General features: G+C 36.9%; 55 protein-coding genes, 1 pseudogene, 2 riboswitches and 1 other annotated feature (2 of these 59 only partly in view). Of the genes and pseudogenes, 38 read left to right on the forward strand and 18 right to left on the reverse strand.

Features of this window, described 5'->3' with window-relative positions; translation table 11 throughout:
- Positions 1–900: the 3' end of a penicillin acylase family protein gene (locus MKX83_RS06345; protein ID WP_095370210.1), read on the forward strand. It extends 1,470 nt beyond the left edge of the window; 900 of the gene's 2,370 nt are visible here — the last part of the coding sequence; the start codon falls outside the window, past its left edge; the stop codon is at positions 898–900.
- A gap of 166 nt (positions 901–1,066) precedes the next feature.
- Here MKX83_RS06345 and MKX83_RS06350 read toward each other — a convergent pair whose 3' ends face one another.
- Positions 1,067–1,996, reverse strand: a complete 930-nt coding sequence (locus MKX83_RS06350; protein ID WP_095370209.1) for an AEC family transporter — start codon at positions 1,994–1,996, stop codon at positions 1,067–1,069.
- A 127-nt stretch (positions 1,997–2,123) separates the two neighbouring features.
- Between MKX83_RS06350 and MKX83_RS06355 the strand changes: the two genes are divergently transcribed.
- The 3 genes from MKX83_RS06355 to MKX83_RS06365 all read left to right on the forward strand — a co-directional run bounded on the left by MKX83_RS06355 (position 2,124) and on the right by MKX83_RS06365 (position 4,951).
- Positions 2,124–2,963: an SDR family oxidoreductase gene (locus MKX83_RS06355; protein WP_307319312.1), complete on the forward strand. Its 840-nt coding sequence runs from the start codon at positions 2,124–2,126 to the stop codon at positions 2,961–2,963.
- Positions 2,964–3,362: 399 nt separating this feature from the next.
- Positions 3,363–4,349, forward strand: coding sequence for an acrylyl-CoA reductase family protein (locus MKX83_RS06360; protein WP_341054650.1), 987 nt, complete (start codon positions 3,363–3,365; stop codon positions 4,347–4,349).
- Between the two features lie 62 nt (positions 4,350–4,411).
- The gene (locus MKX83_RS06365; RefSeq protein ID WP_095370207.1) at positions 4,412–4,951 is read left to right on the forward strand and encodes a GNAT family N-acetyltransferase; all 540 of its coding nucleotides are present in this window, start codon (positions 4,412–4,414) and stop codon (positions 4,949–4,951) included.
- A gap of 36 nt (positions 4,952–4,987) precedes the next feature.
- Here the strand turns inward: MKX83_RS06365 and MKX83_RS06370 are convergent, their stop codons facing one another.
- The 4 genes from MKX83_RS06370 to MKX83_RS06385 are packed head-to-tail and all read right to left on the reverse strand — an operon-like array spanning position 4,988 to position 8,017.
- Positions 4,988–5,521: a 1,2-dihydroxy-3-keto-5-methylthiopentene dioxygenase gene (locus tag MKX83_RS06370; protein WP_095370206.1), complete on the reverse strand. Its 534-nt coding sequence runs from the start codon at positions 5,519–5,521 to the stop codon at positions 4,988–4,990.
- Positions 5,508–6,137, reverse strand: a complete 630-nt coding sequence (locus MKX83_RS06375) for a methylthioribulose 1-phosphate dehydratase (protein WP_095370205.1) — start codon at positions 6,135–6,137, stop codon at positions 5,508–5,510. The genes MKX83_RS06370 and MKX83_RS06375 overlap by 14 nt, the downstream gene beginning before the upstream one ends.
- Positions 6,134–6,799, reverse strand: a complete 666-nt coding sequence (locus tag MKX83_RS06380; RefSeq protein ID WP_307319301.1) for a 2-hydroxy-3-keto-5-methylthiopentenyl-1-phosphate phosphatase — start codon at positions 6,797–6,799, stop codon at positions 6,134–6,136. Before MKX83_RS06380 ends, MKX83_RS06375 begins: the two co-directional genes overlap by 4 nt.
- 3 nt (positions 6,800–6,802) lie before the next feature.
- Complete coding sequence (locus MKX83_RS06385) at positions 6,803–8,017, reverse strand: 2,3-diketo-5-methylthiopentyl-1-phosphate enolase (RefSeq protein WP_095370203.1); 1,215 nt, start codon at positions 8,015–8,017, stop codon at positions 6,803–6,805.
- A gap of 98 nt (positions 8,018–8,115) precedes the next feature.
- Positions 8,116–8,219: riboswitch (SAM riboswitch) on the reverse strand.
- 201 nt (positions 8,220–8,420) lie between these two features.
- A riboswitch (SAM riboswitch) is annotated at positions 8,421–8,574 on the forward strand.
- Between the two features lie 146 nt (positions 8,575–8,720).
- On the opposite strand from MKX83_RS06385, the gene mtnK reads away from it, so the two are divergent.
- From mtnK to MKX83_RS06415, 6 genes are all read left to right on the forward strand, one after another.
- Entirely contained in the window at positions 8,721–9,905 is a 1,185-nt protein-coding gene (gene mtnK, locus MKX83_RS06390) for an S-methyl-5-thioribose kinase (protein ID WP_307319298.1), read from the forward strand.
- Positions 9,902–10,954, forward strand: a complete 1,053-nt coding sequence (gene mtnA / locus MKX83_RS06395; RefSeq protein WP_095370201.1) for an S-methyl-5-thioribose-1-phosphate isomerase — start codon at positions 9,902–9,904, stop codon at positions 10,952–10,954. Before mtnK ends, mtnA begins: the two co-directional genes overlap by 4 nt.
- Complete coding sequence (locus tag MKX83_RS06400; RefSeq protein WP_095370200.1) at positions 10,951–12,027, forward strand: sugar ABC transporter substrate-binding protein; 1,077 nt, start codon at positions 10,951–10,953, stop codon at positions 12,025–12,027. Before mtnA ends, MKX83_RS06400 begins: the two co-directional genes overlap by 4 nt.
- Before the next feature lie 74 nt (positions 12,028–12,101).
- A complete protein-coding gene (locus MKX83_RS06405; RefSeq protein WP_095370199.1) occupies positions 12,102–13,640 on the forward strand; it encodes a sugar ABC transporter ATP-binding protein in 1,539 nt (512 codons plus the stop codon).
- Positions 13,609–14,607 carry an ABC transporter permease gene (locus MKX83_RS06410; protein ID WP_180316995.1) on the forward strand — a complete coding sequence of 333 codons (999 nt, stop codon included), beginning with the start codon at positions 13,609–13,611 and terminating at the stop codon, positions 14,605–14,607. Before MKX83_RS06405 ends, MKX83_RS06410 begins: the two co-directional genes overlap by 32 nt.
- Before the next feature lie 450 nt (positions 14,608–15,057).
- A complete protein-coding gene (locus MKX83_RS06415; RefSeq protein WP_341054653.1) occupies positions 15,058–15,855 on the forward strand; it encodes a hypothetical protein in 798 nt (265 codons plus the stop codon).
- A 544-nt stretch (positions 15,856–16,399) separates the two neighbouring features.
- On the opposite strand, the gene MKX83_RS06420 is transcribed toward MKX83_RS06415, so the two are convergent.
- From MKX83_RS06420 to MKX83_RS06430, 3 genes are all read right to left on the reverse strand, one after another.
- Positions 16,400–18,313 (reverse strand): acyltransferase family protein, encoded by a 1,914-nt coding sequence (locus tag MKX83_RS06420; protein WP_095370194.1) that lies wholly within the window; start codon positions 18,311–18,313, stop codon positions 16,400–16,402.
- Positions 18,314–18,758: 445 nt separating this feature from the next.
- Positions 18,759–19,601 carry a DUF3298 and DUF4163 domain-containing protein gene (locus MKX83_RS06425; protein WP_341054655.1) on the reverse strand — a complete coding sequence of 281 codons (843 nt, stop codon included), beginning with the start codon at positions 19,599–19,601 and terminating at the stop codon, positions 18,759–18,761.
- A complete protein-coding gene (locus tag MKX83_RS06430; protein ID WP_095370192.1) occupies positions 19,594–20,088 on the reverse strand; it encodes a sigma-70 family RNA polymerase sigma factor in 495 nt (164 codons plus the stop codon). The genes MKX83_RS06425 and MKX83_RS06430 overlap by 8 nt, the downstream gene beginning before the upstream one ends.
- A gap of 167 nt (positions 20,089–20,255) precedes the next feature.
- On the opposite strand from MKX83_RS06430, the gene MKX83_RS06435 reads away from it, so the two are divergent.
- Complete coding sequence (locus MKX83_RS06435) at positions 20,256–20,894, forward strand: Type 1 glutamine amidotransferase-like domain-containing protein (RefSeq protein ID WP_095370191.1); 639 nt, start codon at positions 20,256–20,258, stop codon at positions 20,892–20,894.
- On the forward strand, positions 20,891–21,376 hold the full coding sequence (locus MKX83_RS06440) for a GNAT family N-acetyltransferase (protein WP_341054657.1): 486 nt from the start codon (positions 20,891–20,893) through the stop codon (positions 21,374–21,376). The genes MKX83_RS06435 and MKX83_RS06440 overlap by 4 nt, the downstream gene beginning before the upstream one ends.
- 218 nt (positions 21,377–21,594) lie before the next feature.
- Here the strand turns inward: MKX83_RS06440 and MKX83_RS06445 are convergent, their stop codons facing one another.
- The 3 genes from MKX83_RS06445 to MKX83_RS06455 all read right to left on the reverse strand — a co-directional run bounded on the left by MKX83_RS06445 (position 21,595) and on the right by MKX83_RS06455 (position 24,296).
- Positions 21,595–22,173 carry a YdhK family protein gene (locus tag MKX83_RS06445; RefSeq protein WP_095370189.1) on the reverse strand — a complete coding sequence of 193 codons (579 nt, stop codon included), beginning with the start codon at positions 22,171–22,173 and terminating at the stop codon, positions 21,595–21,597.
- 100 nt (positions 22,174–22,273) lie between these two features.
- Positions 22,274–22,945 carry a response regulator transcription factor gene (locus MKX83_RS06450; protein ID WP_095370188.1) on the reverse strand — a complete coding sequence of 224 codons (672 nt, stop codon included), beginning with the start codon at positions 22,943–22,945 and terminating at the stop codon, positions 22,274–22,276.
- Complete coding sequence (locus MKX83_RS06455; RefSeq protein ID WP_322910011.1) at positions 22,920–24,296, reverse strand: HAMP domain-containing sensor histidine kinase; 1,377 nt, start codon at positions 24,294–24,296, stop codon at positions 22,920–22,922. The genes MKX83_RS06450 and MKX83_RS06455 overlap by 26 nt, the downstream gene beginning before the upstream one ends.
- Positions 24,297–24,434: 138 nt before the next feature.
- Here MKX83_RS06455 and MKX83_RS06460 point away from each other — a divergent pair, with 138 nt between their 5' ends.
- The 4 genes from MKX83_RS06460 to MKX83_RS06475 all read left to right on the forward strand — a co-directional run bounded on the left by MKX83_RS06460 (position 24,435) and on the right by MKX83_RS06475 (position 29,799).
- On the forward strand, positions 24,435–24,644 hold the full coding sequence (locus MKX83_RS06460; RefSeq protein WP_157733767.1) for a hypothetical protein: 210 nt from the start codon (positions 24,435–24,437) through the stop codon (positions 24,642–24,644).
- A 577-nt stretch (positions 24,645–25,221) separates the two neighbouring features.
- Positions 25,222–26,112, forward strand: coding sequence for a cation diffusion facilitator family transporter (locus tag MKX83_RS06465; RefSeq protein WP_095370184.1), 891 nt, complete (start codon positions 25,222–25,224; stop codon positions 26,110–26,112).
- Between the two features lie 158 nt (positions 26,113–26,270).
- The gene (locus tag MKX83_RS06470) at positions 26,271–27,995 is read left to right on the forward strand and encodes an ABC transporter ATP-binding protein (RefSeq protein ID WP_307317663.1); all 1,725 of its coding nucleotides are present in this window, start codon (positions 26,271–26,273) and stop codon (positions 27,993–27,995) included.
- The gene (locus MKX83_RS06475; protein ID WP_341054661.1) at positions 27,988–29,799 is read left to right on the forward strand and encodes an ABC transporter ATP-binding protein; all 1,812 of its coding nucleotides are present in this window, start codon (positions 27,988–27,990) and stop codon (positions 29,797–29,799) included. The genes MKX83_RS06470 and MKX83_RS06475 overlap by 8 nt, the downstream gene beginning before the upstream one ends.
- A gap of 187 nt (positions 29,800–29,986) precedes the next feature.
- On the opposite strand, the gene MKX83_RS06480 is transcribed toward MKX83_RS06475, so the two are convergent.
- Positions 29,987–31,390: a sigma-54 interaction domain-containing protein gene (locus MKX83_RS06480; protein WP_341054664.1), complete on the reverse strand. Its 1,404-nt coding sequence runs from the start codon at positions 31,388–31,390 to the stop codon at positions 29,987–29,989.
- Between the two features lie 217 nt (positions 31,391–31,607).
- Here MKX83_RS06480 and pruA point away from each other — a divergent pair, with 217 nt between their 5' ends.
- The 7 genes from pruA to aspS all read left to right on the forward strand — a co-directional run bounded on the left by pruA (position 31,608) and on the right by aspS (position 40,986).
- Entirely contained in the window at positions 31,608–33,155 is a 1,548-nt protein-coding gene (gene pruA / locus MKX83_RS06485; RefSeq protein ID WP_307317657.1) for an L-glutamate gamma-semialdehyde dehydrogenase, read from the forward strand.
- A 75-nt stretch (positions 33,156–33,230) separates the two neighbouring features.
- A complete protein-coding gene (locus MKX83_RS06490; RefSeq protein ID WP_328199588.1) occupies positions 33,231–34,430 on the forward strand; it encodes an ornithine--oxo-acid transaminase in 1,200 nt (399 codons plus the stop codon).
- 406 nt (positions 34,431–34,836) lie between these two features.
- On the forward strand, positions 34,837–35,925 hold the full coding sequence (locus MKX83_RS06495; protein WP_341054667.1) for an amidohydrolase: 1,089 nt from the start codon (positions 34,837–34,839) through the stop codon (positions 35,923–35,925).
- 32 nt (positions 35,926–35,957) lie between these two features.
- On the forward strand, positions 35,958–37,385 hold the full coding sequence (gene nhaC, locus MKX83_RS06500) for a Na+/H+ antiporter NhaC (RefSeq protein WP_341054669.1): 1,428 nt from the start codon (positions 35,958–35,960) through the stop codon (positions 37,383–37,385).
- Between the two features lie 67 nt (positions 37,386–37,452).
- A complete protein-coding gene (locus MKX83_RS06505; protein WP_341054670.1) occupies positions 37,453–38,568 on the forward strand; it encodes a mandelate racemase/muconate lactonizing enzyme family protein in 1,116 nt (371 codons plus the stop codon).
- A 5-nt stretch (positions 38,569–38,573) separates the two neighbouring features.
- On the forward strand, positions 38,574–39,281 hold the full coding sequence (locus MKX83_RS06510; RefSeq protein ID WP_445293155.1) for a GNAT family N-acetyltransferase: 708 nt from the start codon (positions 38,574–38,576) through the stop codon (positions 39,279–39,281).
- A 51-nt stretch (positions 39,282–39,332) separates the two neighbouring features.
- Positions 39,333–39,565 (forward strand) — a binding site (T-box leader).
- A gap of 116 nt (positions 39,566–39,681) precedes the next feature.
- A complete protein-coding gene (gene aspS, locus MKX83_RS06515; protein WP_445293178.1) occupies positions 39,682–40,986 on the forward strand; it encodes an aspartate--tRNA(Asn) ligase in 1,305 nt (434 codons plus the stop codon).
- Positions 40,987–41,071: 85 nt separating this feature from the next.
- Here aspS and MKX83_RS06520 read toward each other — a convergent pair whose 3' ends face one another.
- The 3 genes from MKX83_RS06520 to MKX83_RS06530 form a co-directional block, all read right to left on the reverse strand.
- A complete protein-coding gene (locus MKX83_RS06520) occupies positions 41,072–41,923 on the reverse strand; it encodes a methyl-accepting chemotaxis protein (protein ID WP_095370175.1) in 852 nt (283 codons plus the stop codon).
- A 19-nt stretch (positions 41,924–41,942) separates the two neighbouring features.
- Entirely contained in the window at positions 41,943–43,403 is a 1,461-nt protein-coding gene (locus MKX83_RS06525) for an aldehyde dehydrogenase family protein (protein WP_095370174.1), read from the reverse strand.
- Between the two features lie 125 nt (positions 43,404–43,528).
- Positions 43,529–44,407 carry a LysR family transcriptional regulator gene (locus tag MKX83_RS06530; protein WP_341054672.1) on the reverse strand — a complete coding sequence of 293 codons (879 nt, stop codon included), beginning with the start codon at positions 44,405–44,407 and terminating at the stop codon, positions 43,529–43,531.
- 105 nt (positions 44,408–44,512) lie between these two features.
- Between MKX83_RS06530 and MKX83_RS06535 the strand changes: the two genes are divergently transcribed.
- A complete protein-coding gene (locus tag MKX83_RS06535; RefSeq protein ID WP_095370172.1) occupies positions 44,513–45,604 on the forward strand; it encodes a citrate synthase/methylcitrate synthase in 1,092 nt (363 codons plus the stop codon).
- A 145-nt stretch (positions 45,605–45,749) separates the two neighbouring features.
- The gene (locus MKX83_RS06540) at positions 45,750–46,016 is read left to right on the forward strand and encodes a hypothetical protein (protein ID WP_095370171.1); all 267 of its coding nucleotides are present in this window, start codon (positions 45,750–45,752) and stop codon (positions 46,014–46,016) included.
- 7 nt (positions 46,017–46,023) lie between these two features.
- Here MKX83_RS06540 and MKX83_RS06545 read toward each other — a convergent pair whose 3' ends face one another.
- Both MKX83_RS06545 and MKX83_RS06550 read right to left on the reverse strand, forming a co-directional pair.
- The gene (locus MKX83_RS06545; RefSeq protein ID WP_341054674.1) at positions 46,024–46,251 is read right to left on the reverse strand and encodes a DUF6241 domain-containing protein; all 228 of its coding nucleotides are present in this window, start codon (positions 46,249–46,251) and stop codon (positions 46,024–46,026) included.
- A 12-nt stretch (positions 46,252–46,263) separates the two neighbouring features.
- The gene (locus MKX83_RS06550) at positions 46,264–46,533 is read right to left on the reverse strand and encodes a hypothetical protein (protein WP_341054676.1); all 270 of its coding nucleotides are present in this window, start codon (positions 46,531–46,533) and stop codon (positions 46,264–46,266) included.
- 175 nt (positions 46,534–46,708) lie between these two features.
- Between MKX83_RS06550 and MKX83_RS06555 the strand changes: the two genes are divergently transcribed.
- The 12 genes and pseudogenes from MKX83_RS06555 to MKX83_RS06610 all read left to right on the forward strand — a co-directional run bounded on the left by MKX83_RS06555 (position 46,709) and on the right by MKX83_RS06610 (position 56,984).
- Positions 46,709–47,131, forward strand: coding sequence for a MarR family winged helix-turn-helix transcriptional regulator (locus MKX83_RS06555; RefSeq protein WP_095370169.1), 423 nt, complete (start codon positions 46,709–46,711; stop codon positions 47,129–47,131).
- Positions 47,115–47,462 carry a DUF3147 family protein gene (locus MKX83_RS06560; RefSeq protein ID WP_095370168.1) on the forward strand — a complete coding sequence of 116 codons (348 nt, stop codon included), beginning with the start codon at positions 47,115–47,117 and terminating at the stop codon, positions 47,460–47,462. Before MKX83_RS06555 ends, MKX83_RS06560 begins: the two co-directional genes overlap by 17 nt.
- 105 nt (positions 47,463–47,567) lie before the next feature.
- Positions 47,568–48,287 (forward strand): YebC/PmpR family DNA-binding transcriptional regulator, encoded by a 720-nt coding sequence (locus MKX83_RS06565; protein WP_340978173.1) that lies wholly within the window; start codon positions 47,568–47,570, stop codon positions 48,285–48,287.
- Positions 48,288–48,509: 222 nt separating this feature from the next.
- Complete coding sequence (locus MKX83_RS06570) at positions 48,510–48,773, forward strand: CD3324 family protein (protein WP_095370166.1); 264 nt, start codon at positions 48,510–48,512, stop codon at positions 48,771–48,773.
- Positions 48,774–48,874: 101 nt separating this feature from the next.
- Positions 48,875–49,516: a FusB/FusC family EF-G-binding protein gene (locus tag MKX83_RS06575; protein ID WP_095370165.1), complete on the forward strand. Its 642-nt coding sequence runs from the start codon at positions 48,875–48,877 to the stop codon at positions 49,514–49,516.
- A 379-nt stretch (positions 49,517–49,895) separates the two neighbouring features.
- The gene (locus tag MKX83_RS06580; protein ID WP_095373509.1) at positions 49,896–50,876 is read left to right on the forward strand and encodes a FecCD family ABC transporter permease; all 981 of its coding nucleotides are present in this window, start codon (positions 49,896–49,898) and stop codon (positions 50,874–50,876) included.
- Entirely contained in the window at positions 50,869–51,876 is a 1,008-nt protein-coding gene (locus MKX83_RS06585; protein ID WP_095370164.1) for a FecCD family ABC transporter permease, read from the forward strand. Before MKX83_RS06580 ends, MKX83_RS06585 begins: the two co-directional genes overlap by 8 nt.
- 17 nt (positions 51,877–51,893) lie before the next feature.
- The gene (locus tag MKX83_RS06590) at positions 51,894–52,670 is read left to right on the forward strand and encodes an alpha/beta hydrolase (protein WP_341054678.1); all 777 of its coding nucleotides are present in this window, start codon (positions 51,894–51,896) and stop codon (positions 52,668–52,670) included.
- A gap of 131 nt (positions 52,671–52,801) precedes the next feature.
- Positions 52,802–53,902: an endospore germination permease gene (locus MKX83_RS06595; protein ID WP_340978174.1), complete on the forward strand. Its 1,101-nt coding sequence runs from the start codon at positions 52,802–52,804 to the stop codon at positions 53,900–53,902.
- Positions 53,880–55,369: pseudogene (locus MKX83_RS06600) on the forward strand (spore germination protein). The gene MKX83_RS06595 and the pseudogene MKX83_RS06600 overlap by 23 nt, the downstream one beginning before the upstream one ends.
- Positions 55,366–56,502, forward strand: a complete 1,137-nt coding sequence (locus MKX83_RS06605) for a Ger(x)C family spore germination protein (RefSeq protein WP_095370160.1) — start codon at positions 55,366–55,368, stop codon at positions 56,500–56,502. Before MKX83_RS06600 ends, MKX83_RS06605 begins: the two are co-directional and overlap by 4 nt.
- A gap of 26 nt (positions 56,503–56,528) precedes the next feature.
- Positions 56,529–56,984 carry an NUDIX hydrolase gene (locus MKX83_RS06610; RefSeq protein ID WP_095373508.1) on the forward strand — a complete coding sequence of 152 codons (456 nt, stop codon included), beginning with the start codon at positions 56,529–56,531 and terminating at the stop codon, positions 56,982–56,984.
- A 49-nt stretch (positions 56,985–57,033) separates the two neighbouring features.
- Here MKX83_RS06610 and MKX83_RS06615 read toward each other — a convergent pair whose 3' ends face one another.
- Positions 57,034–57,324, reverse strand: a complete 291-nt coding sequence (locus MKX83_RS06615; protein ID WP_095370159.1) for an AbrB/MazE/SpoVT family DNA-binding domain-containing protein — start codon at positions 57,322–57,324, stop codon at positions 57,034–57,036.
- A 289-nt stretch (positions 57,325–57,613) separates the two neighbouring features.
- Here MKX83_RS06615 and MKX83_RS06620 point away from each other — a divergent pair, with 289 nt between their 5' ends.
- Positions 57,614–57,671: the 5' portion of a ring-cleaving dioxygenase gene (locus MKX83_RS06620; protein WP_307317625.1), read on the forward strand. It continues 920 nt past the right edge of the window; 58 of the gene's 978 nt are visible here — the first part of the coding sequence; the start codon lies at positions 57,614–57,616; its stop codon lies beyond the right edge, outside the window.

Consider the following 57,671-nt stretch of genomic DNA (forward strand, 5'->3'; position numbering starts at 1 on the left):
GAAGAAGGTTTTATTTCTACAGCCAATAATAAGGTGGTAGGAGATGATTACCGTTATCATATCAGTCACAATTGGGCGCAACCATATAGACAAATGCGTATTCAAGAAGTATTAAGTGGAAGCAATAAATTAACTGCAGAAAATATGATGGAACTACAAATGGATGAAAAGAACCTTCAGGCAGAAGAATTTGTGCCTGTGATGCTTAAGCAATTAGCAAACGAAAAAGGTGAGAACATCCAATCAGCCCTTGACATCTTATCGAAATGGGACTATCAAGATCATCAAGATCTTGCTGCTCCTTATATTTTTAATCGCTGGATGGTTGAAATAGGAGAAGCATTATTTGAAGAGCAGATTCCAAAAGAAACGTTAGAATTATTTGGTGGTAAAAGATCGGCTGTTGATCAGCTTCTGCGTAATGCATTTGCAGGTAACCCGGGGCCATGGGTGAAGGATGTAGGGGGCATTAATGAATTATTAGTTGTATCGTTAACGGAAACACTTTCACAAATACAGGAAGATGAAGGCGGCGATATGGCAAATTGGAACTGGGGAGATTATCACCAAGTTTCCTTCACACACCCGTTATCTAGCGTAGCTCCTTTAAATTATTTATTTAATTATCAAGGTAGTATGGCAACAGGAGGAAGTGCTGTCACTGTTAAGGCAGCTGCATTTAAAAATGATGGGACGGTGAATCACGGAGCATCATGGCGATTTGTTATGGATATGAACAATCCAATGCAGGCTTATCATATCGTCGGTCCAGGTCAATCTGGGCATGTATCGAGTGACTGGTATCAAAATCAAATGGCGGATTGGGTAGAGGGAGATTATCATAAGACTACTTTAGGGGAGCCTGAAGGGAAGAGACTACTCTTAACACCAGAAGAATGATTATCTAGGATTTTTGAGTTGATAAGAAGAAGATAAATCCAACGCATTTTTTTAATCGATTAAGATTTTACCCTTTTTAATATGTACGGACTAGAGACAGGTGAATGAGAAGAGAAATAGCCAGCTAAAATAACTTTTTGGCTGGCTAAAAAATGTAATTAAATGATTACAAAAGAAAGCTTGCTATCCAAGAAATCAAAGGAATGGTTAAGATAGAAATTAACGTGCTATATACCGTTACCATAATGGCTTCGTTTTCTTCTTGTGTGTAGCGGGAAAATAATACTGAAGCCAGCATGAAGGTAGGCATACTTGTTAAAATAACTAATAAGAAAGTTAAATCTGTTTGTATTGACGTAAAACGTAAACAAATGATGCCGAAAAGTGGTAATATCAACAATTTCATTAATAAAGGAAACCATAAACCTTGAAAGTAAAACCGTCGTCCAACTTGAAAGAAAGTTGGAAGCAGAAAGCCTATATATAACATGGCTAATGGCGCAGCTAAGTTAGATAGCATTGAAGCCAGTTGCTTGAATATGATCGGTGCTTCCCAACCACTGATTACATATAACAACCCCAAACTAATGGCTAATAAAGGTATGTTTAATAAAGCTTTTAATTGTTTAAATTGGAATTTTTGATTGCTTTGTAATAAGTAGATACCTAATGAAAAAAGAACGACATCTAACCCTGCATCAAATACAGCGGCTAATAATCCACCGAGAGGCCCAAATAATGTAGCACTAAGAGGGATGCCGATGAAACCTGTATTACCTAGGGCGGCGAGTAAAGCCAATTGTTTAGGCTGATTAAGGTGTAAAAGACGGCCTAGAACTAATGTAAGGATAATACCTCCAGCATTAAATACAATGGATATCCCGAATACGAGAAAGACTTGTTGGAAAATGACGTCCGTAATTTTAGTATTGAAAACACCATTCAATATAATAAAGGGAACAGCTAGATTTAAAATAATCATCATTAATATATTTTTCATTTCTGCTGTGATTGATATCTTTAAAGCGATTAGTGCTCCGAAAACAATGATTATACCCATTGTTGAAATCGCAAGAATAACAGAGGTGACTTCCATATGACACTCCTTTCAGTATAAATTATACTGAAAATTCTTATATTTTTATAGTTCATAAAAGCAGAAAACTATAAAAATATCATTGGACCATTTATACTTAACGACAATAAGAAAGGTGTGGGTAGCTATGGTTGCTAAAGTAGCGATAGTAACAGGAGCGAATTCAGGAATGGGCTTAGAAACGACAATCGGTCTTGTAAATAAAAATGTAAAAGTAATCATGCTCTGTAGAAGTAAAATAAGAGGTGAAGCCGCGCTACAAAAAGTGAAAGCCATTACAGGAAAAGAAAATGTAGATTTAATGCTCTGTGATTTAAGTTCTATCAAAAGCATCGATGATTTTGTGGCAACCTTTTTTAGTAAGTATCATCATTTAGATCTTTTAATCAATAATGCAGGTGTAGTGACAATAAAAAGGCAAGAAACAGTTGATGGATTTGAGATGATGTTAGGGGTAAACCATCTCGGTCATTTCCATTTAACCAAGCAATTATTAGCAGCTTTAAAGGCTTCGGCTACTGCAAGAATTGTCATTGTATCTTCCGGTGCTCATAAATGGGGGAAAATGGATTTTGCAGATCCGTTTTTTAAAAAGGGTTTTAATGTAGCAAAAGGTTATGGAAGATCGAAGCTAGCCAATTTATTATTTATGAAAGGTTTACATGAAAGATTAGCACACACAAATGTGACAGTGAATGCACTTCATCCAGGAGCTGTTGCAACAAACATAGGTGTGGATAGAGAAACAGGATTTGGTGGCAAAGTGGTAAAATTACTGGTGCCATTTTTTAAAACAGCAGAGCAAGGGGCGGAAACGGCCATCTATTTAGCCACGAGTCCGGATGTAGAAGGGATATCAGGTGAGTACTATATTGACAAGAAAAAAGCCCATGTCTCTAAAAGGGCGAGTGATCCCCAACTAATCGAGCACTTCTGGAGATGGAGCATAGAACAGACGACGCTTTAATGATGACATCTAATAAAAAAGTTAACAGTGGGGTGAAATTTGTCTTCAATAGGTGAAATTGAAGAAGTACACGGTATATTAGTTTTGGAATTAAAATAATATTGAGTGAATCCCTTGTAGGACAAGGAATCAGGGTTTAAACAAACGAATAAAACTAATTTGAATGGTTTCATGCTTTAAGGAACGGGAATGAGTGTGAAAGAACGGCAAAAGAGGGGATGTTGCTATGTCTGAAAAAGGAGATTTCATGCTGGCGCATAAACAAAAGTTGAGGAACAAATTTACGTTGATAAGCATTTAGAAGCCGTGATAAAAGCGATTGCCATGTATGAAGTAGAAATGAGTATAGGGTCAATGAAGCCAATTTGAGAAGTTAAAGGGAAGGGTGGAGGAAGAGTAATGAGTTTTAAAGCAATAGTTGTAGATAAAGATGATAAAGATTTTTCTATCCAGTTGCGTCAACTTGAGGTAAGGGATTTACCTGCAGGAGAAGTATTAATTCAAGTAAAATACTCCGGAGTAAATTATAAGGACAGTTTAGCTAGTATACCTAATGGAAATATCGTTAAAGACTATCCAATGGTACCGGGCATTGACTTAGCGGGCATCGTTGTTTCATCTCAACATCCTGATTTTTCCAAAGGTGATGAAGTCATTGCTACGAGTTATGAAATTGGTGTATCCAGATACGGGGGGTATAGTGAATATGCACAAGTACCTGCACATTGGGTACTGCCACTTCCAAAAGGACTTACATTAAAGAAGGCAATGACGATTGGCACAGCTGGATTAACAGCGGCTCTTTCCATATTAAAATTAGAACAGAATGGTCTAACTGAAAATAGTGGGAAGGTGTTAGTTACTGGGGCTACTGGTGGCGTTGGGAGTTTTGCCGTTGCCTTGTTAGCTAACCGTGGCTATGAGGTCGTTGCAAGCACTGGAAAGAAGAATGAACGTGATTACTTAATGAACTTAGGAGCTTCTTCAGTGATTACAAGGGAAGAAGTGTATGATGGGAAGATAAGCGCATTAAGCAAGCAAAAATGGATAGCAGCGGTTGATCCTGTCGGTGGAGAGCCATTGGCATCCTTGTTAAGCCAAATTCAATATGGGGGTGCCGTAGCGGTTAGTGGTTTAACTGCTGGAACGAATTTACCTACGACGGTTTTTCCTTTTATTTTACGTGGGGTGAGTCTCTTGGGAGTTGATTCCGTTTTTTGTCCAATGGAGATGAGGAAAGAAGCTTGGGAACTATTAGCGGAAGAAAGTGATAAACTTCCGTTTGATCAGTTTATTTTTCAAGAAGTTTCATTGAGTGAAGTTGAGCATGTCTTGCCATTGCTTTTAAAAGGAGAAACGAGAGGAAGAGTACTTGTACACATATAGTATCTACTCACAATAACTTATAAAAAGGCGGTCCTAATTTCTGATAGAATGGAGCGAAAGACATGCAGTTGAAAAGTAACCGTCTCGTCATTCGATCGTATATGTATGAAGATTACGAAGCTTGGATAGCGGGATTAAAGAACCGTTTAGTATCGCAATCACGTCATGATGAAGGACGCCCACAAGATTTACCTGCTTATACTAAAGAAAAATTCAAGAAGAAAATCGAGCAATGGAGCAAGCAAGATGATGCCTGGCAATTATCTGAGTTTGGTATATTTAGAGAAAATGATGGTGCACATATAGGAAAAATAGAATTGTATCGAACACAGAGGAATGGCAAGGAGTTAGTACTACTTGGTTATGCAATTCACAATCAATATTGGCGAAAAGGATATGGAAAAGAAAGCGTAGTAACGATCATACCTTTTATTTTTGAATATTTACAACCTGAAAGAATAGAATTACATATTGATAGTGATAACCTCGCCTCCATTCATTTAGCAGAATCTATTGGTTTTAAATATGAAGAGAAACAGTCTCAATTTTCATTTGATAGTGGAGAATGGAGCGAATTTTTTATCTATTATTTAGAGAAATAAGGAGAGGCCCCCGATTATGAAGGAGCCTCCCTGATATTAAGCGTTCAATTTTTCTTTCTCGTAAACAGGTACCCAACCTTCTGGTGTAACAAAGAGGCGAATAGCAACAACTTTTCGATCATCAGCTAAAGTAAAATAGTGGCGCGTGTTTACGGGTACAGAAATTAAATCACCTGGATCTAAATGGACTTCAAAAAACGATTCATCTTTTCCTTGGATAATAAAGACTCCATGCCCACTTACGATGAAGCGGACTTCATCATCGGTATGATGGTGTTCTCTTTGAAAGTTAATTAATAATTCATCTAAATTTGGCGTACTGTCTGAAAGTGAAATAACATCTGCAGCTTTGTAGCCGCGCTTTTCAGAAATGGTTTTGATTTCAGTTGAAAATGCATCTAGTATGGCTTGCTTTTCATCATCAGATAAATCGTATTTTTCGTGTAATGTCACTTCTAATTGCTCAATGTTCCAATTTTCATAGATGACTTCTTGTGCAGTTAAAAATGTAGATACCTCTTGTTGATCAGTAATCACTTTTTCTTCGTTTTTGAATTTAATAATGGCCATGTAAAACGCCTCCTTTTAATTGAATAAGAGATAATTTATATTGAAATAAAAATTCGCAAGCCTCTAATAATTTTTTCGCTTCAAACCCATCGACTCCCCAAACAGTAATCCCGTGGTTGTGAATTAAGACTGCACCTTTCTCTTTGCTGACGTAAGCAGAAAAGTGATCCGCTAATGTAGGGATATCCGCATCATTGCGAATGATCGGGATGGTGAGTATATCATCTTCTCCCCATAGTCCAAATGCTTTAATTAACTCTTGATGCTGAAAAGATACTACACCTTCTTGATAGAAAAGCTCAGAAATAACATTATTAGCAACTGTATGAACATGAAGACTTGCTCCTGATGACGTTTTCTTATAAATTTCACAATGTAATAAAGTCTCAGCTGAAGGTTTAGATGACGTGTTTTCTAGGGGCTTTCCTTCTAAGTCTACTAATAAAAAATCATTAGCTGTTCTCTTTCTTTTATCAAGTCCGCTTGAAGTGACTAAAAAGCTGTTTTCATCTACGCGAATGGATAAATTACCACTAGTACCCATAAACCAATCTCTGGCTGCTAATTCATCTTTAATATCAGCTAATGTATCCCACTTTGTTTCATACGTTGTCATGATTTCGCACCAACTAGTTCATCGAGGTATTCAATGCAATCATGGAAGGTTTCGAAAGGTGTATAAGAAATACCAGTTTCTTCACATTTTTGAATTAAGAAATCTCTAGCAAGTACGGCATCTGCTATTTTGGCTGCTTCAAAGTCTGTAATCGAATCTCCAATAAGAATATTAAAGTGTTCAGGAGAAGAGTGTTTTCTAATAATGGTTGGTTTACAACAGCCGCAACCTTGTGAAGAACATAGTTCATCACACTGGTGTGGATAGTGAATATCTATTGTTTCTAAAGCAAAGCTTGCGTGATTGCAAAATACTTTCGTAAATGGCCCATAAGGTTCAAGTACTGGTTCTAAAAAAAAGTCAATCCCACCACTAACAATATAAAGAGGGATACCGTTTTCATGTGTATATCTAACAAAAGCTGAAAATCCTTCACGAATTTCTGCACTATTTAATACAAAATGGATAATCTCTTCTTTTTTACTTGTTGGTAAAAGTGAGAAGAGATTTTTAACACCCTCTTGGATAGAGATATTTTGAGCTAAAATATCTTCCTTGATCTGTTTTGCCTCAATAGGACCGAAATGCTCCATAATCTTTACAATGTTGTCGTTATTCGTAATTGTTCCATCGAAATCACAAAAAATCATTGGTTTTGTCATCTTTTATGACGTACCTCCCCATTTTGCTAATGCTGCTTCTAATTCTTGCGCTTTTGTTGCACGATGAGTATTTTGTTGTATGACGTGATCAATGGCTTGCCTAAAAGCTCTCACGCCAGCTGCTGCTCCTTCAGGATGACCATGGACCCCGCCGCCAGCATTAATTATACAATCATTGCCAAAGTCATGATAAAGCAACGGAACTAAACCTGGATGAATGCCTGCTGAAGGGACCGGGAATGCCTGATTCAAGCCATTTTCTTCGGTTAACTGTCTAGCGATAGCTAAGGTTTTTTCTTTTTCCATGGCAACAGAACCATATGGAGAAGGAAATAAAGAGAAATCTGCGCCTGCTAAGCGAGTAAGATTACCGAGTAATAAATCAGGAGCCACACCATAGAAGTTTGAAGAAGTATAGGCCCCACTATATGCAGGATGTGCCATGATAGGTAACTGCACTTCATTGTTTTCAGCTAGTGTTTGGAGCATATCTAGACCGTAAGTGTGAACATTGAATAATAATGCATCCGCACCTAATTCGCTCGCATGTTTTGCTTTATCTACTAAATCCATTGTTCTCCCAGATAAATTGACTGCATAAAGTGTCCTTTTTCCAGTCTTTTCATAGACTTCATCTAGTATTTCTTTACCTGCGATAATTCGGTCTTCAAAAGAGATGTTGACATCAAAAAGAATTTCATCATCTTTTACAATATCAACGCCTCCCATAGCCTGGTCTCTTAACTGTTCTCTTAAAAAGTGAATATCCCTGCCGATAATGCCTTTAAATATACTCATAAGTAATGGGCGGTCTTGAATATTTAGTTTCGATCTTATATTTTTTATACCGAATTTTGGTCCAGGAAAACGGGAAAGATCCTCATTATCAAATTCCAGATTTAATAATTTTACTTCACCATCTAGAGATAACTTTCCAAATACAGTTGTTAAGATTGCTGGAATATCAAATGTGAAATTATATGTAGGGTAGGCGATACTAATTTCGCACCTTACTTCACCGAACCGATTGGGATGTTCATCATCATAAAATTCTTGTAGTGCAGTGACTCTGCCTTTATGTTTTAGTAATTGTTTTTGCTCAAGTAATGGTAACGCTGTCCACGAGCCTATCGTTAATCCTAAAGCGATATCCTCTGCTTTTTTCTCTAATGAACCGGGTCTTGCGTATACTTGATAAGTTGCAATTACATCTCCCATATGAGAACCCTCCCTGATGATTTCGAATTAACATTGACAATAAAAAACCCTCTTCTTAATCAATAAGAAGAGGGTTAGTTCGCAGTGATAGAACCTTCTCCTTATCTGTCAGCATGATTGCTGCAAGAATTAGCACCGTGTTCATTTAGAATCGGTTGCCGGGCTTCATCGGGCTCGTCCCTCCGCCTGCTCTTGATAAGAAAATTTATAATTATCGTTTTAAATTTTTGCACAATTGTATTATGTCACCAGGTGTTTTATCTGTCAACAGAGAATTTTTTACGTTATATGACAAAATTCTTTTAACCTTAAAAAGATGAAAAGTTTTAAAAAAAAGATTGACACTTTTTTATAAACGGTGCTAGTATTTGCTCAAGATATTTCAAAAAATGAATCTTTTATACTCTTATCAAGAGCAGGTGGAGGGAAATATGGCCCGATGAAACCCAGCAACCGACCGTAATATCGTTGTGAAACGAGGCGCAGCTAGAGAATTTCTGCGCCTAATGTAAGGCACGGTGCTAATTCCATTCAGAAGTTATTCTGAAAGATGAGAGGCAAAATCGTAATGACGAATGCCTCTTTCTGTAAAGGAAAGGGGCATTTTTGTTTCTGTAATGACAAAGCAGGTCCGACTACATCTCTTCATGTAGTCACCCCTGTTTTGTGCCACAGATAAATAAAGAAATAAGGGGGAAGAGATATGGCTGTTTTAGATAATATAGGTTATCGCGCTTTGACAGAGGAATCAGCGTGTGAATACGTGAAGAGTTTAAAACTGTTTTTACCGGATGAAAAAATGACGGTGGAAGAGATTGGTGATGGTAATTTGAATTATGTTTACCGTATTACTTCTAATCATAAAAGTGTAATTATTAAGCAAGCACTCCCTTATGCAAAAGTAGTCGGAGAAAGCTGGCCTCTAACACTTAAACGTGCAAAACTGGAGGCAGAAGTGCTTAAGAAGCATGGTGAATTCGTTCCTCACCTCCTCCCAGCAGTACTAGCATCAGATGAAGAGCTAGCATTAACTGTGATGGAGGATCTTTCCCATTTGACAATTGTAAGAGACGGATTGATTCAAGGGGATCATTATCCGAATTTATCAGCTCATATTGGTGAGTACTTAGCAAAGACATTGTTTTCAACTTCAGATTTTGCTCTTCATCCGTTTGAGAAAAAGAAATTGGTCGCTAAATTTTCAAATCCTGAACTATGTAAAATCACTGAGGATTTAGTATTCACCGATCCATTTTTTGATGTGGAAACGAATGATTTTGAAGCTGAGTTGGCTGAAGTGGTTCAGCAACTATGGGCTAATGACAAGTTGAAACTTGAAGTAGCCAAAATAAAATATGCTTTTCTCACAGAAGCAGAGAGCTTACTACATGGTGACCTACATACAGGGAGTATATTTGCGAGTAAGAGTGAGACGAAGGTGATCGATCCTGAGTTCGGCTTTTATGGTCCGATTGGATTTGATGTCGGTCAATATATTGCCCATCTCATTTTCCAAGTACTTGTACGAAACGAAAACGATAGAATCGTTATTCTTCAACAGATAGAAGAAGTATGGGATGTGTTTTCTCAATATTTTTCAGAAGCTTGGCAAAATTCTGTTGTTAATCCTTTTACGAAAGTACCAGGCGCTCTAGAGTCTTTTCTAGCTAAAGTATTTAAAGATGCTATCGGAGTAGTAGGGTGTGAATTAATTCGGAGAACAATCGGATTGTCGCATGTGAAGGATCTTGATGGAATAGAAGATAGTTCAATTAGATTATATGTGAAGAAGGCAACGATTCAATTAGGTTCATCCTTGATTATTAATCGCAAAAACATAGTAACAATCTCGCAACTTCTTAAGGAACTGGAGGCGTATACATCATGAGTATACCAACACCAATTGAATGGCAAGAAGGTAGATTGAAAATTCTTGATCAAACCTTATTACCCCATCAAACAAGATGGATAGAACTCGAAACCATTGAAGATGTCTTTGAGGCAATTATTCAGTTGAAAGTAAGAGGGGCGCCAGCTATTGGAATTACTGCTGCTTATGGTTTAGCGATTGCTGCAAAAAAATACGAAGGGGTCGACATTGAAACTTTCCATCTTAGAATTCATGAAGATTATCTTTATCTAGCGGGCTCTAGACCGACAGCTGTTAATTTGTTCTGGGCTTTGGATCGAATGATGAAAGTAATAGAAACGCTGTATTCAACAGAGGAGACAATTATCAGTTTGGAGCAAGAAGCAAAGAAAATACATCAAGAAGACGAGGAGATTTGTCGCCAAATTGGTGAAAATGCACTAAGTCTATTGAATGGAAGGAAAAAGGTATTAACGATTTGCAATGCGGGGACGATTGCTACGGGAAAATATGGTACAGCGCTAGCGCCGTTTCATTTAGGCAAGGAGAAGGGTGTTGACTTTCAAGTATATGCTTGTGAAACGAGACCGGTTCTCCAGGGAGCGCGCCTAACTGCTTGGGAGCTTCAACAGTCCAATGTGGATGTGACGGTCATTACTGATAATATGGCTGCTCATACCATAGCAACCAAGGGGATTGAAGCGATTATAGTCGGGGCCGATCGTATTGCCAGCAATGGAGATACAGCGAATAAAATCGGTACATGGCAACTAGCTATTTTAGCAAACTATTTTCAAATTCCTTTCTATGTAGCTGCGCCATTATCGACATTTGACTTTTCTATCGCATCAGGGGCAGATATTCCGATTGAGGAGAGGTTGGCAGAAGAGGTGACTCATATTGGGCCAAACCAGATCACACCAGAAGGAACGAAAGTGTTTAATCCGGCGTTTGATGTGACAACGGCTAATTTAATTACTGCAATTATTACTGAAAAAGGCATTTTTGAAGCTGATCGAAACAAATTGGCACAATTGAATAAAGCAGAAGAGGGAGTTAGGGCATGAAGAACAATCGTATACTATTAGCGTTTCTTATTATTTTTATTTTAATCTTGGCAGGCTGCCAGCCAAAAGGAAGCAATTCAAGTAGTGAAGCAACTGCATCAACTAAAGAGAATAGTGTACATCCGTTAGCTAATAAAAAGATCGCACTAATCATGCAAATTAATTTAGGAACTTTTTCTGCACAATATATTGAAGGGGTAAAAGAGCAGGTAGAAAAGTTTGGTGGAACCGTTCAAGTATTTACTTCTGAAGGTGACTTAGCAAAAATGGCTTCCAATTTAGATGCAGCGATTAATCAAAAATTTGATGGGATATTAATTGATCATGGAACGAAGGAAGCGTTAACGCAAGGAGTAGAAAAAGCGGCTGCACAAAATATACCTGTAGTGGTCTTTGATGCTGATATTGCAGTGAAAGATGTAACTGTACTTCAACAAGGCGATGAAGAAATGGCGAAGTTGACATTAACCAAGCTTGCTGCAGATGCAGGAGGGAAAGCAAATATTGTTAAGATTTGGGTAGCTGGATTTGCACCGATGGAAAGAAGACAAGTAGCTTATGAACAATTTTTAAAAGAGAATACAGATATTAAGGAAGTAGCAGCATTTGGTGCTGCCACCGATAATACAGCATTAGATACTCAAGCACAAATGGAAGCAATCCTAAAACAATATCCAAATGAAGGTGAAATAACAGCAGTTTGGGCAGCTTGGGATGAGTTTGCTAAAGGAGCTGTCAGAGCGCTAGAGCAGGCAGGAAGAGAAGATATTAAAGTCTACGGGATTGATATGAGTGACGAAGACCTGCAACTGATACAAAAAGAAAACAGTTCATGGGAAGCGACAGCTGCCGTTGATCCAAAAGATATTGGTCGTATTCAAGTTCGATATTTGTACCAAAAATTAAACGGTGATTCGCCTAAAGAAAAAGTTATCCTTGATCCTGTTTTTGTAGAGAAAAGTCAATTACCTGATGAGGCAATTACAACAAACGAACTGCATGAATATATAGATGGTTGGGGAGAAAGTGAACAAGGCTATACGGAAGAATTAAAAGCACTTGAGGGCAATTGAATGAAATGGTTTGTAGCTAGTCAACCGACTTTTAGAGAGTCGGTTTTTGTATCTATGAAGGAGGTCTCCTTTAAGTGAGTGAAGTTGTTTTGGAAATGAAAAAGATTAGTAAGAGTTTTGGAAAAGTTACGGCATTAAAGAACGGGGAGTTAGTGGTTCATAAAGGAGAAATACATGCCTTGCTTGGAGCAAATGGAGCTGGGAAAAGTACATTAATGAAAATTCTCTCTGGGGTATATAGACAAGACCAAGGAGAAATTTTGATTAACCACGAAAAAGCAACTTTTCAACACCCTAGTGACGCGAAAGAAAAAGGAATATTTTGCGTTTATCAGGAGGTTGATACAGCCATTGTTCCACAGCTTACTGTAGCGGAAAATATTATGCTTGATCGCTTTTCACAAGAGAAAGGGTGGTACTTCTCTCGTAAGGATCTACATCGTCAGGCACAGGAAGCATTAACATTACTCGAGGTGAATGATATTGAGCTAAATCAAGCAGCTTCAAATCTAAGTCTTGCTAAAAAGCAATTGGTTCTCATAGCTCGGGCGTTAGTGCAAACGACTAAAGTCATTATTTTTGATGAGCCAACCGCTCCATTATCACATATAGAAGCAGAGAAATTATTTCATGTAATTAGGCAACTGAGAGTAAAGGGAATTGGTTGTATTTTTATTACACATCGATTACCTGAAGTATTCGCCATTGCAGATGTGGTAACGGTTATGAGAGACGGATGTCGGATTTCAACCGTACCAATTGCTCAGATAACGCAGGAAATGGTAATTGAACAAATGCTTGGAGAAGTATGGCATGAGGAAAGAAACGTTATGCACAGTTATAAACGAGGGGAAGAGGTTTTAGCACTTAAGAATATCAATCTAGGAAAGTTACAAAATATTAGTTTAAATGTATATGAAGGTGAAGTTGTAGGAATTGCGGGCTTGGTAGGTGCTGGAAAAACAGAACTAGCGAAAACAATATTTGGAAATACACCAGCCACTTCAGGAGAAATCAGAGTCTCTGGTAAGAAGATACAGGTGAAGCATCCAAAAACAGCTATTGCTTGTGGTATCACTCATATTCCTGAAGAAAGGCGGAAAGAAGGTCTATTCATTAATGAAACGATATCGAAGAATGTAACTTTCCCACAGCTGAAAAAGTACGTAAAAGGGGGTTTTATTAACAGAAAGGCTGAGAGAAAAGCTACTGAAGAAGTGATTTCAACTTTGCAGGTGAAAGCAAATGATGTGGACGTAGAGGTGAATCATTTAAGTGGGGGAAATCAGCAAAAGATCGTTATCGGTAAGTGGTTATCAAGTGAAGCGAAGGTTTATTTATTTGATGAGCCTACTAAAGGCGTGGACATCGGTGCGAAAAGAGAGATTCTTAAACTAATTCAACAGCTTGCAAAGGAAGGCAAGGCCATTTTGTATTTTAGTAGTGAAATCCAAGAATTATTAACAGTTTGCCATAGAGTATTAGTGATGTATGATGGCAAAATCGTGAAAGAATTTACGCAAAAAGAGGCAACGCAAGAAAAGATTCTGTTATATGCAAGTGGTGGAAAGGAAGTCAATCATGAAGGACCAATTGATCGCATTTCTATTTAAATACGGGGCAATTACTTTACTTATTCTTATTATTTTTTATTTTACAAGTGTGAGCCCATTCTTTTTAACCTATGATAATTTTTCGGATATATTACGTTCCATTTCGATTGTCACTGTGCTCGCGCTCGGGGTCACATTTACATTAGTAGTTGACGGTTTTGATTTATCTGTTGGCTCCACGATGTCATTAGCAACTGTTTTTACAGCTTCATTGATGGTTTGGTATGATTTACCGCTATGGTTAGTTCTACTATTACCAATTATCGTTGGAGTGGCAGTTGGATTATTTAATTCGTTCTTAATTGTTGTGATAGGTATTCCCGATTTATTAGCAACATTGAGCAGTATGTACATCGTAGCGGGATTACATCGGACTTATACAGAAGGATACTCAATTTATAACCATATGCCACTGACTTCTGGTGGGACAGCAATTGGTGAGTTTTCTAATGCCTTTCTATGGATTGGTCAAGGCCATTTATTAGGTATCCCTGTACCTGTATGGATCATGGTCATTCTAGTGTTAGCTTCCTACTGTTTTTTGAATTATACGAGATGGGGCAGAATCTTTTATATGACAGGAGGGAATGCCGAAGCTGCGACCTTATCTGGTGTAAAAGTAAAGAAAATCAAATGCATGGCTTATGTAATTTCAGGAATTTTTGCTAGCATAGCAGGCATTTTATTTACTGCTAGGGTAGGATCAGGGCAAATCGATGCAGGTGCACCACTACTGATGGAGGCTGTTGCAGCTGTATTTGTTGGCTACTCGGTACTAGGGGCTGGAAAACCAAATGCGTTAGGTACATTTTTTGGCGCAGCAGTCATCGGTGTATTATTAAATGGTTTAACTATTTTGAATCTACCTTATTATGGTTTTGATATTATTAAAGGGACTGTACTCGTTTTAGCATTGGCAGTGACTTATATGTATGCGAAAAATAAGTTTTCAACAAATAGCTTATAGAAGTAGTAGTAGTGGGTGAGGCACTTTTGTAGTTGCAGGTAGGCTAATCGCTTACTTTGGAAGATACAAATATTTGTTTTAGTTGATAAGGCAAAGGTGGTTTGTGTCTCATTTAAACGGAGAAATAGTGATGAAAGCTTTAGCAAATGCCGTTTACGAGTGGCTCAGATGAGAAATAGGAGACGAGAGGTGAGCAATGGCGATAGCGAGTGGCTCAGATGGAAAATAGGAACCGAGAGGAGAGCAAATGGTGTTTGCGAGTCGCTCAGATGGAAAATAGGAACCGAGAGGAGAGCAAATGCCGTTTACGAGTGGCTCAGATGAGAAATAGGAGACGAGAGGTGAGCAATGGCGATAGCGAGTGGCTCAGATGGAAAATAGGAACCGAGAGGAGAGCAAATGGTGTTTGCGAGTCGCTCAGATGGAAAATAGGAGACGAGAGGAGAGCAAATGGCATTTGCGAGTCGCTTAGATGGAAAACAGGAAACGAGAGGAGAGCAAATGGCGATAGCGAGTCGCTCAGGTAGAAAACAGGAACCGAGAGGAGAGCAAATGGTGTTTGCGAGTCACTCAGATGGAAAACAGGAACCGAGAGGAGAGCAAATAGCGATAGCGAGTCGCTCAGGTAGAAAACAGGAAACGAGAGGAGAGCAAATGGTGTTTGCGAGTCACTCAGATGGAAAACAGGAACCGAGAGGAGAGCAAATAGCGATAGCGAGTCGCTCAGGTAGAAAACAGGAAACGAGAGGAGAGCAAATGGTGTTTGCGAATCGCTCAGATGGAAAACAGGAACCGAGAGGAGAGCAAATGGTGTTTGCGAGTCACTCAGATGGAAAACAGGAACCGAGAGGAGAGCAAATAGCGATAGCGAGTCGCTCAGGTAGAAAACAGGAAACGAGAGGAGAGCAAATGGCGATAGCGAGTCGCTCAGATGGAAAACAGGAACCGAGAGGAGAGCAAATAGCGATAGCGAGTCGCTCAGGTAGAAAACAGGAACCGAGAGGAGAGCAAATGGTGATAGCGAGTCGCTCAGGTAGAAAACAGGAACCGAGAGGAGAGCAAATGGTGTTTGCGAGTCACTCAGGTGGAAAACAGGAGACGAGAGGAGAGCAAATGGTGTTTGCGAGTCACTCAGGTGGAAAACAGGAGACGAGAGGAGAGCAAATGGTGATAGCGAGTCGCTCAGGTAGAAAACAGGAGACGAGAGGAGAGCAAATGGTGTTTGCGAGTCGCTCAGGTGGAAAATAGGAGACGAGAGGAGAGCAAATGGTGTTTGCGAGTCACTCAGATGGAAAATAGGAGACGAGAGGAGAGCAAATGGCGATAGCGAGTCGCTCAGGTAGAAAACAGGAACCGAGAGGAGAGCAAATGGCTATAGCGAGTCGTTCAGATAGAAAACAGTAAACGAAAGCAGAGCAAAAGTGTTTTGAACATTACGTTGACCGGGAATCGGTGCTTGAGATAGGAAAACAGATAGGACAAACATAGAGGTGAGAATAGATACGGAGGAGTTCGCTGGAGGTAAGTATTTGTCCTAGTTTTAACTGGAGCAACTTTTTCTTGTTACCTCTCTTAATAGGTGCAGATATTTAACTTTGAAGATTCTCCACCAAGTGAACGAGCAAACGGGTTACCATAGCTCACCATTTTAGAATTTGCACCCGAGAAAACACAAGTCGTTTCTTCTATATTTTTTATCGGAATTTCACTCTCCACAATGGTTCAACAATTAGCATGCAGCTGATATAAAAAAGGCCGCTGAACATTTTTGGGTTCAGCGGCACTTTGTTGATTATTTTTCTTCTATGGATGCTTCAATATAGTTATTCATTTCTGTTTCGATTAGCTCAGCTAGTGATTCTGCCCCTGTTTTTCCTACATGGACGCCATCACCTCCGAAGTATTCGGGATGATTTTCTCCGAGTTTGTGCCAATCGACTAGTGTGACATGGTCTTCAACTTCCGCTTTTTCCAATAAAGCTTTATTTACATCTTCTTCCCATGAACGTGGTACCTTTGTATTTACAAGGTAAATATCTGCTTCACTAAATAAATCAACCAGTTCATCTAAATGCTTTTCACGGAAAAAGCCGTTTGTACCTAGCATGAAAATGATCGCATTTCCTTTTTGGTTAAAGGAAGTGTATTGCTGGCTAACATCGACTGCTTGATGAACTTGACGCCCTACCTTTGCATCAATCGTAATAGCAGGAAAGCGTAACTGTAGACTTGGTGCAACATCAAGCATTAATGAATCACCAATGGCAAGAATTTGGTTATAATGCTCAGCGGCAGGGAGTGGCTCTGCCTGTTTTTCTGCTTCATTCTCAACTTCTTCCGTACCTTCTGTATTCTCCTCTGGTGCTTCTTCAGAGGAGTCATTTTTCTCTGGAACGTTGGAAGCTTCTTCTTTCGTTTCTTCTTTCGGTTGATCTTCACTGTTTTCTTGGGAAATAACTAACTCTGTTGGTTTCTCTTCTTGCTCTTCTCCCTTGACAACTCCCGTCATACCAGCAATAAAGATAATAGCTACTAATGGGACAAAAGCTGCACCAACTCTACATTGTACATTTAAACTTTTCCATTTGAGCGGATTTATTTTCTTGAAATTTTTAAAGAATGCTCTAAAACCATACTTTCTAATCGGTTGCTCTAAGAATCGGTAGGAAACTTCTGCTATTGCAAAAATAGCAATGAGCTGTAATAGCACTCTCCATAACTGCGGTGCCGCTATTTGGTCGAGAGGCGTTGTTAAAATAATAATTGGATAATGCCATAAATAAATACCATATGAGCGAGTACCAATCCACCTAAGGGGTTTCCATGATAGCCATTTGCTTAATATACTTGATGGGTGACAGACACAAGCAATAACAACCGCTGATAGGAGTGCAATAAGGAACAAGCCCCCAATATATAGAAACGGATTATATTCATTAATGGTAAACATGCATAGTAACAAAATCACTAGCGCACCGACACTGGTTACATTAAGTGTTTGTTTTAGTTGGGGTGATAGCTTTTTGGCTGATAGCCTTTTCATTGGCCAAACAAGTGCTAGCCAACAACCAATTAATAATTCAAATGAACGTGTATCAGTCCCATAATAAACTCTGCTAGGATCACCATTGGGATCATATTGTAATGACATCCATAAACAAGATAATAAAGCACCTAAAAAGATAATCTTTGAAACAGTTGCTCGATGCTTGAAGATATAAATTAGAGCCGTTAGGGCAAGTGGCCATAATAGATAGAATTGTTCTTCAATTGCCAGTGACCATAGGTTTTTTATTGGAGATGGAGCAGCAAAACTATCAAAATAGGAAACCTCGTGGAAAATAAACCACCAGTTACTTACATAAAATAGAGAAGCTAGCGCATCACCACGCATAACGGATAACAAGTTTTGATGAAAAAGAACGACCCACACAAAGGTAATAAAAATCATTGCATAAGAAGCGGGTAATAAGCGGCGAGCACGGCCAACCCAGAACTTCTTCAAATCTAATTTCATGCTTTTGTTTTGATCCGGTAATAGAGTGGAAGTAATAAGGTAGCCAGATAGAACAAAGAAAAGGCTAACGCCTAAAAATCCACCTTCTGCCCAATCAAAGCGAAAGTGATAGGCGATGACGGCTAAGACTGCAATCGCTCTCAGTCCGTCGAGCCCGGTAATATAATGTGTGTGTGTCTTTTTTTTCATATGTACGTCCTCCATTTTTGATGCAATTAAACTCTAGCTGACGGAGGGAACCTTCCTCCGTTTTAAAGTGAACCTCTAAATTATTTACGTATTTTCTATTAAACTTTATGTATATAAAAATAGACGATGATTATGTCGTAATTAGTTTCAAAAAGCTTGTAAAAAAATTTGCAGAATAGCGATAAAAAAGCACTACAATTATTCATTTTACTCTTATTATGTAATGATTTGGATAGGTGGAAAGAATGATATATTATAAGGGGGAAAAGTCCTGTTTAATAGGGAAAAATAAGCAGTTAACAGGAGAAAAGAATCTTGAAATGATCAATGATATATTAGAAAAGGTCATTTAAAATTCAAGTTTACAATTATGGCTTCTTCCCAAAAAGTAAGACCCCTCTTTTTTAAGTAGGAGAGGCCTCATTTCTATTTATTCAAATCATACTTAGTTTATATAACGGTCACTTACTAGTATTTCATCGATGATCTCAGTTGGAATTTCAAACTGAACAACGCCCATATAACCAGGTGCCACTTCATATTCATTAAAAGAGATGATCAGGTGGTTATCTTCGTTGATAAAGAATGGTTGATCGCGATTAATAGTAGTAAATGATTCGACATCATCTAGCCAATAAATAAGATTTTCATCATTGGCCATATTCTGCTTCATTTGCTTTTTAATTTCTTCACTTATTACCTCTACATATGCTTCTGAAGTAAATAAACTAGGTAAAGTAATAACGGTTTGTAATTCTTTATCAATCGTAAGGAAATCTTTTTGTTCATATCCAGATGCTTCAGCTTTAAACGTATTAAGTTCAATAGAAAGTATCTGATTATTTTCATTCACAATGGAGTAATCACTTTGAATAGCTAGGTGACCATTACTATCCATATATTCTTGATATAATTGCTTTCCTTTTTCTAGAAAAGCTTGATTTAAATGAGTTTCTAGTTGGTGATTTTCTAGACCAGAGATTTCTGGTATCTCTACATCAATGGATTTACTTTCTTGTTCCTCGTGTATTTTATCAATGGTAATAACCTCAATAATTTGTTTTAAAATAGGTACTTCTGACATTGCTTTTGCCGCCTGAGGGCTAAAGTTTACTGTTGCTGTAAAAATACTCGCAGCTGCCACAATACTAGTTGGCCATATCCAACGCTTTTTCGTATGCTTTTGTTGAGTGTGACTAGTTAGTGCACTTTCTATAATATCATCTAACTCTGTTGGTATAGGTATATCATTATATTGTCTACGCCATTCTTTCAGTCGGTTACTCATCCATTTCATCTCCTTCTGTCAGTTCAAGCTTTAATAATTTTAAGCCGCGATATAATCGAGTCTTGACTGTATTGACATTTTCATCTATTACAGTAGCAATTTCTTGAATCTTTAAGTCTTCAAAATAGCGTAGTAAAATGACCGTTTTATATTGTAAGGGCAATTGTGCTAATGCATCATGTAAGTCAAAATGCATATAATCATCATGTTCTCCACTTTGCAAATAGGTGATTGTGTCATGATCTGATACAGTCATGCGTTTATGCTTTTTTAAGAAGTCGAGCGATGTACGTACGATAATCTTATAGAACCAACTTCTTAATGCATCTACATTTTCTAATTTATTCATTGAAAGCAATCCTTTTTTTATGGATTCACTGACAATATCTAAGGCATCTGCTTGGTTTCTAACATAACTATAAGCAAGCCGGTAGTAATCTTGTTTATGCTCTTCAATCATTTGTACAAACAAATTTTGGTTATTCATCTTTCAAGGAGCTCCTTTTAAAAAACTTTGTACAATGGATAGACGATTGATCTCATAGAAAAAGTTTGTGCGGAAAAAAACTTTTTATTTATTAATTATGCTAATGTTTGCTTAAGAAATAGAATTCGTAATGTAAAAGAAAAGTTGAAGAAACTGGAGGTGTGTTTATGGATCAACATTTATTTTTATTTGGTGGAAGTCCGCCCTTTGGAAGAATTCATGGAAAGCAGTTTGCTAGTCTCTGTAATCAAAAAAATGGACATGTAGCGATATTTTGTTTAAATCGTAAAGGCTGGCAAACTTATATGCCTAAATATCAGCATATTTTAGAAGAAGAAGGTGTAACTGATTTTCGCTATTATTTATTAGAAGAGACGAACTCAATCCGTAGTGAAAAAATAACTGGCATTATTATATGTGGCGGTGACACACTGTCCTATCATCACTATATCGTAACTAAAAGGGTAGGGGAGGAAATAAAGCAACTTTTTCAAGAAGGAGTGCCAATCGCAGGCTTTTCTGCCGGTGCTTTGATCTGCTCAGAATATTGTATGGTTTCCCCGAGCGATTATAAAGGAGATAAGCTGATGATTTTAAATGGCTTAGGTATTTTACAAGATTATATTATCGCTGCTCATTATTCAAAATGGAATGAAAAGCAGAACCTACTTGCTGTGATGACTGAAACGAAGACAGAGAAGGGGTTGGGCTTGGATGATGAAGCAAGTGTATATTTGAAAAATGGCCATATTGAATCGTTAGAAGGTAAGAATGTACATATCGAGAAAGGTTGGAGTTTTGAATGATAATCAAAGAGCTTTCCGTAGATGATGCGAAACAACTTGTACAATTAATGGAGGATGTAGAGGCAAGCAGTCCTTATATGTTGATGGAAGCAGGGGAAAGAACATTAACAGTTGAAGGAGCAGAGGCCATTATTAATAGAGATAATATAACGGTTATTGGTGCCGAAGATGAAGAACGATTGATTGGGTATACACTTGTGATCAAAGAAACGGTACGAAAGAAAAAACATTGTGCGAGTATTGTTGTCGGTGTTCATAAAGATTACAGAGGAATGGGAGTTGGAGTACAATTATTACAGGCGGTACTAGCATGGGCCAATCATCAAGCTATCATGCGGATTGAATTGACAGTAGTATCAGAAAATGAAGCAGCACTTGCACTATACAAAAAAATAGGTTTTGAAGTAGAAGGGGTGAAGCGAAGATCGTTATTAATGGACGGAGAATATTATGATGAGTATTATATGGGGAAATTATTTTAAAAGAATTGAATAAAAAGAGAGAGATGATAGAACTCAACCTAATATAATTCAAGACACTTGAAAACATAAGAGATAGGTAAATAGAGAATATCCACTCAAGTGGATACACCACAATAGAAAAAGCAAGTCCACATAACTCTTGGCGATTGCTAAAAGATATGTGGACAAGATATTATGCTATGATTCAACTTTTGATTATACTAGAGCCGATTTGCTTCTTATCTTTCTAATTCAGCTTCCGTAACCCATTTATGGTTTTTGACTTTTTCCACACCAGTGGTTGGCGTATAGTCAATCATATAAACGGTTGTGTCTTCACTTGAAGCGATTTCTACTTCTGCGCCCTTCATACCTTCCATATGATCAGCAGTAGTCACAGCGGTTTCTCCCTCTTGTAATGGTGCTTCACCTGGTTCTTCAAGCTCTTCATGAATAATCCATTTGTGATTTTTCACAGGGTCACCACCAGAAGTAGGGGTATAGTTTACTGCATAAGCTGTTGTATTATAGGCGCCAACAATCTTTGCCTCCGCACCTTCCATGCCTTCCATATGTCCATTTTTTATTGTAACTGTAGAGCCCACAGCGTAAGTGGGTTCATCCGCTTTTTCTAGGCCTTCCGGGATTTCACCATCACTAGAATGATCCATTCCTTCATGGTCCATCTCTTCATGATTCATTTCTTCTTGTTCGTTCGTTTCATCATTAGTTGGTGATGAATCATTGTTGTTAGTACAAGCAGCTAAAAATACCATTGCCAACAAGGCAATTATTCCAACGGTTAGTTGCTTTTTCATTTAGGTCATCTCCTTTAATGGATTTGCAATTATTATAAATCGTAAATTTGCAGATTATATGAAGGAATATTGTCTTCTTCATTCTGAACAAAAGGAAAGATTATGATACCCATTTATATCCAATTCCCCATACGGTTTGTAAATGCTGATCAATAGGGAAGTCGACTTCACGTAGCTTTTCTCTTATATTTCGTATATGTGAATCAACTGTTCGATCTTCGATATATACACCGTATCCCCAAATTTTCGTAATGAGATGTTCGCGAGAGAAAACATGATTTTGATGAGATAAAAAAAGCTCAAGTAACACAAATTCTTTTTGCGTGACAGGGATTTTTTTCTTTTGATAGTAAAAATCATAGGATTCCTTATTTAACTGTAGTTCTTTAAATATGATTTCACTGCCAGTTGATTTTGTTCTTCTTAAGACAGCTTCGATTCTAGCGATAAGTTCTTCTTCATCAAATGGTTTTGCAATATAATCGTCGGCACCAATGGTTAGCCCCTTGACGACATCTGGTTTACTTCCTTTCGCTGTTAACATAATAATCGGCACATCACTTTGTTGTTTAATCAATTGACATAGATCCCACCCGTCCATATCAGGCATCATTACATCAATGATAACTAGTTCAATAGCGTGATCTTCCATATAATTAAGCGCACATGCACCGGAAGTTTTTTTTATACAAGAAAACCCGTTCTGTGATAAATATAGGTCTAATAAATCAAGCATCCGCATTTCGTCATCTACTAAAAGTATCTTTCTCATTTAATACCGCTCCTTTTAACATGATAGTAAAAGTTGTCCCGGTTTTTGAGTTGCTTTTGACAGTAATCTCACCATTATGGGCGTTGACTAATTCTTTCACAATCGAAAGACCAAGACCAGAACCTCCTTTACATGAATCGTTGCTATATGTTCCACGATAAAAGCGTTTAAAGATATGTGGGAGATCTTTTTCTTGAATGCCACTTCCGTTATCAATAATTCTTAAGTATAAATCTTTTGTATTCGTCCATATTTTTAATGTTGTTTCCGTAGCTGTTTGACTATATTTCAAAGAATTATCCAAAAGGTTATAAAGCATTTGTTCTACTCTAGCAGAATCGATATTCACATTAATATCTTTTTGGGGCATTTCCACATGTAATCTCATGGATTGATGCAAGAAAGCTGGTTCAAATTTATGATGTAAATGGGCTATGAATTCGCTTAACTGAATGGTTTGTTTCTTCATTTCAAAGCCGTATTGATCTATTTTTGCTAATTCAAATAAGTCTTCTACTAGTGTATTTATTCTTTTGGCTTCTTCCTGAATGATGGATAAATATTTATCACGTTCTTCAATGGAGAGATTCTTTCTTTGAACAATGTCAGCATATCCTTTAAGGTAAGTGAGCGGTGTTCTTAATTCATGAGAAATAGTAGCTAAAAATTGACTGCGTTCTTCCTTTAAATGCATTAACTCACTTGCAAGTAGGTTGATGGTTTTTGCTAGTTTACCAAGTTCATCATTTCCTATATCAGGTAGAGATATGGAGAAATCGCCACTTTTTATTTGTATCGTGGCTTCTTTCATCTTATTAAGCGGTCGAACTAAAGCGATAGAAAGCAATATTATAATCACAATCGTTAAGATAGCTGTGATTAATCCGGTAATAAAAAAATGATTATTTAAACGATCAATCAGTGTTTGAATAGAATCAGTGTTTTGGAACATGAAAACGTATCCTTGATTAGGAATAGAGCTTACAGTAACAATATAAGGTTGATTTTTCCAATCATTTTCTACGACACCGTTTTGTAGCTTCATTCCTGATGAAATTATTTTTTTTAAATCAATTGAAAGTGAGGAAGCAAGTACACTTCCCTTTAAGTTTGTAACCATCACATCCGTATTGGCTTCCTTTTCCATTAGGGCTACATGCTCAATTGTATCTGCTTCAAAACTTGTCTTTAACGTATCTCTATGAGCGTCTCCCCTAGATTGTAAGGCAAAAAGTTCCTCTTCCACTCGCGACTCAACTAAGGAAGAGTGAAGAAAGAAAAATAGAAAGAGTTCTAAAGTAAAAATAATCAAGAAAAATATAAGTCCTAGTTTTACGGATAAATTCTTCATAGCATCACCTATCGCATATTATAGAGAATAGTTGTGGAGAATGTGTGCAGAGTGACTTGTCATATCTTAGCTTGTTTCGTACATAAGTATAGAGCAGAAAGCAAAAGAATAGTCACTTTCGGAGTGGAAGGTTGTGAAATGATGTACCGTGGTAAAAATAAATTCACCTCAATTATTATCGTGCTTGCTTTAACACTAATGATATATTTAATTATGAATGTATTTAAGCATACCGATGTCTATATCGTATATCGAGCAGGAATTGGGACATTTGTAATCACGGGGTTTATCATTACTGCAATTGTTGTTCTATATATAAAGGGAAATTCATTTGGTAAAAGACGATAGAAGGGAGAGGTAATTCAAGTTTAAAAATTTACGTACTTCCTGTATGCCTAAGTTCCTTTTATTGTCCTTGCATACTTTATCATATGCTGGTTGAAGATTGGCATGGAGAATAAGTAACGGAGATTTACTCAAAAGGGTTTGTATTTGTTCAGAACTCAAGAAGAGAAAAATAGCTAGAAGTTTTAGCATATTGGCACACGAGAAAAGGAATGTACGACATGATACGTGGTGTATCATATGCATATCTAATCTAATACAAAGCAAGATTTTGTCTTGCCATACTTAGAGGCTTCCAAATATTTAGTTGGAAGCCTTTTTTGTGTAGATATAAATTAATCTTCAACAATTATAAGGGGTTCAATCTATGTATGAAAGGTGTGATTCTGGAGACATTATGTGAATACGATGCAGGGGCTAGGAGGATTGTAGATATGTTTGGATTACCGATAAAATGTTTGCCTCTTTCAACATTTTTTTATTATCCCTATTTAAATTCAATTAGCCAAAAAGGTTGCTATAGACCCACTCGACTAGTGATTGCTATGATAAATATAGCTATTGAAGGGTGTGTTTTTTAGTGGATGAACAAAAATATAAGAATTTAAAAATTGGTGAAAAAGGTGCAAAGTTAAGTATTATTGTCTACATAATACTATCGGTTTTTAAGTTGACCGTTGCCTATATGACAAACTCAGCTGCGCTAAAAGCAGATGGATTAAATAATGTGACAGATATTATTGCGAGTATTGCCGTATTGGTGGGCTTAAGAATTTCACAACGGCCTCCCGATAAAGATCATAAATATGGACATTGGAAGAGTGAAGCAATTGCCTCCTTGATTGCTGCTTTTATTATGTTTGCTGTCGGTGCAGAGGTAATTATTGGAGCGTTTTCCTCTTTAGTAAATCAAACATCCGAAGCTCCTAATGCGATTGCTGGATATGTGGCTTTATTGGCTGCTGCAATAATGTTTGTTGTGTCTACTTACAACCAAAAGTTAGCAAAAAGCATTGATAGTAAATCACTATATGCAGTGGCAATGGATAATCGCTCTGATGCTCTTGTTAGTATTGGTGCTGCAATTGGTATATTTGGATCTCAACTTGGATTACCTTGGTTAGATACTGTGACAGCTGTAATAGTTGGGTGTTTGATTGTTAAAACAGCTTGGGAGATCTTCAGGGACTCTACACATCAATTAACAGACGGCTTTGATGAGGATAAGATTGAGGAATATGAAAATGCCATTCATGCGATTGAAGGTGTGAAAGAAATAAAGGAAATCAAAGGGCGTTTGTATGGAAATAATATCGTTGTAGATGTGATTATTTGTGTAGAAGGAACGATGGATATTAATCTTGCCCATGATCTTGCTACATTAGTTGAAAAAGAATTAATCGAGAATCATCATGTTTATGATGTCCATGTTCACGTTGAGCCTCATGAAACTTGTGAAGATGGGGGCTAATCGTAAATAAAAGAAGCTCATCTGAATAAATTCGGGTGAGCTTTTTTACTATTGTAGAACAAAACAATTTACAAAAGGGGAAATTCTAATTGACCAAATACAGTCAGTAAGCGTTAAAATAATTAAGTTAGAACAACAAGAAATAGAGGAGAGAATGGATGCAATCATTTGGAAAATTATTAAATTACATAAAGCCATATTGGTTTTTTGCTTGTTTGGGCCCTTTATTAATGTTTATTGAAGTAAGTATGGATTTACTTCAGCCCACAATCATGCAACATATGATTGATGACGCAATTGCTAATAATAACACGGAGCTGACGATTCAGCTTGGTATTTCTATGATCATTGTCGCCATCATCGGATTAATTGGTGGGATTGGTTGTTCTATTTTCAGCACAAAAGCTGCTGTCCATTTTTCAACAGACATAAGAAAGGATGTATTTAATCGTATTGTCCAATTTTCAAGTAGGGACGTGGATCGATATGGTTCGGGCAAGCTCATAACGATTGTAAGTAATGATATCAGTGTTTTACAGCGTGCGATATTAATGACGTTAAAAGTTTTTGTAAGGGGACCATTATTGTTCATAGGTAGTGTCCTAATCGTCTTTTTTACTGCAAGAGAACTCTTTCCAATTGTTATGATTGCTGTGCCGATCTTATTTATTATTATTATTTATTTCACAAAAAAATCAGCAGCTTTATTTAAAAAAGTGCAAGAAGCAATCGATGTCATCAATACGCGCTTACAAGAAAATTTAGCCGGTATTCGCGTTGTTAAAGCATTCGGAAGGGAAAACTTTGAAAAGAAGCGCTTTGCCGAAAAAAACAGCATGTTAACGAAGGTCAATATTTCAGCAGAACAATTGATTGCTCTCATGATGCCATTGTTGCTTTTTATTGTGAATTTAGGCATTGTGGCTGCTTTATGGCTTGGTGTAATAAAGGTTGATGGAGGAGCAATTGAAGTGGGAGCAATCCTTGCTTTTATAAACTATATGACAATTATTATGAATGGCTTGATGTCCAGTAGCCATGTGTTGATGTTGATAACAAGAGCTTTCCCTTCAGCTAATCGCATACAAGAAGTACTCACGGTTGAGCAAGATATGGTTGACGGTGAATATACCATTGTTAATCAAAAAGAGGATCATTTACTATTTAAAGATGTTGCTTTTAGTTATAGCAAAAATGGGGAATATGTGCTGAAAAATTTGAACTTCACTATTCAACGAGGTAAGACATTAGGAATCATCGGTCCAACTGGTAGTGGAAAGACAACGATAGCCAAACTAATTCCTCGATTGTATGATGTCGATCATGGGCAAATCTTTTTGAACGGTGTTGATATAAAAAATTACACCAAAGAAACGTTACGGAAACAAATCGGTTTTGTCAGCCAACGTGCACTATTATTTTCTGGTACTATTGCAAACAATTTAAAAGATGGGAAAACCGATGCATCACTAGAAGAAATGAAACAAGCGGCAAATGATGCATGTGCAGTCGAGTTCATTGATAAATTGGATGAAGGTTATGAGTATGAAGTGGCGCAAGGAGGGAAGAATTTTTCCGGTGGTCAAAGACAAAGACTTTCCATTGCTAGAGCATTTATTAGGGAGCCAGACTTGCTCATTCTTGATGACTCAACATCCGCCGTTGATGCACTATCTGAAAAGAAGATTCAACAAGCATTAAAGCAGCGTCATTCGACGAAAATTATTATTTCATCAAAGATATCTTCCATAAGAGAAGCTGATGAGATTCTTGTTCTTCATGAGGGTGAGGTTGTGGCTAAAGGTAATCATGATACGTTGTTAGAAGAAAGTGGAGTGTACAAGGAGATTTACCAAACACAAGGGGGAGCCGGCCATGAATAATCAACCAAAAGAACAAAAAACACTAGATTTTGGCCGAGGACCTAGCCGCATGAATGGGAAAGGTGCAACACCGAAAAAATTTACAGGGACATTGCTACGTATATGGCAGTATATGAAACAACAAAAGTTAAGAATGATACTTGTTGTTTTTATGGTGTTATTATCAACTTTATTTACATTAGCTGGTCCTTATTTAATCGGTGTCACTATTGATGATTATATTTTAAAAGGTGATATTACAGGTACCATTGTCATGTCCGCCATACTTGCATGTATATATATCCTTATATCTATTACCACATGGGCACAAGCGCTCATAATGGTAAATGTGTCATTATTAACAATAAAAAAAATCCGCCAGGAATTATTTGATCAGCTCCAAAGTTTATCATTGAAATTTTTCGATAAGCGTTCTTATGGCGAATTAATGAGTCGAGTAACAAATGATATTGATCAATTACATGCAGCACTTAGTCAAAGTGTGATTCAAATAGTTTCATCCGTTTTAACAATTACCGGGGTAGCGATAGCGATGATTGCTTTAAATGGTGTGATGGCCATTGTGGCATTCTTGGTGATTCCACTTATGTTTTTAGCAACTAAAGCGATTGTGTCTTATAGCAGTCGTTATTTTTCTGCGAGACAGCGAGATCTTGGCGAAGTGAATGCGAAAGTGGAGGAGTCCATCTCTGGATTGGAGATCATTTCATTATATGGCAAAGAGGATGATGTTCTTACTTCGTTTAATTATCAAAATGAGTCGTTACGAACTTCTTCTATTCGTGCTGAAATATCTTCAGGATTTCTTGGCCCAGTGAATAATTTTATGAATAACTTGGGGTTAGCCTTTATTATATTTACAGGCGCGTTACTAGCGATTGTAAATATGGCTTCGATAGGGATGATTGCATCATTTGTGACGTATTCTCGTAATTTTTACCGTCCAATTAATCAGTTGTCAAATTTGATTACCACCTTCCAATCCGCCATTGCTGGTGCAGAGCGTGTATTTGAAGTTTTAGATGAAAAAACTGATATAGTTGATAGGCCCAAAACTTTGAAGGTGTCTGCATTGTTAGGAAATGTTGAATTTAGGAATGTTTCTTTTGCTTATGAGAAGAAAGAGGTTTTATCATCGCTTAATTTTAGTGTGAAAGCTGGAGAGACCATTGCCATCGTTGGTCCAACTGGTTCGGGTAAAACAACAATCATTCAATTACTCGCTCGTTTTTATGATGTTACAAAGGGTGCAATCTATATTGATGGTGCAGACATAAGAGACTATGAAATCCGTCTACTTCGTAAAAATATCGGAATCGTCCTACAAGATTCTTATTTATTTTCTGGAACAGTTATGGAGAATATTCGTTATGGGAAGCTTAAAGCAAAAGATACAGATGTAATAGAGGCAGCCAAGCTTGCGTCAGCTCATGCCTTTATAAAACATCTCCCTAAAGGATATGATACGTTAATAGAAAGTGGCGGCAGCAATTTAAGTCAAGGTCAAAGGCAGCTTCTTTCTATCGCAAGAGCTATGCTTTCGAATCCCAATATTCTAATTTTAGATGAAGCCACATCGAGTATTGATACAAAAACCGAAATTCAAATTCAAAAGGGGTTAGCACAATTAACGAAGGGGAAAACGACATTTGTCATTGCCCATCGCCTCAAAACAATTGAGAATGCCAATCATATTATGGTCATTAAGGATGGAGAAATCGCTGAACAAGGGACTCATCAGCATTTGTATAATCAAAATGGTGTTTATGCAGAAATGTATAACCAGCAGTTTTTAAGTCACTGATGTTATATACATACAATAATAAGGTGAAGGATTAAACGAGCACAAATGATAAACTTGTGTTATTTAATCACATATTGTATGAATGCGAATTTAAGGTGTCTTCATCTTAATCAATATCTTATGTAGAGAGGATTGTTCGTCCAAAGGAGGACCAACATCCTCTGTTTTATTTAGAACATGCTATTAGTCATATTAAACGGTGTTTTTTTATCCTGTATTGTAGATTTTGTCTACTCATACCAAGTTCTTTTGCCGTATTGGTAATATGGTGCTGGTTTCTTATAAGTGCTTGTTGAATAAAATGGCGCTCGGCTTTTGTTAAATAGTCATTTAAAGTGTGGCCAATGTGTTCTTGCTTATTACTGTCGACAGGGTGATCGAATACTTTCTCTTTTTTTAAGAATGGTTGGGATTGTAATCGATGTCGATAATGAAAAGGTAAGTGATGATAGGTAATCGATTCTTCATATTCGATTAAGTTCATTGCGCCTTCAATAAGATGCTCTAGCTCTCTGACATTACCTGGCCATTCGTAATGAAAAAGGTTTGATAAAAGGGATGAATCAATATCTTTTACGCCCATTGCAAACTTCTCATTGTACTTATGAATGAAATGGTATACCAGTTCCTCTATGTCTTCTCTGCGCTCTTTTAACGGAGGGATGGATAAAGAAACAACACCTAACCGATAATATAAATCTTTTCTTAAATGTCCATTCGTAATTGCATCAATCGGATCCTCATTGATTGTAGCGATAATACGGACATTAAATGAACGGTCTCGTGTATCTCCCACCCGCCTTACTTTTTTCTCTTGTAGAACTCTCAATAATTTTGCTTGTAAGTGAATATTTAAAGAATTAATTTCATCCAGTAGAAGTGTACCACCTTCTGCTTCTTCAAATAATCCAGGCCTTTCGATTGCTCCGGTAAATGCCCCTTTTTTTGTGCCAAAAAGCAAGCCTTCTATCAGATTATCTGGTATGGCTGCACAGTTTTGCGAAATAAATGGTTTATGTGCCCGCTCACTTGCGTTGTGAATACTCTGAGCAAATAGTTCTTTTCCTGTACCTGTGTCACCGATGATTAAGATAGAAGAATCCGTACGCGTTGCTCTTTTGCTTGCTTCGATCACTTCAGTTATGGCTGGACTATGACCAATGATACTTTGGAAAGTAAAGCGAGTTTCTTCTCTTTGTTGTCTATTCTCTCTGATTAACTTTTCTAATCTTGTAATATCACGGGCAATCTCCATTGCGCCAATACGCTCGTTTTCGAAGAAAATAGGTAAAGTATGATTAACCGTAGTAATTTCTAGTCCTTGATTATTGTAATAACTTTGCTTTGCGTTCTCGATTTTAATGCCCTTTTCAACAGCTTCAAGCAAACGACTTTCTTCATTATGTTCAAATGAAAAAACATCATGTAAGTTTTTATATAGTACTTCGGCTTTAGCCATCCCTTCAATTTCAGCCATTTTCCGGTTATAAATGACCGTATTTCCGCCTTCATCAACGACATGGACACCAGCGTCAATTTCATCTAAGACTTTATCATAATAGTAATTCATTCGTTTTAGAAAGTTGTTCATGAATGTCCCCCCTGTAATTATTTATTATACACATTCGCAAAAATATTTTGCAGGACATAGAAAAATATTTTTGCGAAAAGAAAAATATTTTTGCACCCAATAGGACGAAAATATTGTTAATTCGCATTTTTGGTAATTGGCACGTTATTTGCAATAATAATGGGGAACGATAAAAATAGAATAAGAGAAATACAATATAGAGTAGGAGGAATTTCGAATGGTACAGCCATATAAACATGAACCATTTACTGATTTTAGCGTAGAAAGTAATCAAGCGGATTATTTAAAAGGACTCGAAACGGTTAAATCCTATTTAGGTCAAGACTATGATTTATTAATTGATGGCGAAAGAATCTCTACAGATGAGAAAATCGTATCTATCAATCCAGCAAATAAAGAAGAAGTTATTGGTCGTGTGTCAAAAGCAAATCAAGCATTAGCAGAAAAAGCAATGCAATCGGCTGTGAGGGCATTCCAATCTTGGCGTAAAGTAAAGCCAGAAACGCGTGCCGATGTTTTGTTTAAAGCAGCTGCAATTATTAGAAGACGTAAACATGAGTTTTCCGCTCTTATGACAAAAGAAGCGGGTAAGCCTTGGAATGAGGCAGATGCTGATACAGCAGAAGCCATCGATTTCTTAGAATATTATGCACGACAAATGCTAGCGATTAAAGATGGTGTACCTGTCAATAGCCGACCGAATGAATACAATCGTTATGACTATATTCCACTTGGGGTAGGAGTTATTATTTCTCCTTGGAACTTCCCGTTTGCCATCATGGCTGGTACAACAGTCGCTGCAATTGTGGCGGGTAATACAGTGCTTTTAAAGCCAGCTTCAACTACACCAATCATTGCGGCTAAATTTGTAGAGGTATTAGAAGAAGCTGGATTACCTAAAGGCGTACTTAACTTTGTACCAGGAAGTGGTGCAGAGGTAGGCGACTATTTAGTTGACCATAAGGATACTCGTTTTATTTCATTTACAGGCTCAAGGGATGTGGGTCTTCGAATTAACGAACGTGCATCGAAACTAAATGATGGTCAAATCTGGATTAAACGTGTGATTGCTGAAATGGGAGGTAAAGACACGATTGTTGTTGATAAAGAAGCTGATTTAGAGCTTGCTGCTCAATCAATCGTCGCTTCTGCTTTCGGATTTTCAGGCCAGAAATGCTCAGCCTGTTCGCGAGCAGTCATTGTAGAAGATGTTTATGATCAAGTACTAGCAAGAGCAGTAGAAATCGCGAAAGATAAACAAGCGGGTAATCCTGAAGATCGAAGTAACTTTACAGGGCCGGTTATTGATCAATCAGCGTTTAATAAGATTATGAGTTATATTGAAATTGGAAAAGAAGAAGGAAAGCTTATGCTCGGTGGAGAAGGCGATGATTCTAAAGGTTATTTCATTCAACCAACGATATTTGCGGATCTAGATCCACAGGCGCGTATCATGCAGGAAGAGATTTTTGGTCCAGTAGTCGGTTTTACAAAGGCAAAAGACTTTAATCATGCAATCGAGATTGCGAACAATACAGAATATGGCTTAACCGGAGCTGTTCTCACGAATAATCGTGAACATATCCAACAAGCAAGAGAAGATTTCCATGTGGGTAATCTTTACTTTAATCGTGGTTGTACGGGTGCAATTGTTGGTTATCAGCCATTTGGTGGTTTTAATATGTCAGGTACAGATTCAAAAGCAGGCGGACCAGATTATATTATGCTTCATATGCAAGCAAAAACAACGTCTGAAATGTATTAAAGTCAATCAAGGTTAGAAAGGGATGATCATCCCTTTCTAGCAATCTATTAATCAACTGGAAGGATGTCGATAAAGATGAAAAATACAGTACAAACAAAACACCTGATCGAACAATCTGAAAAATTTGGTGCGAATAACTATCATCCACTACCAATCGTAATTAGTGAAGCTGAAGGGGTCTGGGTAAAAGATCCTGAGGGTAACAAATACATGGATATGTTAAGTGCTTATTCAGCAGTTAACCAAGGGCATCGCCATCCGAAGATTATTCAAGCGTTGAAAGATCAAGCAGAACGCGTGACATTAACATCAAGAGCTTTCCATAATGATCAATTGGGTCCTTGGTATGAAATGATTTGTGAGTTAACAGGCATGGATATGGCTTTGCCAATGAACACAGGTGCTGAAGCAGTGGAAACAGCTATAAAAGCAGCTCGTCGATGGGCTTATGATGTAAAAGGAGTAGCTGAGAACCAAGCAGAAATCATCGCTTGTGTAGGAAACTTTCACGGCAGAACGATGACAGCTGTCTCCCTTTCTTCAGAAGAGGAATACCAAAAAGGTTTTGGCCCGATGCTTCCAGGAATTAAGCTAGTTCCTTATGGAGATATTGCTGCGTTAAAAGCTGCTATTACGGAAAATACGGCAGCATTTTTAATTGAACCGATTCAAGGGGAAGCTGGAATTGTTATTCCACCAGAAGGGTTCTTAAAAGAAGCGCGTGAATTGTGTAAAGAGAAGAATGTCTTGTTCATTGCCGATGAGATTCAAGCTGGGCTTGCACGCTCTGGAAAAATGTTTGCTTGCGAATGGGAAGGCGTAAGTCCTGATATGTACATTCTAGGTAAAGCTTTAGGTGGAGGAGTCTTCCCAATTTCTTGTGTTGTTTCAAGCAAGGAAGTTTTGGGTGTCTTCAATCCGGGCTCACACGGCTCAACTTTTGGTGGGAACCCGATGGCATGTGCGGTTTCTATGGCTTCCATTGAAGTGATTAAAGAAGAGAAACTTGTAGAGCGATCTTTAGAGCTAGGTAACTATTTTGTTGATCAATTGAAGGAAATTAAAAATCCAATGATTAAAGAAGTGCGTGGACGTGGGTTGTTTATCGGGGTTGAGCTTACTGAACCTGCACGTAAATATTGTGAAGCGTTGAAAGAAGAAGGGCTTCTTTGTAAAGAAACACATGATACGGTTATTCGTTTTGCACCGCCACTTATTATTTCTAAAGAAGATCTTGATTGGGCAATTGAAAAAATAGTAAAAGTTTTAGGATAAGACAGTTTTTAATAAATTATTAGAATAATTTTTCTATATATGATATTATCTTAATAATCACTTTAACGCTGTAAGAGGAGAAAGATACAGTCAATCACTTTTATCTTTCTCCTAAACCTTTATTTCATGGAATTTATCAAACTTTTAAAAACGTAAACGCTTTCTTTTTTTAGAAAAATCCTGTTCGCATTTGTTTATTGGTAAAGAGTATTCATTAATAAAACATGATAGTAATATAACTTATTGCAAACAAATTCAGCTAGAGATTTCTCACCAAAGAAGAACTGGCCATACTGTTCATTCGTGAGAAGTCCTTGTACATATGTACAAGGCTTTTTGTGTATCTATAGAGTCAGTCAAAGGTGAATTTTTGTAAAATTTTCTAAAGTCTAAAAGGGATGATTTTATGAACTATAAAGATCAAATTCAAGAATGGTTTAATGAATTTCATAACCATCCAGAACCTAGTTTTAAAGAGTATGAGACAACCAAAAAAATTGCGGCTATTTTGAGTGATTTAGAGGTTGATTATCAAACTTTTGGGGATTTAACTGGTGTAATAGCAGAGGTGGGAAGTGGAGATGAAGTAATTGCTGTTAGGTCGGATATAGATGCCCTCTGGCAGCAAGTAGATGGTATGTATCGTGCTAATCACTCATGTGGGCATGATGCACATATGGCTATTGTTTTAGGTAGTATTCTTTATTTGGATAAGCAAGCTTTAAGTAAGCGCATACGTTTTATTTTTCAACCAGCTGAAGAAAAAGGAAATGGATCTCTAGAAATGATTAAGCATGGCGCGATGGAAGATGTCACACATTTGTTTGGCATCCATCTCAGACCACATGAAGAATTATCTTTAGGACAAGTATCCCCATCCATCCATCACGGAGCATGTGTCACATTAGAAGGGAAAATTAGTGGTGAAGATGCCCATGGCGCCAGGCCTCATCAAGGAAGAAGCGCAATTGATGTAATTGCTACGATTTATCAATTTTTAAAGAATATCTATTTGTCTCCGTTTGATGCGTATTCTGTCAAATTAACTAATATTCAAACAGGTGGAGCAAGCTTAAATATCATTCCAGGTCATGCCACCTTTGGTATCGATATAAGAGCGCAAAAAAATGAACAATTAAAAGAGCTACAAACAAAAGTGAGTAAAGGGTTAGGCGATATTGCGACATTGTTTGATGTCGATATTTCATTTGATTGGATAGATTATACCCCTGGTGCAGTCGTCTCTGAACAAGCAGAGGAGATGGCAATACAGGCAATAACAGAGGTATTAGGTTCAGAAAGTGTGGCTCCCCCACTCATTACCCCGGGAAGTGATGACTTTCATTTTTATACGATCAAACATCCAAATGTCCATGCAACAATGATTGGTTTAGGTGCTGACTTAAAGCCGGGATTACATCACCCGCAAATGAATTTTAACCATACAGTATTGGACCAGGGTGCTCGAATAGTAGCAGCCTTGTTGAAAGCATAATTAAAGTGAAAAATATAAATGGGAGGATTTCTATGAAAAAGGATCAAAAAATGACATTCGGTATGGCGCTAATTCCATTAGTTGTCATGATAGTAACAATGATGATTGCGGTAATTTATTTAGATCAAGGACCTCATATTCCATTAATTATTGGAACAATTACGGCTGCATTAGTTGCTTGGAAAGCAGGATATAATTGGAAGCATATTGAGGAATCGATGTATAAGGGGATTAAACTGGCATTACCTGCGGTCATAATTATCATGTTAGTTGGTTTAGTCATCGGTTCTTGGCTTGGTGGTGGTATTGTAGCAACAATGATTTACTATGGATTAAAGATTATCACCCCATCTTTGTTCCTCGTCTCTATTACGATTATATGTGCAATCGTTTCTTTATCAATTGGCAGCTCTTGGTCAACAATGGGAACGATAGGTGTAGCGGGAATGGGCATAGGCATGAGTATGGGCATCCCAGCTCCGATGATAGCTGGTGCGATTATTTCAGGCTCTTATTTTGGTGATAAGATGTCTCCGTTATCAGACACAACAAATTTAGCATCCGGCTTAACAGGTACTGATTTATTTGATCATATCAAACATATGTTATTTACAACCGTTCCTGGTATTATCATTGCATTAGCGGTTTATTGGTTCTTAGGCAAAGACTTTGGTAAAGGAGGAGCCAATCCAGCAGAAATTAATCAAACAATCCTTGCCTTACAAGATTCTTTTGTTATTTCACCATGGTTATTACTTGTTCCCCTTGTAGTTATTATTATGGTAGCAAGAAAAGTTCCGGCAGTACCAGCATTAATTGTAGGTATCCTCCTAGGCGTTCTTTGTCAAATCTTTGTACAAGGTGGTTCGCTATCTGAGGCAGTATCAGCTTTACAATCCGGTTACAAAATGGAAAGTGGAAATGAGATGGTTGATGGTCTCTTTAATAGAGGAGGTCTCGATTCGATGATGTACACCGTCTCCATGACGATTGTGGCCATGACGTTTGGTGGAATATTAGAAAATACAGGTATGCTACAAGCGATAGTCAATCAAATCTTAAAGCTAGCTAAGTCAGCAGGTAGTCTTGTTGCAACCACTATTGTATCTGCCTTTGCAACAAATGCGACGGCATCAGAGCAATATATTTCAATTGTTGTTCCTGCAAGGATGTTTTCCAAAGCATATCGCGATAAAAATCTGCATTCAAAGAACCTATCCAGGGCCCTAGAAGATGGGGGAACTTTAACCTCTGTATTTATACCATGGAATACATGTGGAGTGTTTATTCTTGCCACACTCGGAATAGGTGCATTAGAGTATGCACCCTATGCTATCCTGAATTTCATCGTTCCGATTATTTCTATCATTTATGCTTTTATAGGATTTACCATTGTTAAAATCACTGATGAAGAGAAAAGGGCATTGGAAAAAGAAGAAGAAGCATCATTAAATGCATAAACATAATGAAAGAGGGAGCCGAGTTTTTTCTTCGGCTTTCTTCTTTTATTGATAAGGAGAGAGAAATATGAAGATTACATCCATCGCTATCTATGCGATTCGTCTACCATTAAAACAACCGTTTGTCATCAGTTATCATACATATAAAGATATGCCATCCATTATCGTAAAAGTGGAAACGGATGAAGGGCTCATAGGCTACGGAGAAGCAGTACCTGATGAGCATGTGACAGGAGAAACATGGGAAGGCACTTATCAAGTAATTAAACATACACTTGGACCTGCCATATTAGGTATCAATCCAATGGAAATTGAAAAGGTACATGAAATCATGGACAAGCTCATTTATCAAGCACCTGCTGCTAAAGCTGCGATCGATATTGCTTGTTACGACTTAATCGGTAAAAAACTACAAGTGCCCGTGTATCAGCTCATCGGTGGACGTTACCATGTGCAATTTCCCATCACGCATGTGTTAAGTATTGGTGAGCCAGAAAAAATGGCGACAGAAGCACTGGAACAAGTCTCTAAAGGTTATACATCATTTAAAATTAAAGTAGGTAGAGATGTGAATGGGGACGTAGCAAGAATTAAGGCAGTTGCTGATAGCGTTAAAGACAAAGCCGTTATACGAGTGGATGTAAACCAAGGTTGGCAAACAGCGGCTGCTACTTTAAAAGGAATTAAGGCATTAGAAACGGTAGATATAGATTGGCTAGAGCAACCGGTAAGAGCAGATGATATTGATGGTATGGCATTTATTAGGTCTCATTCAACAGTTTCCCTTATGATTGATGAAGGACTAAAGGGAGCAAGAGAGTTGAAAGAGATTATTCAGAAAAATGCCTGTGATCGTATAAACATTAAGTTGATGAAGTGTGGTGGTATATTGCCAGCAGTTAAGCTTGCATATCAGGCAGAACTAGCCGGGATTGAGTGCCAGGTCGGATCAATGGTAGAATCATCGATTGCTTCAAGTGCAGGTTTTCATGTGTCATTTTCTAAAAAGAATATTACAAGTGTAGAATTAACCGGACCACTGAAGTTCTCTAAGGATATCGGTGACTTACATTATGATATTCCTCATATTTCTTTAGAAGATCAACCTGGATTAGGCGTAAATATTGATGAAGAGATTCTAAAAGAATTGACTGTATTTGAAGATGTATTAAAGGAGAGTTGAAGAGATTGAATGTAATCATGAGAGAAATGACAAAGCAAGGCCCATCTTATGAAGTTACAAATCTAAAAGAACAGCATATTGAACAAATTTTACAATTGCAACAAAAGGTTATCCATGCCCTTCCGGATAAAAAAGTATTACAGCCTTTAGCGAAAGAGGAGTTCCTCAATATTTTAAGGGGAAATGGAAAAATGGTTGGTGCTTGGGTCAAAGAGCAATTAATTGCCTTTCGCGCATTGCTAGTTCCACCTGAAAAGGATCCTGAGCACCTTGGTCTAGATGCTGGTGTAACGGATTTATCTACGGTTATCTATCAAGAAATATCTAATGTAGATCCTATGTATAGAGGGAATAAATTACAGCAAAAGCTTGCTCAAATTTTAATGGAACAATTGAAAAAAGAATCACATCAGTATAGATATGTTTGTTGTACAGTCGCTCCTTTTAATTACCCTTCACTTAAGGATAAGTTTGCCCAAGATATGCAAATCATTGATCTTAAGGAGAAATATGGGGGTAGCCTTCGCTATGTTTTTATGAAAGATTTGCAAGCTGCTAAAGTTGTCCAACAAGGAGAAGTGATTGAAATAAAGATGGATGATATCACCAAACAACAGCAATATTTACAGTCTGGTTGGCGCGGGGTGAAAATGATCATAGCAGAACAGGAGACAAAAGTGGTTTACGCCCGTTTTAATGAGGCGGATTTATAAACGAAATAGTTTGACATTTAGGGTGAAGCGATGTATCTTAAATAATAATATTCGAGAGCGTTGAGTTGGAGGAGTAGTTTGACACCCTTATTTATAAGAGAGCTGCTTATTTTAGCTGAAAGAGTGGCGATAAGGAGTTAGATGAAAGACACCAATGAGTTCCATCTGAAAAGTTTTTACTAAGTAGGCGTGGACGGTGGCCACCGTTAACGGGCATATAAGAGATTACATTGAATGATGTAATAATTAGGGTGGTACCGCGAGAACCGAGCCTCGTCCCTTCTGGGATGAAGCTCGGTTTTTTTGTGTGATAAGAAAGGGGTGATTCACATGGATAGTGATGATGACGATAACGAAGATACAAACAAAATAATAAGGAGTGTGAATGATGATGTTCAAGATCAATGATGGAATAAGCCGTGTGAATTGCTCCGATATAATGAAACATGTGAACAGAAAGATTACACTATGTGGGTGGGTTCACCGTGTTAGACATTTAGGAAGAATTACTTTCTTACAGTTACGGGATCGTAGTGGCATCATTCAATGTGTATTAGAGAATGAATTGGCTGAAATGAAACTTTCATTAGAGTCAGTTATTTCTGTACAGGGTCTTGTTGTAAAGACAATGAAAACCGATACGGGTGTAGAGGTAATTGTAGATAAGCTTCAGTTATTAAACACTGCTAATGCACCCTTACCAATTGAATTAAATCAAAAAGAATTAGATGTCCACATGGACACATTATTGAATAATCGTGTTTTATCACTACGGAACCATAAAGAGCATCTCATGTTTAATATAAAGTCGGCAATTGTTGACGCCTTTTCATCTTTTTTACGAAATGAGGATTTTATCCAAATTTTCACACCGAAAATTGTAGCAGCGGGTGCTGAAGGAGGGGCGAACCTTTTCTCAATAGACTATTTTAATCAACCTGCTTATTTAGGGCAATCACCACAATTTTATAAGCAAATGATGGTAGCAGCAGGATATGAACGAGTATTTGAAGTAGCTCCTGTTTATCGAGCGGAAGAACATGCGACATCTATACATTTAAATGAATACATTTCCCTTGATTTAGAGATGGGTTTTGTATTTTCGAGCAAAGAGTTGATGGAATTAGAGGAGAATCTATTACGGTTTATTTTTAACACCATTCGGGACGGTTATCAAAAAGAGCTACAAGAAGTCGGTGTAACAATTCCTTTAATTGAAAGAATACCCAGTATATCACTTCATGAAGCAAAGCAAATTTTAGCTCATGAATATCATAAATCCACTAGTGAGATGGAAGATTTGGATCCTGAGGGAGAACGGTTAATTTGTCAGTATTTTTCTGAAAAGGAAAACAGTGAATTAGTTTTTATCACACATTATCCAAAGACAGTTAGACCAATGTATGCCAAGCCATTAGAAAATCACTCATTATACACAGATTCTTTTGATCTATTGTTCAAAGGGATAGAGATTACAACTGGTGGCTTGAGGATTCATGACTATCAAGAATTAATCACTTCAATAGAAGAAAATCACTTAAAAGTTGCAGATTTTGAAAGTTATACGAATGTCTTTAAGTACGGTATGCCACCACATGGCGGTCTTGCAATAGGCTTAGAGCGACTGACAGCTAAAATAATGAATCGTCCTAATGTCCGCTTTGCGTCGGCATTCCCGCGAGATCGGCATCGATTAACCCCATAAGAAAATGCACGAACAAATGCTAAAGGTATAAGTATTTGTTCGTGCTTCTTTATAGAAGGCAAGCTATGACATGACAGAAAGAATATCAATCACTATCTACTGTCGTATCAGCCATCTCCACTAAATGTTGAGCGTTGCGACTAATTTCTTGAATCGTCGCTGAAAACTCCTGAATGGAGGCTGCTTGGGTATCTGTTAATTGATGAATTTGTGAGAAAGATTGATTAAGCTCAGTGAGTAACCCCGCTATACTTTTCGTAATTTGATCTATTTGCGAAACATGGTCTTTACTATTACTTGCAAGTTTACGAATCTCTTCCGCTACTACAGAGAATCCTCTTCCAGCGTCCCCAGCTCGTGCTGCTTCAATTGCTGCATTTAAACCTAAAAGGTTACTTTGATCAGAAATACTTTTTACAGCAGTGGATATTTTTCCGATTTCATCTGCACTATGGCTAACAGTCCCCATTTGTGAAGACATATCAGTCACTTTATCTGCAAGAATAGTCACTGATTTACTTATCTCTTCAATGGCTGCAGCTGTTTGTTCTGATACTGCTGAAAGACTTTCTGCTACATCGAAGAGCTGATTGGACTTTTCTAAACTAATTCCAATACCTACTCCACCGATTACTTCACCCTTCTCATTATGAAGGGGGATGGCTTTTGCAATAAGGGGAAAACCGAATAATTCTTTTGGTACCATAGATGTTTTGGTGCTATTTGTACGTATGGATTCTGTAATAATGTCACCGTCTATTAGAGGGTCCCCAGGAGAGACATTTAATGAAAATGTCTTTCCTGGATAATTAATGATTAATTTCTCTGTATCATATATACCAATAGTGATATCATCATGAATTAATGTATTTAAGTAAGGTGCTACCTTTAGAAAAGCGTCCATTACGTTTATTGATTGCTGTTCTGTTTCAATCATATTTTTATCTCCCTAATTATTAATATGGCAATTGTCTTTGACTATAATTAACAGAAATCCATTTCATTGTTGTAAACTCATCTAAACTCCAATCTCCATTTAATCGACCAAGTCCGGATTGTTTTTCACCACCAAAAGCAACAATAGGCTCATCGTTAATCGTGACATCATTTACATGAATCATACCCGTGTGAATTCTTTTTGCCATTTCAACACCGCGTTCTACATTGGCAGTATGAAGCGCCCCGCTTAATCCGAGTTGTGTATTGTTGGCAATATTAATGGCATCTTCTTCTGTATCAAAAGTCATAATACAAACAACAGGACCAAAGAGTTCTTTTTGTGCGACTGTCATTTCAGGGGTCACATTTGTTAAAATCGTTGGTGCAACTAAATTCCCGCTAATTTCTCCTAATAGGATAGGTTCTGCACCTTCTTGAATGCCCGTATGAATTAAATCCTCTAATGTTGATGCTTGTCGTTTATTAATAACAGGACCGATAACGGTTTCAGGGTCGCTAGGATCCCCGACTTTAAGTGCTGCTACCTTTTCTTTAAATTTGTTCATAAACGTTGGGTAAATTGATTTTTGAACGAGAATACGATTCGCAGACATACAAATCTGTCCTTGGTGTGTGAAACGGCTAAATGTTGCTGCATTAACGGCATAATCAATATCTGCATCTTCCATGACGATAAAAGCACTATTACCGCCTAACTCTAGTAAAGGTTTTTTAAAGTTCTTCACTGCTACTTGACCGATGTAACTACCTACTGTAGTAGAACCGGTAAAAGAAATGATTCTTGGAATCGGATGTTCTACAAAGCCATCGCCAATTTCCTTAATATCACATAATACAACATTTAGTAATCCTTTAGGGACACCAGCTTCTTCAAATATCTTTCCTATTAATGTACCACCAGTTACCATTGAATCTTCATGAGGTTTGAGGACTACTCCACATCCCGCGCCAAGTGCAGGAGCAACTGATTTCATAGAAAGGAAGAAAGGAAAGTTAAATGGACTAATGACTCCAACCACACCAGCTGGAACACGATATAATCTATTTTCTTTATGGTCTTCTGTAGACGGCAGAATTTTACCTTCCATACGAAGTGGGTAAGTGGCTGCCTCTTTAATCATATTTTTTACAAGGCCAATTTCAAAAGCCGCTTTTAATCGAGTACCTCCAAGTTCAGCAATAATTAACTGGACAATTTCTTCTTCATGTGAGTCGATAATGGCTACCGCTTTTTCTAATATGTCTCGTTTTTTATAGGGGTTGACACGATCCCATTCTAGCTTTGCCTTAGCACTTGCTTGATATGCTTCATCAATATCTTCTAATGTAGCACCATTTACTTCTGCAAGGATGTCTTCATTAAATGGATTAATATTTTGTAAGAGAGTTTGACTTTTTCCTTGGCGCCATTCTCCATTTATAAACTGCTTATTTAATACTGATAATTGAAAACTCATGGAAAAACCTCCTTAGAATATATGAATCTAAGATGTTTATCGACTATAAGAGTCGAAAATGATAGTAAGTAAATGTAAAATATATAGGTAATTATATCTAATGTTGTTCATGTTTCGTTGAATTGTCACAAACGGTAGTTTTGTAAATATTTCATGAAATCAATTTGTTGGGTATTTTCTTTTTTCATCCAAGCGTACGTATGGGCTTGGGGTAATGTAATTTTTGATTGGGGGACTTCTAATAACCATCCTTCCATTAATTCTCTTCTTACAGTGGACAGCGGTAAATAGGAAACACCCAATCCCTCAATAATGAACCGTTTAGAAATGTGTATTTGCGATACTTTCATTGTTTTGATAAAGGCATACTGATAGTGAAGATCATTTTTTAGTTTAGACCAGTATATGGGATGATTGTCGGTTATTAAAAGATGATGAAATAAAATATCTTCCTCTTCCAATGGTGGTGCGCTCTCAGCATCTTTTCCATCATGCGCGATGATTAATTTAACATCTTCAGAGTATAGTATTTGATATTGCACCTCTCTTGAATTAGGCAGATTACAGCTCAAGCCGATATCAATATCCTCTTCGAAGAGAGCTTTTTCCATTTCCTCGGATTCTAGTACATGTACAGCTACTTCAACAAATGGATGCTTTCGCATATAATTTTTTAATGCGAAAGGTAGAATCGTATCAGCGATAATAGGAGAAATTCCTATGCTTAGCGAGGAAGTATATCCTTGCGTATAATGACTAAGTGCTTTTTTACCATCTTCAAAACTTGCTAGAATTTGTTTAGCATACGGAAGAAATTGTTTCCCGGCCTTTGTTAAACGCATGGAACGTCCCTCTTTCTTGAAAAGAGTGGTTGCTAATGCTTTTTCTAAATGACGGATATGAACAGTAACTGACGGTTGCGAAATATAAAGAGCTTCTGCTGTTTGTCTATAGTTTAAATAGTTTGCTGCTGTAATAAAGGTTTTTAACCATTGGAACTCCAATTTCCTCACCATCCTATCAATTAATATTATTAAATGAATTGATAAAAAATATTTAATTTTCTTAATTATACAACGAGAGTATACTAAAAAAAAGAAGAGAGGAGAATGAAAATGTTCAGGAAAGGCTTAAAGGGTGTCGTTGCGGTTGAAACAAAAGTGGCTTCTGTAGATGGAGAAAAAGGAAGATTAACTTATCGAGGTTATGACGTTGGAGAATTGACGAAAACATTAACATTTGAAGAAGCAGCATTTCTACTGTGGTATGGGGAATTGCCAACGGATAGGGAAGTGAAGAAGTGCATTCAAAAGATCAAAGATAATAGAGCATTAAGTCCTTTGCAATGGGAAGTGCTGCAGGCATTACCAAGAGATATGAGTTTAATGGATGTCATTCGAACGCTTATTTCATTAGAAGGTGATCAAACTTACAGCGGTCCCCCTACAGTGGAACAAGCCATCAAGCTAACAGCGGTAATTCCTACGATTATTGCTCACCGTACGAGACTATTAGCAAACAAAGATGTGGTCCATCCAGAGCTACAATTGTCACATGTTGAAAACTATTTATATATGCTTACTGGAAAAAAACCGTTAATAGCTCATGTTCAGGCATTAGAGACGTATATGATTTTAACGATGGAACACGGTATGAACGCATCAACATTTGCCGCTCGTGTGACCGCTTCTACTGAGTCAGATATCGTTTCTAGTATTGTAACAGCAATTGGTACAATGAAAGGACCACTACATGGTGGTGCGCCTACAGGTGTTATCGCATTATTAGAAGAATTGAAGGTTAGTAACGATAGAAAGAAAACGATTAAACATAAGATACTAAGTGGTGAAAAATTAATGGGGTTTGGCCATCGTGTATATAAAACGGTTGATCCAAGAGCCGAGGCTTTAAAAGAAAAGTTACTATCGATGCAAGTAGAGGATTCTTGGCTTCATTTTGCAATTGAAGTTGAAAAAGAAGTGGTTACAATACTTGCTGAGTTAAAACCTGATAGAAAACTATATACCAATGTTGAATTTTACGCAACAGCAATTATGAGAGCGCTCTCAATGGATCCTACTCTTTTTACTCCCACCTTCACTGCTGCTAGAATGGTAGGCTGGACAGCACATATTCTTGAACAAGCTGAAGATAATGTCATTTTTAGACCACAATCGACGTATGTTGGATCGGAAAAATAATCTCTGTATGTAAATGACAAAAAAGTTGCCCGAAAAATGGGCAACTTTTTTTGTGTAATTTTACATTATTACCCATATATTAATGATTTAGAATAAAGTATATTAAGCGTATGTAATTTTGAAAATGATGGATGGGAGGGAAGGGATGAAGTATATTTATTCTTTTAGTGTGTTTATATTGGTTTTGTTAATGTGTTTTTATTTAGTTGCTACAAGCATTGTAGGTAGTTATCTTATTGGTGATGAGTTGTATAAGAATCATCTTATTTTTCCAACTGCACAAGATGGAACACCTACTGTGGTGGATCAAGCGTTGTATGCATTTAAAGTTTCAGGCTATCCCTATTATGCCCTTCTCTGCTTTATGATGATTATATTTACTCTGTATAGAAAAAAGAGGAAAAGTAAGTAGTTACGACTTATTCAAAATACTTCTCAATAAAAGCTTCTTCTTCTTCTGGGGATAAGATTCCAGTTGCCTTACCAATTGTGCCATTTTGCAATGACCAGAAATAATTGTGGTCATTATCTACATTAGAGAAATCCTCTTTGCACCATTTATCTAAAATAGTTAAAAGCTCTTCTTCATGTTCAAATTGATTGTTTTCAATCGTTTTTTTTACTTCTTCAATTGCTTGTTCTGACATTCGAACAGAACCCTACTTTTCACTTGCCTTGACTTTTTGATGTGTCATTTTATGCATCACATCAATTACTTCACTTTGAGTCGAATTTGTACTTAATCCTGTGTTTTCCGTATAGGCATTCATATCCCCATCTATACTAGCTTTTCTTGATGCTTTATTTGAAGTATCACCTTGAAGATTAGCTACTGAAAGAGAATCATTACTGAGATAACTTGCAGTAAACCAGCCTCCGCTAATAATCACAAATCCACTTATTATAATAATTACGAGCCATTTTTTCATATTAATTTGATCCCCTTTCAAAGTAGGAAGGTTTGTGAAGGTGGAAACTTTCTTAGAGAATTGATTTTAATACAGATTATTGTGAATATTTTACCATAACTTAAAAACATTTGTATATTTATCGTATTATACGATATAATCTTATTATAAGATGAAAAAGAATGAGGTTGATTATATGAATCCAACTGAACTAAATAAATACTGGACAGACATCTATTTTTACTTACGTTATCAAAATCAAAACGAGGATAAGATATCCCATCAAGGTGTAAGGATTTTGCAGCTTTTAGATAAGTGTGAACATATTGGAATAAAAGAAGTAGCGAAAAATATTGACGTCTCACACAATACTGCGTCTGAACATGTGAAGAGATTGATTCATAAGTCATGGATACATAAAGAAAGATCAACAGTAGATGAGAGAATGGTTATATTAAGGCTAACTGAACAAGGGAGGCAAGTACTAAAGAGAAATGCGAATCTTGACGAGGGAAAATTAGCGCATATTCTTGCTAGTATGACGCCTTCGGAGAAACAAATCATTGATTCAGCCTTACACTTATTAAGTGAGCGAGCGAAAAATGCAACTAATAGTTAAAATACTTCTTTCAGCAATCATTATTGGCGTTGTTACAGAAATGGCTAAACGTTTTCCTACATATGGTGGTGTCATTGCTGCATTGCCACTTGTCAGTTTATTAAGCCTTATTTGGCTCTGGGTAGAAAAAAATGATACAGGAGTGATGAGTGAATTCACACTTGGGGTTCTTTTAGGTTTACCAAGTACGATAGTGCTTTTGGCTATTGTCTTTTTTTCGCTAAAGTCTGCTTTTTCTTTTGCTGTTTCTATTCTTTTCGGTGTCATAGGTTGGGCAGTTTTTCTCGGGGCACAATTTGTCTTACTTAACCTATGGAAAAACATTAATTAATCAACGAGCTTTTTTCTCTTAGCGGTTTGCGTTATAATAATCAATGAATATTTAGTGCATCTAAAAAAATGATGATTAGATAAAAGTTGAAAGAGAGTGGGACATATGGGCCGTAAATGGAATAATATAAAAGATAAGAAAGCGGCAAAGGACGCCAATAATAGCCGTATTTATACGAAATTTGCCCTTGAAATCTACGTAGTGGCAAGACAAGGGGAACCTGATCCAGAATCGAATCAGGCATTAAAACAAGTATTGGAACGTGCAAAAACATATAATGTACCGAGAAATATTATCGACCGCGCGATTGATAAAGCGAAGGGTGGCGGGGAAGAAAAGTATGATGAACTTCGTTACGAAGGATTTGGTCCTGGAGGTAGTATGATTATTGTTGATGCCCTTACCAATAATGTCAATCGCACAGCATCAAATGTGCGTGCTGCATTTGGTAAGAATGGTGGAAATATGGGTGTAAGTGGCTCTGTTTCTTATATGTTTGATGCAACAGCTGTTTTTGGTTTAGAAGGAAAAACAGTGGATGAAGTGTTAGAAATATTGATGGAAGCGGATATTGATGTGCGTGACCTTCTTGAAGAAGAAGAATCAGTGATTGTTTATGCAGAACCTGACCAATTCCATGCTGTTCAAGAGGCGCTAAAAGGTGCTGGCATTGAAGAGTTTACGGTTGCAGAACAAACGATGTTACCACAAACAGAAGTGAACTTAGAGGAAGAACAACTCGCACAATTTGACAAATTAATTGATGCCCTAGAAGATTTAGATGATGTACAACGTGTTTACCATAATGTAGACATGAGTGAATAAATATAAATGATGGATGCGATTTTTTGTTTCGCATCCATTTTATTCTATTTTTAGGAGGTGGTCACAAAATGCAAATCACCTTTTTGCTAAATAATGAAACAGCTCACGCAAAGCCTATAGAGAAGGCGATACTTTGTGTGAGGTAGAATAAAAGCAATCGCCATGTCTCTTCATTAGGCTTTGCGTCCTTATTATCTACAAACAATAAGGAGCGAGCGTAAGATGAGATATCAAAAAGCAAAGAATGTGTTACCACCTGAATTATTAAAAGAGATACAAAAATATATTCAGGGTGAATCGATTTATATCCCTAAACCCGTTCACAATAAGGATGGTTGGGGAATGAAATCAGGAGCAAGACTCAAAATCAGTCAAAGAAATGAAGAAATTAGAGCATCCTATAGTATGGGGAAAACAATGGATGAGCTAAGCGATGAATACTTTTTAGCTCACGAGACAATAAGGAAAATTATTTACACAAAATAAATGATTTATGCCGACTTTAATTTTTATTTAAATTCGGCATTTTTTTATGTTTACATATAGGGTAAATTAATAAGGAAGAAACTAAGGCAGGAGTGAAAATAATGATAGCCTTTATGACCAACGAACAGTATAATCTTGTGAAAAAACAGGTGAATAAAATAATAAATGCCAAGGCCTCTGTCAATGATCCAACGATCTTAAAAACAGTAAAAACATTGGCATGGGAAGCGGTTCAGCAATCATTACCTGATATGGCGGAGGAGGAGGCTTCCTTACTGGGACAAATGCAATTGGTTGACGATCGATTAGCTGCAGATAAATTCTTCTATGAATTAAAGCGTTACGTTATCCCCTTCCCAGCTCTGTCAGAAACGAAACTAAGGAAGTTATTTCCAAAAGTGAAGAAGCTGAAGTTCCCATTAATTGATGCAGAAGATTATCAAACAATGACCTATCTATCTTGGGATGAAAAGGGTAGTCAGTACCGAATGATTGTTGCCCCATACGAGCAAAGCTATATTGGTTTAAGAGGAACTTTCCAACCTTCTGAACAAAAAGGGCTTTGTCATATTTGTCACCGTTTTACAGATATAGGCATGTTCATAGTCGAGACAAAGGGTGAAGTGGTTGGTACTTTTACCAAAAGAGGTAATACGGTGTGTAAAGATATGAAAGATTGTAATCATCATGTAGAAACTTTGCTTCATTTGTCAAAATTTATTCGACATATAAAAGGAAAATAGATAAATGTAGCGAAATACTTAAGTGGATATTGATTTGATTTTTAAGCGGCACTTCAGCGATGAAGTTGCCGTTTTTCTTTTGGTTGAGAAAATATAATTTGTCTAGTAAAATGCGCACATGCTGAAGGCTTCTAGGCTGACTGTATGTGTTTTTTTCTTCAAGGTATGAGAAGATTCGGTTTTTTCTCTTTTTATCTTGTCAATTGAGAGATGTTTTATTATAGTAAATGATAACGATTATCATTTTCGCCAAGAGTTTAGGTGGATTTTTTACATAGAAACAAAGACGGTAATATCTTAACTATTTCTATACATTTTAATAGAAAAATAAATAAAAAGAGTTGTGGGGATTGTGAAGAATAAAACAAGATTAGCAAAAATGATTATATTGATATCACCTATACTTATTATAATAACAACTATTTTATCTGTTATTTACGGAACTAAAGGGATATCTTTAGCAACGATTTGGGAAGCTTTTACTGCATACGATGAAGGTAATACCGATCATGCGATTATTATTACCTCAAGGTTACCGAGGGTATTAACGGCCATGTTAGTTGGTGCATTTTTAGCTGTATCAGGTGCGATTATGCAAGGGATGACAAGGAATTATTTAGCTTCTCCTTCCATTATGGGTGTAACAGATGGTTCGGCTTTTGTTATCACTATTTGCATGATTGTATTGCCGAATATGACTTCAATTGAAATGATACTGTTTTCAATGGTTGGCTCCGCATTAGGTGCAGGGATTGTCTATGGGTTTGGCTCATTAATACCAAAAGGTTTGACACCCGTTCGATTAGCGATTATTGGGACCGTCATAGGTACCTTTTTATCAAGTACTTCTGCTGCATTAGCATCGTATTTTCAAATTTCACAAGATGTTAGTTTTTGGTATAATGCCAAACTACATCAAGTAGATGTAGATACATTTCTTTTGGCCATTCCATTTGGTGTCATTGGTTTGATTATCGCTCTCATCACTTCTGGACATATTACCATTCTTTCTCTAGGAGAAGAAATTGCTGTTACTTTGGGGCAAAAGACGAAATGGGTGAAAGCACTTGCTTTATTGGCAGTCATTTGTCTGACTGGGACAGCAGTAGCCCTCGTTGGTAAGGTTGGTTTTGTAGGGTTAATTATTCCTCATATTGCGAGATTTTTAGTTGGTGTAGATTATAGATGGCTCATTCCATCTTCCGCAATAATTGGGGCGATATTTCTAGCAGTATGTGATATCATTAGCCGGTTTGTCAATCATCCGTTCGAGACACCAATTGGTGTTGTGACAGCACTCATAGGAGTGCCATTCTTCCTCTACCTGATTTATAAGAGAGGGGGCGAAAAGCATGCGTAAAACCGTTCTTATTGCGATTGCTTTATCTATTCTTATTTTAGTGAGTGCTTATGTAAGCTTAGTTTATGGAGTTATAAATGTAAATTTTACTGATGTCATCAATACTTTATTCCGTATTGATCCGTCTGATCAGCTTGATTTAGTTATTTTTGATTTTCGCTTGCCTCGAATTGTCATTGGAGCACTTGTTGGATTTGGTTTAGGTATAGCAGGTACGGTCATTCAAGGTGTAACAAGGAATGGATTGGCTGATTCCGGAATTCTAGGAATCAATGCTGGAGCAGGGGCTGCAATTGTTATATTTATGTTGTTTTTCCAAGGGCAGCTGGATTTAACTGGTTGGCTATCGATTATGATTATGCCGATTTTTGGATTGATTGGTGGACTACTTGCAGCGGTTATTATCTTTTTCTTCTCTTGGCAAAAGGGGACATTTGATACTGGTCGGTTAATTCTAACTGGAATTGCCATTAGTTCGGGTTTTGGCGCGCTTTCTATGTATATCTCTTTAAAAATGAATTCTTCTGATTATGAGATGGCTGCTGTTTGGGTATCTGGGAGTATTTATAATGCGAATTGGATTTATATTATTTCAATGATACCTTGGCTAGTTATTCTTATTCCATTAATTATCCGGAAAAGTTATTTATTAGATCTTTTTCGACTATCTGACATTAGTTCGAAGGGTGTAGGAGTACCTGTTGAACGTGAAAAGATTAAACTCATTATTTTAAGCATTGGGTTAATTAGTGCTTGTGTATCTGTTTCAGGAAATATTAGCTTCATTGGTTTAATGGCACCACATATTGCACGACAATTGGTAGGAATGAAGCATCAATATATTTTACCGATTTCGGGCTTGATTGGTATGTTTCTTGTGGTCATTGCTGATTTTGTTGCCAAAAATGTTTTCACGCCAGTCGAATTGCCGGTAGGAATTGTCATATCAATGATTGGTGTACCATATTTCTTATATTTATTAGTCAAGCAAAAAAGATAATGATGGGGGATGGGAAAGTGTTACATGGAGAAATACAACAATGGACAGTACATTCTAAAACAAAGCAAGACTATGTCATTTCAATTCATATGCCAGAGAGTCCACCCCCACCTGAAGGCTACGGTGTTCTTTATGTACTTGATGGTGATGCCTATTTTCAGTTGATAAAGGAAGTTATTCGGCTGCAGGCGAAACGGTCTGCTAAAACAGGCGTATCTGAAGTGATTATTGTAGGTATAGGATATGGAGCTAAAGATTTTCATTCAAGGAGGGTCTTTGATTTTACCCCACCTGCAGAAAGTGACCAATTACCACTACGACCAGATGGTAGTGCTTGGGGAGATACTGGGGGAGCGGAACAGTTTTATAACTTTATAGAAAATGAGTTAAAACCAGCTATTAATAAAGAGTTTCCGGTTAATCAAGAGAATCAATCCTTATTTGGTCATTCTTTAGGTGGGTTATTCACATTAATGACGATGATGAAAAATCCAACTTCTTATCAGGCGTATTTCGCTTGTAGTCCTTCGATCTGGTGGAATGGTCAAGCTCTCATGCAAGAAGTGCCAGCTTTTATGGAACGATTTGAACAAAGGCATGAGAATCTTGACATTCGCCTTTTTCTAGCAGCAGGTGGGGATGAGAAAGAACATTTATTGATAGCTGTTAGAAAGTATTATGAGAAAATCAATGAAATGGAACAACTGTCAGTTATCTATAAGGAAATAGAAGGAGAAAATCACGCTTCTATTATACCAACAGTATTAAGTACAGGTTTGAGATTTCTTCGGTAATTCTATAAAAAGGGGTTTTGTGATGCTTTATCACAAAACCCCTTTTTTAAATTGTTGCGGTTGTAAAATCAAATATGTTTTGGAATAAAAACCAACTTCTTCCCTCATATTAAGAAAAAGGGAGGTAAGAGATGATGGTTCGAAGTATTACGGCTTTAAATTCATTTCCTGTTTTGGGCCTTGCCATAGGTTTGATGACCCATGTAATTGTATTGCCCTCTGTATTAAGCGTGGCAGGACGTAGTGCTTGGGTTAGTTTAATGATAGCTGGAAGTCTTTATATTATTTGGATTCCTCTCATTTACATAATAATAAAGAAAACAGGGCAACAAAACCTGATGAACTGGTTAAAAACAAACAGTCCTCCAATTGTGTATAATGCCATTCGAGCACTGATATTATTTCTTTTATTCATCAATGTCTTTGTTACATTATATACAACTTTTTCTTGGGTGAATACCAATTATATGATTCAAACACCTAAGTATGTTTTATTTATCATTTTAATCATTCTTTGTTTATTAGCTGCCCTCTCAGGTATAAAAGCAATTACAATTGCTAGTGGAATTCTATTTCCTATCGTTTGTTTACTTGGTTTTTTTATTATGATAGCCAATTTTAAGTTTAAAGATTATTCGTTACTTTTTCCCATTTTTGAAGAAGGATGGGCACCTATTCTTTTTGGTGTTGTTATTTTATCAGGAGGGCTTTTGGAGATTTTTTTGTTAGTTTTATTACAGCATCATATTCGTGATAACATATCTTTAAAATTTTTCATTCCGATATGTATTTTCTTCGTCTTTGTTAATTTTGGCCCTTTAATTGGTGCGATTACTGAATTTGGTCCTTCACAAGCAGCAGAGTTAACGAACCCTGCTTATGCACAATGGCGCTTAATAACCTTAGGGAAATTTTTAAATAAGTTAGATTTTCTTTCTATTTATCAATGGCTTTCTGGTGCGTTTATTCGTATTAGCTTGTCTATCTTTATCATTGGGGATTTATTTCATTTTAAGACGCAAAAAAGAAAGGTGATTTTATTAATTAGTGTGTGTCTTTTTTTAATAATCGGACTATCTTTACCGATTGATGGACCGACTTATAAAATCATGATTGATCATTACTTTTTTTCTATTACAGTTATTGGGATTCTACTTGTGACGCTCAGTATTCATCTAATCCTATTAATTAAAGGAAGAGTGGAAAAAAATGAAAACGCGATTAAACAATAAGAAAAGACTGCCGAAGACTGATAAATTGGATGAGCAATACTTAAGGCAGCAATTCGCAATCAATGGCGACGTGCAATTTGTTAATTATTCGTTTCAGTATTATCCACAACCAGGGAAAGTGGTTGTTCTCTTTTCTGAAGTAATGATCGATAAAGGTAAATTAAGTGAGGCTTTAGGTAGGTTAGAAGAAAGTTTTTTAGCAGACCGACGCCTAGAAGAAAAAAGGGAAGAAAATGAGCAATTACTGATGTATCAAGTGAATGTGGAGGAAGAAGATAAAGAATCAATAGCTGAAGATATTTTTTCTGGTATGGTTTTTGTTCTAGTGGAAGAATTAGATGAAATCTTTAAATTTGATCTCCCTCAAATTCCAAACCGATCACCAGAAGAGTCCAATTCAGAATTATCTTTTCGAGGACCAAGAGATGGTTTTGTGGAAGACTTGCATATTAACCTTGCGTTAATAAGAAAACGGTATAAAACCTCAACGTTAGTAAATGAAGCAATTGAGTTAGGGGTACGTGGGAAAACAAAAATTAGTTTATTATATGTGAAAGATATAATAAAGGAGCAATATGTCATTGATTTAAAAAGCCAGTTAGCAAAAATAGAAACAGATGTGATTATTAGTACAACCGATTTAGAAGAGGTATTGTCAGGTAAGTACTATACTCTTTTCCCCTTGTTTAATTATACCGGACGTCCTGATAACGTAGTTGCTAATCTAGATTTAGGTAGATTTGTCATTATTGTGGATGGTTGTCCTACTGTAATGGTTGGTCCAACTACATTATTTTCAGTATTAAAAACACCGGAAGATCGCTTCACAGAATATTATTATACGAATATGCAAATGTTTTTTAGGTTAACTGGTCTTGTCATATCAAGTATTTTGCCAGGATTTTATGTTGCTATGATTTCCTTTCATATGGATCAATTGCCTTTCCCATTTTTGGCGACTATCACAGTATCGCGAATGGGATTACCATTATCACCACCGTTAGAGGCATTTTTAGTCTTAGCTTTATTTGAGTTATTTAAGGAAGCAGGTAATACTCTTCCAAGGGCTATCGGACAAACATTAACGGTCGTAGGGGGCTAATCATTGGTGATGCAGCAATAAGAGGTGGTTTAACAGCTCCCACCATGCTTGTTATTGCTGGTGTCACTTCTGTTGCTGCGTATACCCTCGTTAACCAGTCACTCGGTGCCTCCTTAAGCCTTGTACGTTTCTTTATCTTGCTTTTTTCAGCAGTACTCGGTTTATTTGGCTTTTTTATCAGTATTTTTTCAGTGATATTGTATTTATCTAGACTAGAGATGTTTGGTTTGCCTTATTTAGCTCCACTTTCTCCTTTGTCATTTAAAGATACATTTGCAAGTATTTTAGAAAAACCATATCTTTTACGAAAAAAAAGGTCAAGTACTATGCGACCTAAGGATGACACGAAGGGTAGGCTAAAATGAAAAAAATCCTTATACCTATTATCGTATGTGCTCTTCTATTAAGTGGTTGTTGGGATGAAAAGGACATTGTGGAAATGCAATATATAACCGCCATTGGCATTGATTATGATAAGGAAAAAGAGGATTATATATTGTACGCACAGGTAGTGTCTTTTGCAGGTGTAGCAAAGTCGGAGCAAGCAGCAACAGTGCCGTCGAAAGTCTGGGTTGCTAAAGGGCAAGGAAAATCAATGGAAGCTGCTATAAATATGATTTACGATAAATCCAATCAAATAGTATACTGGGCACATATAGGAATCATTATTTTTCATGAACGATTACTGCAACATGGGATTGATCAAATAAGTGACAGTTTGGCTCGTTTTCAACAGATACGGGAAACTAACTGGATGTATGGCACGAAAGATTCGATTGAGGATATCCTACTAGTAACAAGTCTCTTTAGCTCTGCGGTTCAAACAACACTTTTTAATCCAGAGGAAGCTTATCATGTACACTCTATCATTTCACCTATCAGAATGCATCGGTTCTATTCAGACTTTACTGAGAAAGCTACCACCACAAAACTACCGATGATATCAGTAAAAGAGGATGTTTGGAGAACTAAGGGAGCAACAAATGATTCAGCTAAAAGCTCTGGAGTCTTCCTTTTAAAGGAAAAGAAATATTTAGGGGGTTTACCAATAAGTCAATTCAGAGGCTTACGTTGGGTAACAAAGACCACAAAAAGGTCTCCGTTAAGAATCAAATTGGAAAATAATGATGAAGTAAATCTCATTATTACCCAATTAGACCCACATTTGAAAATAAATGAATTAGACAAAGATAAATTTGATATCGATATTAATGCAAATGGAGGGATCATTGAGGTTCATAAAGAAATTTCGTTACCCATTCTGAAGGAAAAAATTATCGAAAAAATGGAGAAGGAAATTAGAGAGACCTATGAGAATGCTTTAAACATAAAAGCAGATATATATAATCTTGAAGAACTTGTGTATAGAAAAGATTATGACCGTTGGAAGCATGATTACAAAGGAAGGTTTACACTAACAGAAAATTCTATTGCGAATATAAATATCGATATTACTATTACGAAAACAGGAGAGTACGATTATCAATTTTCTTATTAAGATTGGGAGAGGGGAAGCAAGACGAAATGGAATACTATAAAAAGATAAGAGAGTATGTAGGTAAGGAGCCATTACTTTTACCTGGAGCTGTTGTTGTTATCGTGAATGACCGAAATGAGATTTTGCTACAACAAAGGCCGGAGTCTCTTTGGGGCTTACCCGGAGGATTAATGGACTTAGGTGAAAGTATGGAGGAAGTAGCGAAAAGAGAAGTTAGAGAGGAAACGGGGCTTGTAGTCGAGAATCTTTCGTTTGTTCAGTTGTTTTCAGGTAAGGAATTCTTTGTACGTACAAAAAACGGTGATCAGTTTTATGCCATTACTGCGGTTTATATGACAAATGACTATAGTGGGAAATTAACTACAAATAGTGAGGAAACCTTGTCTGCACAATTCTTTCCTATTGAACAGCTTCCAAGTGGATTAATCGAGAATTATCAAAAGTATATAGAACCAGTTAAACAATTATTAAAGCAACCATAAAAAAACAAGGCTCTCATTCTATACTTGAAGAGCCTAGTTTCTTAATCGCCTATTTAAAATGTAACAGTGATTGTTTGTTTCTAATTTCTGTTATGAGTGATTCTGCTGCTTTTCTACTAAGTACAATTTTCCCGTCGGCTAGCACTAAATTATCGTTCTCGATTTCACCAGTTATTTGACAAGCTTTACTGGCATTATACTTTTGTAATATAATTCGATCATTTTCAACGAATATTTCAAGTGGATCCTTCTCATAAATTTCTAAAGTATTTCTTAGTTCCTTTGGAATGACTATTCTCCCTAATTCATCAACTTTACGAACAATGCCTGTGCTTTTCAAAATGACTACCTCCTATTAATGGTTGTGGATTCCACTTATTTTTTTTAATAGTTAATTATTATACAATGTTAGCAAAAATCCTTTATTAAACTGGTTACATTTATATTACTATTTTTATCGTTTTTGTCATAAAAGTTTTTTTCTGTAAAATGGGATAGAGCAATCATAATAAGTTGACAGAAAATCGAATTCGTGATAATTTTATCTCAAGTTAAAGATATTTTAATTCAAGATATATAAATACTTTTAAATTATTATGTAGATATTAATTCTAGAAGGGAATGATTCGATGTACGGTATAAAAGGCGTTCATCATGTAACTGCGATTACTAGTAGTGCAGAAAAGA

It is taken from the genome of Cytobacillus sp. FSL M8-0252 (assembly GCF_038007345.1).
GTDB lineage: Bacteria > Bacillota > Bacilli > Bacillales > Cytobacillaceae > Cytobacillus > Cytobacillus kochii.

What these genes read in the sequence shown, in the direction of transcription:
- MKX83_RS06425 (WP_341054655.1), bottom strand. Translation starts at nt 19,601, where the DNA reads ATGAGTAACCGACTGAAAGAATGGCGTAGACAATATAATGATATACCT.
- MKX83_RS06595 (WP_340978174.1), top strand. Translation starts at nt 52,802, where the DNA reads ATGATGGTTCGAAGTATTACGGCTTTAAATTCATTTCCTGTTTTGGGC.
- MKX83_RS06610 (WP_095373508.1), top strand. Translation starts at nt 56,529, where the DNA reads ATGGAATACTATAAAAAGATAAGAGAGTATGTAGGTAAGGAGCCATTA.
- MKX83_RS06505 (WP_341054670.1), top strand. Translation starts at nt 37,453, where the DNA reads ATGAAGATTACATCCATCGCTATCTATGCGATTCGTCTACCATTAAAA.
- MKX83_RS06535 (WP_095370172.1), top strand. Translation starts at nt 44,513, where the DNA reads ATGAAAATGTTCAGGAAAGGCTTAAAGGGTGTCGTTGCGGTTGAAACA.
- MKX83_RS06370 (WP_095370206.1), bottom strand. Translation starts at nt 5,521, where the DNA reads ATGGCCATTATTAAATTCAAAAACGAAGAAAAAGTGATTACTGATCAA.
- mtnK (WP_307319298.1), top strand. Translation starts at nt 8,721, where the DNA reads ATGGCTGTTTTAGATAATATAGGTTATCGCGCTTTGACAGAGGAATCA.
- mtnA (WP_095370201.1), top strand. Translation starts at nt 9,902, where the DNA reads ATGAGTATACCAACACCAATTGAATGGCAAGAAGGTAGATTGAAAATT.
- MKX83_RS06475 (WP_341054661.1), top strand. Translation starts at nt 27,988, where the DNA reads ATGAATAATCAACCAAAAGAACAAAAAACACTAGATTTTGGCCGAGGA.
- MKX83_RS06560 (WP_095370168.1), top strand. Translation starts at nt 47,115, where the DNA reads ATGCAACTAATAGTTAAAATACTTCTTTCAGCAATCATTATTGGCGTT.
- MKX83_RS06520 (WP_095370175.1), bottom strand. Translation starts at nt 41,923, where the DNA reads ATGATTGAAACAGAACAGCAATCAATAAACGTAATGGACGCTTTTCTA.
- MKX83_RS06580 (WP_095373509.1), top strand. Translation starts at nt 49,896, where the DNA reads ATGATTATATTGATATCACCTATACTTATTATAATAACAACTATTTTA.
- MKX83_RS06400 (WP_095370200.1), top strand. Translation starts at nt 10,951, where the DNA reads ATGAAGAACAATCGTATACTATTAGCGTTTCTTATTATTTTTATTTTA.
- MKX83_RS06460 (WP_157733767.1), top strand. Translation starts at nt 24,435, where the DNA reads ATGATGTACCGTGGTAAAAATAAATTCACCTCAATTATTATCGTGCTT.
- MKX83_RS06490 (WP_328199588.1), top strand. Translation starts at nt 33,231, where the DNA reads ATGAAAAATACAGTACAAACAAAACACCTGATCGAACAATCTGAAAAA.
- MKX83_RS06440 (WP_341054657.1), top strand. Translation starts at nt 20,891, where the DNA reads ATGATAATCAAAGAGCTTTCCGTAGATGATGCGAAACAACTTGTACAA.
- MKX83_RS06375 (WP_095370205.1), bottom strand. Translation starts at nt 6,137, where the DNA reads ATGACAACGTATGAAACAAAGTGGGATACATTAGCTGATATTAAAGAT.
- MKX83_RS06360 (WP_341054650.1), top strand. Translation starts at nt 3,363, where the DNA reads ATGAGTTTTAAAGCAATAGTTGTAGATAAAGATGATAAAGATTTTTCT.
- MKX83_RS06570 (WP_095370166.1), top strand. Translation starts at nt 48,510, where the DNA reads ATGAGATATCAAAAAGCAAAGAATGTGTTACCACCTGAATTATTAAAA.
- MKX83_RS06585 (WP_095370164.1), top strand. Translation starts at nt 50,869, where the DNA reads ATGCGTAAAACCGTTCTTATTGCGATTGCTTTATCTATTCTTATTTTA.
- MKX83_RS06430 (WP_095370192.1), bottom strand. Translation starts at nt 20,088, where the DNA reads ATGAATAACCAAAATTTGTTTGTACAAATGATTGAAGAGCATAAACAA.
- MKX83_RS06525 (WP_095370174.1), bottom strand. Translation starts at nt 43,403, where the DNA reads ATGAGTTTTCAATTATCAGTATTAAATAAGCAGTTTATAAATGGAGAA.
- MKX83_RS06575 (WP_095370165.1), top strand. Translation starts at nt 48,875, where the DNA reads ATGATAGCCTTTATGACCAACGAACAGTATAATCTTGTGAAAAAACAG.
- pruA (WP_307317657.1), top strand. Translation starts at nt 31,608, where the DNA reads ATGGTACAGCCATATAAACATGAACCATTTACTGATTTTAGCGTAGAA.
- MKX83_RS06350 (WP_095370209.1), bottom strand. Translation starts at nt 1,996, where the DNA reads ATGGAAGTCACCTCTGTTATTCTTGCGATTTCAACAATGGGTATAATC.
- MKX83_RS06410 (WP_180316995.1), top strand. Translation starts at nt 13,609, where the DNA reads ATGAAGGACCAATTGATCGCATTTCTATTTAAATACGGGGCAATTACT.
- MKX83_RS06470 (WP_307317663.1), top strand. Translation starts at nt 26,271, where the DNA reads ATGCAATCATTTGGAAAATTATTAAATTACATAAAGCCATATTGGTTT.
- MKX83_RS06555 (WP_095370169.1), top strand. Translation starts at nt 46,709, where the DNA reads ATGAATCCAACTGAACTAAATAAATACTGGACAGACATCTATTTTTAC.
- MKX83_RS06455 (WP_322910011.1), bottom strand. Translation starts at nt 24,296, where the DNA reads ATGAAGAATTTATCCGTAAAACTAGGACTTATATTTTTCTTGATTATT.
- MKX83_RS06420 (WP_095370194.1), bottom strand. Translation starts at nt 18,313, where the DNA reads ATGAAAAAAAAGACACACACACATTATATTACCGGGCTCGACGGACTG.
- nhaC (WP_341054669.1), top strand. Translation starts at nt 35,958, where the DNA reads ATGAAAAAGGATCAAAAAATGACATTCGGTATGGCGCTAATTCCATTA.
- MKX83_RS06385 (WP_095370203.1), bottom strand. Translation starts at nt 8,017, where the DNA reads ATGGGAGATGTAATTGCAACTTATCAAGTATACGCAAGACCCGGTTCA.
- MKX83_RS06565 (WP_340978173.1), top strand. Translation starts at nt 47,568, where the DNA reads ATGGGCCGTAAATGGAATAATATAAAAGATAAGAAAGCGGCAAAGGAC.
- MKX83_RS06435 (WP_095370191.1), top strand. Translation starts at nt 20,256, where the DNA reads ATGGATCAACATTTATTTTTATTTGGTGGAAGTCCGCCCTTTGGAAGA.
- MKX83_RS06605 (WP_095370160.1), top strand. Translation starts at nt 55,366, where the DNA reads ATGAAAAAAATCCTTATACCTATTATCGTATGTGCTCTTCTATTAAGT.
- MKX83_RS06445 (WP_095370189.1), bottom strand. Translation starts at nt 22,173, where the DNA reads ATGAAAAAGCAACTAACCGTTGGAATAATTGCCTTGTTGGCAATGGTA.
- MKX83_RS06480 (WP_341054664.1), bottom strand. Translation starts at nt 31,390, where the DNA reads ATGAACAACTTTCTAAAACGAATGAATTACTATTATGATAAAGTCTTA.
- MKX83_RS06380 (WP_307319301.1), bottom strand. Translation starts at nt 6,799, where the DNA reads ATGACAAAACCAATGATTTTTTGTGATTTCGATGGAACAATTACGAAT.
- MKX83_RS06355 (WP_307319312.1), top strand. Translation starts at nt 2,124, where the DNA reads ATGGTTGCTAAAGTAGCGATAGTAACAGGAGCGAATTCAGGAATGGGC.
- MKX83_RS06550 (WP_341054676.1), bottom strand. Translation starts at nt 46,533, where the DNA reads ATGAAAAAATGGCTCGTAATTATTATAATAAGTGGATTTGTGATTATT.
- MKX83_RS06495 (WP_341054667.1), top strand. Translation starts at nt 34,837, where the DNA reads ATGAACTATAAAGATCAAATTCAAGAATGGTTTAATGAATTTCATAAC.
- MKX83_RS06450 (WP_095370188.1), bottom strand. Translation starts at nt 22,945, where the DNA reads ATGAGAAAGATACTTTTAGTAGATGACGAAATGCGGATGCTTGATTTA.
- MKX83_RS06545 (WP_341054674.1), bottom strand. Translation starts at nt 46,251, where the DNA reads ATGTCAGAACAAGCAATTGAAGAAGTAAAAAAAACGATTGAAAACAAT.
- MKX83_RS06415 (WP_341054653.1), top strand. Translation starts at nt 15,058, where the DNA reads ATGGCATTTGCGAGTCGCTTAGATGGAAAACAGGAAACGAGAGGAGAG.
- MKX83_RS06365 (WP_095370207.1), top strand. Translation starts at nt 4,412, where the DNA reads ATGCAGTTGAAAAGTAACCGTCTCGTCATTCGATCGTATATGTATGAA.
- MKX83_RS06540 (WP_095370171.1), top strand. Translation starts at nt 45,750, where the DNA reads ATGAAGTATATTTATTCTTTTAGTGTGTTTATATTGGTTTTGTTAATG.